Origin of the sequence: Nitrobacter sp. 62-23 (assembly GCF_001897285.1) — a bacterium.
Lineage (GTDB): Bacteria > Pseudomonadota > Alphaproteobacteria > Rhizobiales > Xanthobacteraceae > Nitrobacter.
Genome location: NZ_MKSM01000126.1, coordinates 1 through 57,671, shown reverse-complemented (window position 1 = coordinate 57,671; position 57,671 = coordinate 1). Strand labels below are relative to the sequence as shown.

The 57,671-nt window shown below is 63.0% G+C and carries 48 protein-coding genes and 1 pseudogene (1 of these 49 running past the window's edge); 36 read left to right on the top strand and 13 right to left on the bottom strand.

The window, feature by feature from the left end; all coding sequences use genetic code 11:
- Both BGO16_RS14750 and BGO16_RS14745 read left to right on the top strand, forming a co-directional pair.
- Window positions 1-808: the 3' portion of a lipoprotein-releasing ABC transporter permease subunit gene (locus BGO16_RS14750; RefSeq protein ID WP_292619599.1), read on the top strand. Its footprint begins 473 nt before the window's first position; the window shows 808 of its 1,281 coding nt (coding positions 474-1,281); its start codon lies off the left edge, out of view; the stop codon is at window positions 806-808.
- A 9-nt stretch (window positions 809-817) separates the two neighbouring features.
- Window positions 818-1,513, top strand: coding sequence for an ABC transporter ATP-binding protein (locus tag BGO16_RS14745; RefSeq protein WP_292619598.1), 696 nt, complete (start codon window positions 818-820; stop codon window positions 1,511-1,513).
- Window positions 1,514-1,555: 42 nt separating this feature from the next.
- On the opposite strand, the gene BGO16_RS14740 is transcribed toward BGO16_RS14745, so the two are convergent.
- Window positions 1,556-1,810, bottom strand: a complete 255-nt coding sequence (locus tag BGO16_RS14740; protein WP_292619597.1) for a DUF3551 domain-containing protein — start codon at window positions 1,808-1,810, stop codon at window positions 1,556-1,558.
- A gap of 256 nt (window positions 1,811-2,066) precedes the next feature.
- Here BGO16_RS14740 and pyrF point away from each other — a divergent pair, with 256 nt between their 5' ends.
- The 18 genes from pyrF to lpxB all read left to right on the top strand — a co-directional run bounded on the left by pyrF (window position 2,067) and on the right by lpxB (window position 25,297).
- Complete coding sequence (gene pyrF, locus BGO16_RS14735; protein ID WP_292619596.1) at window positions 2,067-2,783, top strand: orotidine-5'-phosphate decarboxylase; 717 nt, start codon at window positions 2,067-2,069, stop codon at window positions 2,781-2,783.
- Window positions 2,784-2,868: 85 nt separating this feature from the next.
- Window positions 2,869-3,129 carry a hypothetical protein gene (locus BGO16_RS14730; protein WP_292619595.1) on the top strand — a complete coding sequence of 87 codons (261 nt, stop codon included), beginning with the start codon at window positions 2,869-2,871 and terminating at the stop codon, window positions 3,127-3,129.
- 385 nt (window positions 3,130-3,514) lie between these two features.
- A complete protein-coding gene (gene dnaE / locus BGO16_RS14725) occupies window positions 3,515-7,021 on the top strand; it encodes a DNA polymerase III subunit alpha (RefSeq protein WP_292619594.1) in 3,507 nt (1,168 codons plus the stop codon).
- A gap of 169 nt (window positions 7,022-7,190) precedes the next feature.
- Window positions 7,191-9,641, top strand: coding sequence for a caspase family protein (locus tag BGO16_RS14720; protein WP_292619593.1), 2,451 nt, complete (start codon window positions 7,191-7,193; stop codon window positions 9,639-9,641).
- 313 nt (window positions 9,642-9,954) lie between these two features.
- On the top strand, window positions 9,955-10,953 hold the full coding sequence (locus tag BGO16_RS14715; protein ID WP_292619592.1) for a 30S ribosomal protein S2: 999 nt from the start codon (window positions 9,955-9,957) through the stop codon (window positions 10,951-10,953).
- A gap of 123 nt (window positions 10,954-11,076) precedes the next feature.
- Window positions 11,077-12,000, top strand: coding sequence for a translation elongation factor Ts (gene tsf, locus BGO16_RS14710; protein ID WP_292619591.1), 924 nt, complete (start codon window positions 11,077-11,079; stop codon window positions 11,998-12,000).
- Window positions 12,001-12,191: 191 nt separating this feature from the next.
- The gene (gene pyrH / locus BGO16_RS14705) at window positions 12,192-12,908 is read left to right on the top strand and encodes a UMP kinase (RefSeq protein WP_292619590.1); all 717 of its coding nucleotides are present in this window, start codon (window positions 12,192-12,194) and stop codon (window positions 12,906-12,908) included.
- Between the two features lie 49 nt (window positions 12,909-12,957).
- Complete coding sequence (gene frr, locus BGO16_RS14700; RefSeq protein ID WP_292611750.1) at window positions 12,958-13,521, top strand: ribosome recycling factor; 564 nt, start codon at window positions 12,958-12,960, stop codon at window positions 13,519-13,521.
- 19 nt (window positions 13,522-13,540) lie between these two features.
- Complete coding sequence (locus BGO16_RS14695) at window positions 13,541-14,299, top strand: isoprenyl transferase (RefSeq protein WP_292619589.1); 759 nt, start codon at window positions 13,541-13,543, stop codon at window positions 14,297-14,299.
- 166 nt (window positions 14,300-14,465) lie between these two features.
- The gene (locus BGO16_RS14690; RefSeq protein WP_292619588.1) at window positions 14,466-15,308 is read left to right on the top strand and encodes a phosphatidate cytidylyltransferase; all 843 of its coding nucleotides are present in this window, start codon (window positions 14,466-14,468) and stop codon (window positions 15,306-15,308) included.
- Window positions 15,309-15,311: 3 nt separating this feature from the next.
- A complete protein-coding gene (gene dxr, locus BGO16_RS14685; RefSeq protein WP_292619587.1) occupies window positions 15,312-16,535 on the top strand; it encodes a 1-deoxy-D-xylulose-5-phosphate reductoisomerase in 1,224 nt (407 codons plus the stop codon).
- Between the two features lie 355 nt (window positions 16,536-16,890).
- On the top strand, window positions 16,891-18,042 hold the full coding sequence (gene rseP, locus BGO16_RS14680) for an RIP metalloprotease RseP (RefSeq protein WP_292619586.1): 1,152 nt from the start codon (window positions 16,891-16,893) through the stop codon (window positions 18,040-18,042).
- A 278-nt stretch (window positions 18,043-18,320) separates the two neighbouring features.
- The gene (gene bamA / locus BGO16_RS14675) at window positions 18,321-20,849 is read left to right on the top strand and encodes an outer membrane protein assembly factor BamA (protein ID WP_292619585.1); all 2,529 of its coding nucleotides are present in this window, start codon (window positions 18,321-18,323) and stop codon (window positions 20,847-20,849) included.
- Window positions 20,850-20,881: 32 nt separating this feature from the next.
- Window positions 20,882-21,967 carry a UDP-3-O-(3-hydroxymyristoyl)glucosamine N-acyltransferase gene (lpxD, locus tag BGO16_RS14670; protein ID WP_292619601.1) on the top strand — a complete coding sequence of 362 codons (1,086 nt, stop codon included), beginning with the start codon at window positions 20,882-20,884 and terminating at the stop codon, window positions 21,965-21,967.
- Window positions 21,968-21,970: 3 nt separating this feature from the next.
- Entirely contained in the window at window positions 21,971-22,426 is a 456-nt protein-coding gene (gene fabZ, locus BGO16_RS14665; protein ID WP_292619584.1) for a 3-hydroxyacyl-ACP dehydratase FabZ, read from the top strand.
- The gene (lpxA, locus tag BGO16_RS14660) at window positions 22,426-23,232 is read left to right on the top strand and encodes an acyl-ACP--UDP-N-acetylglucosamine O-acyltransferase (RefSeq protein WP_292619583.1); all 807 of its coding nucleotides are present in this window, start codon (window positions 22,426-22,428) and stop codon (window positions 23,230-23,232) included. Before fabZ ends, lpxA begins: the two co-directional genes overlap by 1 nt.
- 33 nt (window positions 23,233-23,265) lie before the next feature.
- A complete protein-coding gene (gene lpxI / locus BGO16_RS14655; protein WP_292619581.1) occupies window positions 23,266-24,129 on the top strand; it encodes a UDP-2,3-diacylglucosamine diphosphatase LpxI in 864 nt (287 codons plus the stop codon).
- Entirely contained in the window at window positions 24,122-25,297 is a 1,176-nt protein-coding gene (gene lpxB / locus BGO16_RS14650) for a lipid-A-disaccharide synthase (protein WP_292619579.1), read from the top strand. Before lpxI ends, lpxB begins: the two co-directional genes overlap by 8 nt.
- 8 nt (window positions 25,298-25,305) lie before the next feature.
- On the opposite strand, the gene BGO16_RS14645 is transcribed toward lpxB, so the two are convergent.
- The 3 genes from BGO16_RS14645 to gltX all read right to left on the bottom strand — a co-directional run bounded on the left by BGO16_RS14645 (window position 25,306) and on the right by gltX (window position 29,493).
- The gene (locus BGO16_RS14645; RefSeq protein WP_292619577.1) at window positions 25,306-26,514 is read right to left on the bottom strand and encodes an amidohydrolase family protein; all 1,209 of its coding nucleotides are present in this window, start codon (window positions 26,512-26,514) and stop codon (window positions 25,306-25,308) included.
- A 106-nt stretch (window positions 26,515-26,620) separates the two neighbouring features.
- Window positions 26,621-27,922 (bottom strand): citrate synthase, encoded by a 1,302-nt coding sequence (gene gltA, locus BGO16_RS14640; protein ID WP_292619575.1) that lies wholly within the window; start codon window positions 27,920-27,922, stop codon window positions 26,621-26,623.
- A 146-nt stretch (window positions 27,923-28,068) separates the two neighbouring features.
- Window positions 28,069-29,493 (bottom strand): glutamate--tRNA ligase, encoded by a 1,425-nt coding sequence (gene gltX / locus BGO16_RS14635; protein ID WP_292619573.1) that lies wholly within the window; start codon window positions 29,491-29,493, stop codon window positions 28,069-28,071.
- Window positions 29,494-29,654: 161 nt separating this feature from the next.
- Between gltX and BGO16_RS14630 the strand changes: the two genes are divergently transcribed.
- Complete coding sequence (locus BGO16_RS14630) at window positions 29,655-31,334, top strand: glutamine--tRNA ligase/YqeY domain fusion protein (protein ID WP_292619571.1); 1,680 nt, start codon at window positions 29,655-29,657, stop codon at window positions 31,332-31,334.
- Window positions 31,335-31,574: 240 nt separating this feature from the next.
- Window positions 31,575-33,792: pseudogene (locus BGO16_RS14625) on the top strand (ComEC/Rec2 family competence protein).
- 11 nt (window positions 33,793-33,803) lie between these two features.
- Here BGO16_RS14625 and lexA read toward each other — a convergent pair.
- Both lexA and glp read right to left on the bottom strand, forming a co-directional pair.
- Complete coding sequence (gene lexA, locus BGO16_RS14620; RefSeq protein WP_292619570.1) at window positions 33,804-34,511, bottom strand: transcriptional repressor LexA; 708 nt, start codon at window positions 34,509-34,511, stop codon at window positions 33,804-33,806.
- Between the two features lie 153 nt (window positions 34,512-34,664).
- Window positions 34,665-35,879 (bottom strand): gephyrin-like molybdotransferase Glp, encoded by a 1,215-nt coding sequence (glp, locus tag BGO16_RS14615; RefSeq protein WP_292619568.1) that lies wholly within the window; start codon window positions 35,877-35,879, stop codon window positions 34,665-34,667.
- Window positions 35,880-36,383: 504 nt separating this feature from the next.
- On the opposite strand from glp, the gene BGO16_RS14610 reads away from it, so the two are divergent.
- Window positions 36,384-36,779 carry an SPW repeat protein gene (locus tag BGO16_RS14610; RefSeq protein ID WP_292619566.1) on the top strand — a complete coding sequence of 132 codons (396 nt, stop codon included), beginning with the start codon at window positions 36,384-36,386 and terminating at the stop codon, window positions 36,777-36,779.
- Here the strand turns inward: BGO16_RS14610 and moaC are convergent.
- The 4 genes from moaC to BGO16_RS14590 are packed head-to-tail and all read right to left on the bottom strand — an operon-like array spanning window position 36,768 to window position 41,076.
- Entirely contained in the window at window positions 36,768-37,280 is a 513-nt protein-coding gene (moaC, locus tag BGO16_RS14605; protein ID WP_292619564.1) for a cyclic pyranopterin monophosphate synthase MoaC, read from the bottom strand. The genes BGO16_RS14610 and moaC overlap by 12 nt on opposite strands.
- An 8-nt stretch (window positions 37,281-37,288) precedes the next feature.
- Window positions 37,289-38,107: an indole-3-glycerol phosphate synthase TrpC gene (gene trpC, locus BGO16_RS14600; protein ID WP_292619562.1), complete on the bottom strand. Its 819-nt coding sequence runs from the start codon at window positions 38,105-38,107 to the stop codon at window positions 37,289-37,291.
- Window positions 38,108-38,116: 9 nt separating this feature from the next.
- A complete protein-coding gene (gene trpD / locus BGO16_RS14595; RefSeq protein WP_292619560.1) occupies window positions 38,117-39,130 on the bottom strand; it encodes an anthranilate phosphoribosyltransferase in 1,014 nt (337 codons plus the stop codon).
- Window positions 39,131-39,168: 38 nt separating this feature from the next.
- On the bottom strand, window positions 39,169-41,076 hold the full coding sequence (locus BGO16_RS14590) for a peptidylprolyl isomerase (protein WP_292619558.1): 1,908 nt from the start codon (window positions 41,074-41,076) through the stop codon (window positions 39,169-39,171).
- Window positions 41,077-41,333: 257 nt separating this feature from the next.
- Here BGO16_RS14590 and tpiA point away from each other — a divergent pair, with 257 nt between their 5' ends.
- From tpiA to BGO16_RS14565, 5 genes are all read left to right on the top strand, one after another.
- A complete protein-coding gene (gene tpiA, locus BGO16_RS14585; protein ID WP_292619556.1) occupies window positions 41,334-42,086 on the top strand; it encodes a triose-phosphate isomerase in 753 nt (250 codons plus the stop codon).
- Window positions 42,087-42,227: 141 nt separating this feature from the next.
- Window positions 42,228-42,605: a preprotein translocase subunit SecG gene (gene secG, locus BGO16_RS14580; RefSeq protein ID WP_292619554.1), complete on the top strand. Its 378-nt coding sequence runs from the start codon at window positions 42,228-42,230 to the stop codon at window positions 42,603-42,605.
- Between the two features lie 164 nt (window positions 42,606-42,769).
- The gene (locus tag BGO16_RS14575) at window positions 42,770-44,401 is read left to right on the top strand and encodes a CTP synthase (RefSeq protein WP_292619552.1); all 1,632 of its coding nucleotides are present in this window, start codon (window positions 42,770-42,772) and stop codon (window positions 44,399-44,401) included.
- 91 nt (window positions 44,402-44,492) lie between these two features.
- The gene (kdsA, locus tag BGO16_RS14570) at window positions 44,493-45,356 is read left to right on the top strand and encodes a 3-deoxy-8-phosphooctulonate synthase (RefSeq protein ID WP_292619550.1); all 864 of its coding nucleotides are present in this window, start codon (window positions 44,493-44,495) and stop codon (window positions 45,354-45,356) included.
- On the top strand, window positions 45,353-46,564 hold the full coding sequence (locus BGO16_RS14565) for an MFS transporter (protein WP_292619548.1): 1,212 nt from the start codon (window positions 45,353-45,355) through the stop codon (window positions 46,562-46,564). Before kdsA ends, BGO16_RS14565 begins: the two co-directional genes overlap by 4 nt.
- Before the next feature lie 2 nt (window positions 46,565-46,566).
- Here BGO16_RS14565 and BGO16_RS14560 read toward each other — a convergent pair whose 3' ends face one another.
- Complete coding sequence (locus BGO16_RS14560; RefSeq protein WP_292619547.1) at window positions 46,567-47,808, bottom strand: MFS transporter; 1,242 nt, start codon at window positions 47,806-47,808, stop codon at window positions 46,567-46,569.
- A 104-nt stretch (window positions 47,809-47,912) separates the two neighbouring features.
- Entirely contained in the window at window positions 47,913-48,389 is a 477-nt protein-coding gene (gene queF, locus BGO16_RS14555; RefSeq protein ID WP_292619545.1) for a preQ(1) synthase, read from the bottom strand.
- 239 nt (window positions 48,390-48,628) lie between these two features.
- Here queF and eno point away from each other — a divergent pair, with 239 nt between their 5' ends.
- A complete protein-coding gene (gene eno, locus BGO16_RS14550; RefSeq protein ID WP_292619543.1) occupies window positions 48,629-49,912 on the top strand; it encodes a phosphopyruvate hydratase in 1,284 nt (427 codons plus the stop codon).
- Between the two features lie 97 nt (window positions 49,913-50,009).
- Here eno and BGO16_RS14545 read toward each other — a convergent pair whose 3' ends face one another.
- Window positions 50,010-50,693, bottom strand: coding sequence for a thioesterase domain-containing protein (locus tag BGO16_RS14545; protein ID WP_292619541.1), 684 nt, complete (start codon window positions 50,691-50,693; stop codon window positions 50,010-50,012).
- A gap of 236 nt (window positions 50,694-50,929) precedes the next feature.
- Between BGO16_RS14545 and BGO16_RS14540 the strand changes: the two genes are divergently transcribed.
- From BGO16_RS14540 to BGO16_RS14510, 7 genes are all read left to right on the top strand, one after another.
- Window positions 50,930-52,180: a hypothetical protein gene (locus BGO16_RS14540; protein ID WP_292619539.1), complete on the top strand. Its 1,251-nt coding sequence runs from the start codon at window positions 50,930-50,932 to the stop codon at window positions 52,178-52,180.
- A gap of 14 nt (window positions 52,181-52,194) precedes the next feature.
- A complete protein-coding gene (locus BGO16_RS14535) occupies window positions 52,195-52,782 on the top strand; it encodes a protein-S-isoprenylcysteine O-methyltransferase (RefSeq protein ID WP_292619537.1) in 588 nt (195 codons plus the stop codon).
- A 136-nt stretch (window positions 52,783-52,918) separates the two neighbouring features.
- Window positions 52,919-53,476: an NADPH-dependent FMN reductase gene (locus BGO16_RS14530; RefSeq protein WP_292619535.1), complete on the top strand. Its 558-nt coding sequence runs from the start codon at window positions 52,919-52,921 to the stop codon at window positions 53,474-53,476.
- Window positions 53,477-53,536: 60 nt separating this feature from the next.
- Entirely contained in the window at window positions 53,537-53,854 is a 318-nt protein-coding gene (locus tag BGO16_RS14525; protein ID WP_292619533.1) for a septum formation initiator family protein, read from the top strand.
- 200 nt (window positions 53,855-54,054) lie between these two features.
- Window positions 54,055-55,077 carry a pyruvate dehydrogenase (acetyl-transferring) E1 component subunit alpha gene (gene pdhA, locus BGO16_RS14520; protein WP_292619531.1) on the top strand — a complete coding sequence of 341 codons (1,023 nt, stop codon included), beginning with the start codon at window positions 54,055-54,057 and terminating at the stop codon, window positions 55,075-55,077.
- A gap of 26 nt (window positions 55,078-55,103) precedes the next feature.
- The gene (locus BGO16_RS14515) at window positions 55,104-56,519 is read left to right on the top strand and encodes a pyruvate dehydrogenase complex E1 component subunit beta (protein ID WP_292619529.1); all 1,416 of its coding nucleotides are present in this window, start codon (window positions 55,104-55,106) and stop codon (window positions 56,517-56,519) included.
- 14 nt (window positions 56,520-56,533) lie between these two features.
- The coding region (locus BGO16_RS14510; RefSeq protein ID WP_292619527.1) for a pyruvate dehydrogenase complex dihydrolipoamide acetyltransferase at window positions 56,534-57,671 on the top strand (1,138 nt) is incomplete at its 3' end.

Below are 57,671 nucleotides of genomic sequence, written 5' to 3'. Positions count from 1 at the left end.
GGTCGCCATCGGGCGGCGTCTTGCCGATCAGCTCTCGCTGCACGCAGGCGACAGCGTCACGCTGGTGGCGCCACGCGGGGCGGTGACTCCGATGGGCACGACGCCGCGCATCAAGCCGTACAAGATCGCGGCGGTTTTCGAGATCGGGATGTCCGAATACGATTCCACCTTCGTGTTCATGCCGCTCGCCGAGGCGCAGGCCTATTTCAATCGCGCCAACGACGTCACCGCGATCGAGGTCTATACCGACAACCCGGACAAGATCGATGAATTCCGCAAGTCGGTGACGGAGGCCGCAGGCCGGCCGGTGTTTCTGGTCGACTGGCGACAACGCAATTCGACGTTTTTCAACGCGCTCCAGGTCGAGCGCAACGTGATGTTTCTGATCCTGACGCTGATCGTCCTCGTCGCCGCGCTGAATATCGTTTCCGGCCTGATCATGCTGGTCAAGGACAAGGGCAGCGATATCGCGATCCTGCGCACCATGGGCGCGTCGCAAGGATCGATCATGCGTATTTTCCTGATTACCGGCGCGGCGATCGGCGTCGTCGGCACGCTCACCGGCTTTGTCGTCGGGCTGGTGATCTGTCTCAACATCGAATCGATCCGGGAATTCCTGTCATGGCTCACAAGCACGGAGCTGTTCTCGCCGGAGCTTTATTTTCTGTCCAAATTGCCGGCCGAAATCGATTTTCGCGAGACCAGCGCTGTTGTGATCATGGCATTGACGCTGTCGTTTCTCGCGACCCTTTACCCGTCGTGGCGCGCCGCGCGTCTCGATCCCGTCGAAGCGCTGCGGTACGAGTGAGCGGCGGACATGGAGGGGGAAAAGGAGATACCGGTCGTTTATCTGCACGATATCAAGCGGCAATACGTGCAAGGCGAAGCCAGGCTCACCATTCTGGACGGCGCGAAGCTCGCTTTATGGGCGGGCCAGTCTGTTGCGCTGGTGGCGCCCTCGGGATCCGGCAAATCGACCTTGCTTCACATCGCCGGGCTGCTTGAGAGCCCGGATGCGGGGGAGGTTTATATCGGAGAAACCGCGACGTCGGGTCTCTCCGATGCAGAGCGTACGCAGATACGGCGCACCGATATCGGGTTTGTCTATCAGTCGCACCGTCTTCTTCCGGAATTCACGGCGCTCGAAAACGTCATGCTGCCGCAGATGATCCGCGGCCTCAAACGCTCGGAGACGGTCAAGCGCGCGCGCGAAATTCTCGCCTATCTCGGTCTCGACGATCGCGTCACCCATCGGCCGGCGGAGTTGTCCGGTGGCGAGCAGCAGCGGGTCGCGATCGCGCGAGCGGTCGCCAATGCGCCGCGTGTGCTGTTGGCGGATGAACCCACCGGCAATCTGGATCCACACACCGCGGATCATGTTTTCAATGCGCTGATGCAGCTTGTGAAAGCCACGCGCGTGGCGATGCTGATCGCGACGCACAACATGGAGCTTGCGGACCGGATGGACCGGCGGGTCTCGCTTGAGAACGGTCAGGTCGTCGAACTGGACTGAAGTGGGCGGCGCCACTCGGTGGGCCGTGCCTGGCTTGTCCGCTCAACGGCCATGCCGTCGGCGCGGCGGGTGGTTCGAGCCATCTTTTGGGCCGGCGAAAAACGGATTCTCCAGGCATTGGGCGGGGCGTCCTGACGCCAGCGCCCTGCATTGCTCGAGGGTCATATACCTGCAGTCGTTGTATGCGAACGGCCCGTAAATCACCATGCACACCGGAAAGCGGCTGTCCCAGGCCTGTGCGTGGGCGCTCGCGCAGGAGCAGATGATGGCGGAAGCGATCAGGAACGCTGTGCGCATTGATTGAAATCCCGGCGATGGATGGTCATGACAATGCCTTCAGCGAGCTTTCGGACCCTGACGGATCGTTGAAAAAGCTGTCCCGGCATTATCATTATTGGCGTCTCTCTGTCGCGATATGTCTCTTGCGTGGACCAGCTTCGTGTAGGAAAACAGGCTCTGGTCCAAGGCTTGGCATTGATCCTGAACGTTCGGTGCCGACGTCGACCTTCGTAATCTTCTGTAAATCCCGATGGCAAGCGGCCCGGCGCCAGGCATGACAGACCTCCACGACCTCGCCCGCGAGAAGCTGATCGTCGCTCTCGATTATTGGAATGTCGAGGACGCGAAGAAGCTCGTTCGCGATCTGGGCGACGAGGTGTCTTTTTACAAGATCGGTTTGGGCCTGCAGCTTGTCGGCGGAAACGAGTTCGCCAGGGAACTGATCGCGCAGGGCAAGCGGGTATTCCTCGATTACAAATATTACGACATCGGGGAGACCGTTCAGCGCGCGGTTGCGCAAGCCGCCGAATTGAATATCACCTTCCTGACCGTGCACGGCGTTGCGAGCATCATGAAAGCTGCGGTCGCCGGCCGCGGCAACGCCAACATGAAAATCTTCGGCGTTACCATATTGACGAGCATGGATGCCGACGACATCAAGGAGATGGGTTTCGAATGCAATGTCGAGGACCTCGTCATCGCCCGGGCGAAGAAGGCGCTTGAGGTCGGGGTCGACGGCGTCATCGCGTCCGCGCTCGAAGCCGCCGAGCTTCGCAAGCATACGCGCAACAAGCTGATGGTCGTTTCACCCGGCATCCGTCCTAGCGGCGGCGACCGGCACGATCAGAAGCGCGTGGCGACGCCGTTTGAAGCCATCCGTGCGGGAGCCGATTATCTGGTGTTGGGCAGACCCATTTACGCGGCGCCGGATCCGAAAGCCGCCGCCCGCGCTATCATCCGGGAGATGGCAGACGCGCTGGGCCCGCAATGAGGTCTTCCGCGCGTCAACCGATCCAAGCAAATGGCGGTCTGGCTGCCCAAAAATAAAAGCTATTTTCTGGTTCAGATGAAGTAAGATGGTGGCCAGTCAGGCACTTGGGGAAGCAATGAGCGAACAAAAAAAACGCGATCGTCGGACCGTGGTGGTGATTGAGTCGGAGACGCTGGTTCGCCCGGATGGCCGGGCCGGTATAAGGTTGTTGATGCTGGACCAGGATACCGAGGAAGCAGAGTCAATCGTGTTCGAGGTCAACCTTCAAGCCATTGCCAGGTTTCGGCAGGACTTGGCGATCGCGGAACAACATATTCTGCAGGGTCGGAATCAGACTCAGAATTAAATCTAGACTATCTCCGTCATGCCATTAACCACGGGGGACATTACCTGGGGTGTCCCTCTGCTGCCCCTTGACTTTGAGAACAAAACAGAAACAATGTTCTTGTTATGTTTTCATTCGGAAGAGGGCATTATGCTGAAAATCTTCGTGGAGGAGGCGGCGGCGCTGGCCTCGATCGTGCTGTTTGTCGGAATGGTCGCCGTCTGGGCGCAACTTATTCCGCAGCTCTCGTGAGCGAACGGCCGTCTTTCGCGGGCTGCTCTGGGAAAAGCCGGAATACCCGACGCTCGCGCCGGGGTTTCGCATGGACATGCCGGGTGCAAGTCACCACCATCCGCTGCGAGTCGGCTTAGGCCGTCAGCATATCACCTGCACCCGATGAACGCCCATGATCCAGAAGTCCGCTGCCGCCAACGCCGGTTTCGTCCACCTGCACGTCCATTCGGCCTATTCGCTGCTGAAGGGCTCGATCAAGATCCAGAAGCTGGCCGAACTGGCCAAGGCCGACCATCAGCCTGCGCTGGCGCTCACCGACACCGACAATATGTTCGGTGCGCTGGAATTTTCCGATAAGGTTGCGGGTTACGGGATCCAGCCGATCGTCGGGTGTGAACTCGCGGTCGAGTTCGGCGATCAGGACCTTTCGGCGCGCAACGCGCTCCCCTTTGCCCGGATTGTGCTGCTGGCAACGCGCGAGGCTGGTTATCGGAACCTGATGCGGTTGAATTCCCGGGCGTTCCTCGAAACCTCGGAGCATCAGATCCCCCACATCAGGGTGGAGTGGCTTCGGGACGAAAGCGAAGGGTTGATAGCCTTGACCGGCGGCCCCGATGGGCCGGTGGCTCTGGCGCTCAATGCCGATCATCCCGCCCTTGCGGCTGCGCGTTGCGATCACCTTGCCGGGATTTTCGGCGACCGGCTCTATGTCGAGTTGCAGCGCCACGGCCTTGACAAGGAACGGCGCGTCGAAGGCGCGTTGATCGATCTCGCCTATGCCAAGGGTCTTCCTCTGGTCGCAACCAACGAGCCGTATTTCGCCACTTCGGAAGACTACGAAGCCCACGATGCTTTGCTGTGTATCGCCGGCGGCCGCCTTGTCGCGGAGACCGATCGCGATCAGCTAACGCCGGATCATCGCTTCAAGACCCGCGCGGAAATGGCTGTGCTGTTTGCCGACATTCCGGAGGCACTGTCGTCCACGATTGAAATTGCGCAACGCTGTGCGTTCCGGCCCCTGACGCGCAAGCCGATCCTGCCGCATTTCACCGTCGGCTCAGCCGCTGACATGGCAAATGCGAACAACGACGAGGCCGCCGAACTGCGGCGTCAGGCGGAAGAGGGGCTTGCCAACCGCCTAGCGGTTCACGGTGTCTCGCAGGGAACCGCGACGGAGGATTATCGCGCGCGTCTGGTTTTTGAGCTCAACGTCATCACCCGCATGCATTATGCGGGCTACTTCCTGATCGTCGCGGACTTCATCAAGCACGCCAAGTCCAAGGGCATTCCGGTGGGACCGGGCCGTGGCTCCGGCGCCGGCTCGCTGGTGGCCTATGCGCTCACCATCACCGATCTGGATCCGATCCGGTTTGGTCTGCTGTTCGAGCGCTTCCTCAATCCCGAACGCGTGTCGATGCCGGATTTCGATATCGATTTCTGCCAGGAGCGGCGAGGCGAGGTCATCGACTACGTGCAGAAGCGCTACGGCCGCGATCAGGTCGCGCAGATCATCACCTTTGGAACGCTCCAGGCGCGCGGCGTGCTGCGCGACGTCGGCCGTGTGCTGCAGATGCCTTACGGGCAGGTTGACAAGCTGACCAAGCTGGTCCCGCAAAATCCGGCGGCGCCCGTTACCCTGGCCGCGGCAATCGCGAGTGAACCGAAGCTGCAGGCGTTTCGCGACGAAGACCCGGTGGTGGCGCGTGCGTTCGATATCGCCCAGCGCCTCGAGGGACTGACGCGTCACGCCTCGACCCATGCCGCGGGCATCGTGATCGGCGACCGTCCCTTGAGCGAACTGGTGCCGATGTATCGCGATCCGAAGTCGGACATGCCGGTGACCCAGTTCAACATGAAGTGGGTGGAGCCGGCAGGACTCGTGAAGTTCGACTTTCTCGGCTTGAAGACGCTGACCGTCCTCGACGTCGCCGTTAAGCTTTTGAAGCAGCGTGATATCGACATCGATCTCGCCACGTTGCCGCTCGACGATGCGGCGAGCTACCAGATGCTGACGCGGGGCGACGTGGTCGGCGTGTTCCAGGTTGAAAGTCAGGGCATGCGGCGGGCTCTGGTGGACATGCGCCCGGACCGTTTCGAGGACATCATCGCGCTTGTTGCGCTGTATCGGCCGGGACCGATGGCGAATATTCCGACCTACTGCGCGCGCAAGCATGGAGAGGAGGAGCCGGAATATCTCCATCCGATGCTGGAGCCGATCCTGAAGGAGACCTTCGGCGTCATCATCTATCAGGAGCAGGTGATGCAGATCGCGCAGGTCATGGCCGGCTATTCGCTCGGCGACGCCGACCTGCTGCGCCGCGCGATGGGCAAGAAGATCCGCGCGGAAATGGAAAAGCAGCGCGCGATTTTTGTCGCCGGATCCGTGAAGAACGGCGTGCCCAAGGGGCAGGCGGAAACGATTTTCGAGTTGCTGGCGAAATTCGCCGATTACGGCTTCAACAAAAGCCATGCCGCAGCTTACGCGCTTGTGTCTTACCAGACGGCGTATATGAAAGCGCATTATCCGGTCGAGTTTCTGGCGGCGTCGATGACGCTCGACATGAGCAACACCGACAAGCTTTCGGAGTTTCGCGCCGAAGCCCACCGCCTCGGCATCAAGGTCGAAGCGCCCTCGATCAACCGCTCCGGCGCGACCTTCGAAGTCAGCGATGGCGTCATCTGCTATGCGCTTGCGGCGCTGAAAGGCGTCGGCGCGCAGGCGGTCGAACAGATCGTCGAAGTCCGCAAGAGCGGGTTGTTCACCTCGCTGGCCGATTTCGCCGCCAGGGTGCCGCCGCGCGCGATCAACAAGCGCGTGATCGAAAGCCTTGCGGCTGCCGGCGCGTTTGATGCGATCGAGCCCGACCGCGCCCGCGTGTTCGCGGGCGCCGAGGCGATCCTCGCGGCATGCCAGCGCAGCCACGAAGCCGCGATACTCGGTCAGAATGACATGTTCGGCGGCATGGCGGATGCACCGGCCATCATGCTGCCTCAGGTCGAGCCCTGGCTGCCTGCCGATCGGCTGAGGCGCGAGTACGAGGCGGTCGGGTTTTTCCTGTCCGGACATCCGCTCGACGACTACGCGACGGCATTGAAACGGCTGCGCGTCCAGTCATGGGCTGAGTTTTCCCGCGCCGTGAAAACCGGTGCGACCGCCGGCAAGGTCGCCGCAACGGTCGTCTCGCGAATGGAGCGGCGGACCAAAACGGGCAACAAGATGGGAATCCTCGGGCTGTCCGATCCGACCGGCCATTTTGAGGCTGTTCTGTTTTCTGAAGGGCTGGCGCAATTTCGCGAGGTGCTCGAACCGGGAGCAGCAGTGCTGCTGCAACTCGGCGCGGAACTGCAGGGCGATGAGGTGCGCGCCCGGATTCTGCACGCTGAACCACTGGATGATGCGGCGGCAAAGACCCAGAAGGGCCTTCGAATTTTCCTGCGCGATACCCGCCCGCTGGATTCGATCGTGAAGCGCCTGCAGGTGCCCGAGAATGACGACCCGGGCGGGTCCGCCAAAGTTCCCGCACCAAGGGCGTCCGGCGATGGCGACGTTTCGCTGGTGATGTTGCTGGACCTCGAAACTGAGGTGGAAATCAAGCTTCCCGGCCGTTTTCGGGTCTCGCCGCAGGTCGCAGGCGCGATCAAGGCGGTGTCCGGGGTCGTGGACGTCCAGGCGCTCTAAGCCAATATCGACTGCCGGGATTCTTATTCGTCGCTCGAGGGGGCGGTCTTACAATAGACCTCTTCCTGGAAGTGCCTTGTTCGGACCGCTTTTCGTTCAAATAATGTTCAGAGACCCGCGCGCTGAATACCGCAAAGCCGTGTTTGGCTGTTGGTAGGGTAGAACGATCATGCGCCTGAACAGAGGCCTCGCAATCTTTGCGTCATGTCTGTTTCTCTTCGGTGCGTTCTCGGTGATCCCGAGCGCGGCCATTGCCCAGCAACAGGAAAAGCGTATCGCGCTTGTGATCGGAAATGGTGCTTACGCCAAGGCGCCGCTCGCAACGGCTGCAAACGATGGCGGGTTAATCGCGCAGACTTTGCAGGCGGCGGGCTTTGACGTCACCGGCGCCCGCGACCTTGACGGCGACACGTTGCGTGGTGCGTTCCGCGATTTCATCAAGAAGGCGGAAGCATCCGGCCCTGACACTGTCGCTGTGGTTTATCTTGCAGGTTATGGCCTCCAGTTTTCCGGCGAGAACTATTTCATCCCGGTGGATTCGACGATCGCGCATGACACCGATATTCCAACCGAGGGCCTGCGCATCAGCGATTACATGCGTCAGCTCACGGCGTTACCCCTGAAGCTCAGCGTCGTCATGCTGGACATCGCGCGCGAGCAGCCGTTCATCGAAGACGGATCGATTGCAAGCGGCCTGGCGCTCGTCGAACCCAATCCGCGGATGCTGATCGCATTCAATGCTGCGCCGGGCACGGTTGCGCCGGAAGAGCCGGGGCCATACGGAGCCTACGCGCGGGCGGTGGCTGAAATGATCCGCACCGGCGGCCTGCCGCTTCCCGAGTTGTTCAACCGCGTGCGCTTGCGCGTCAACGAGGACACCAAGGGCGCTCAGGTGCCATGGGACACGCAGAAGGTCGACGATGCGCAATTCATGTTCTTCGATCGTGCGCCGGATGCGCCAGCGGCCGCGTCGTCTGGCCAGGCGGTGACGGTGCGTGACAAACCGGTCCGTGATCTTGGCGCGTCGGACGCCTATCAGGCCGCGCTCGATCGCGACACCTTGCAGGGCTATGAGGATTTCATCGCTGCTTATCCGCAGGATCCGATGGCGAAGCGGGTCAGGGCGATCATCGCGGCGCGTCGCGAGGCGATTACCTGGCAGCGCAGCTATCGGGCCGACACGCCGGACGCCTACTGGTCGTACCTGCGACGCTATCCGCGCGGGCCTCACGCTGCGGATGCGCGGCGCAGGCTTGCGATCCTGTCGGCTGCACTCGAGCCGCCGCAAACGTTCACGATGCTGGACTACGATGTGCCACCGCCGCCTTCCGACGAGATTGTCTATGTCGACCGGCCGGTGCTGATGTTCAGCGATCCGGATTTCGATTTCGCGCCGCCGCCACCGCCGCCGGTGTTTTTCCTGCCCCCGCCGCCACCGGACTTCGTCGTGCTGGAGCCGCCTTTGCCGCCGGTCGGATTGTTCTATCTGCCGAGCCCGTTGTTCGTGCCGATACCGGCCTATGTCAGGGCTCCGGCTTACGTCCAGCCTCCCCCGAACGACATCATCTTCACCAACATTCACAACACGACGGTGATCAATAACGTCATCAACCGTCCGCCGCTCGCAGCAAATCCGGCAGCGCCTCTGGTGAACCCGGCCGCGCCGCGCAACGGAACGGCTCCAGGGCGTACCCCCGCCGCGCGAGGTCAGGTCAGCCAGCCCGCTGTACATCCAGGACCCGCGCTACCGGCCGCTGTGATGCGGAAGGCAACCCTGATTCAGGAAGGGAAAGCGCCGGTCCCCCCAAGCGCGTCGATTAATCCGGCTGCGAAAGCCGGATCGTTCAGAAGGTCGACAGACAGGCCGCCCGGACCACGCCGTGCGCCACCTGCGGCTGGCGGCACACAGGCTCAGCCGGTTGCGGAGCAGCCCGCTACAACTGGCCCGGCCCCGGCCGCGACCGGGCGCCCGCCCGCGATAGCGGCGCAGCCCGGCAAGCCCGCGCCAGGCCCAAATTCGAACAACACGCAGCTTCCAAAGGCTCGCGCCCTGCCGGTGCCTGGCAGCAAGGGTACGCCGCCGCCCGGTGCGGCGACGCCAAGACCTGGACCAAAATCTGGACCTGGCGTAACCGTTCCGGAGGGGGAACCGGCTTCCGGTGTTCGACGGCCGCCGACCACGGGGCCGGCCGGTGGCGCATCCGGTCCGGCTGCGCCACAACCCCGCGCTGCAAGACGGCCACGAGAGCCGCAAGCAGAGCCGCACCTCCGAAGGTCGACATCGCCATCCCGAGCGGCTCCAACGACTGTCGCGCCGCCACGGGCTGCTCCCAGGTCCGCTCCGCCGCGACTGCATGCAGCGCCGCCGCCACGCGTCACCTCGCCGCCGCGTCCCGCGCCGCATATGGCACCGCCGATGCAGCGGATGGCGGCGCCTCCGAGACCTGCGCCGCAGCGGTCAGCACCGCACATGGTCCCGCCGCCGCAAATGGCGCCTCCACCACGCGCCGCACCTCCACCAAGGGCTGTCGCGCCACCACGGCCGGCGCCTGCCGCTCATCCGGGGCCGCCATCTCGTGGCGGGGCCAAAAAGTGCCCGCCGAACGTCGCCAAATGCTAGGCGGCAGTGCCGGTTCGGATTCGTCGGTCTGACCGACATTGTTCCCTTAACCGGATGCCGATTTTCTTCACGCGAACCGGTATCCACTCCCCGGGGCAGGCCCGAAGACATGCTTCGCTCGCAAATGCGATAAGGGCCGGAAATCCTTGCGTCAGGGCAGGGCGGCGGCTATAAGCCCGCCATCTCACACGGAAACATGGCCTGAACAGCCGTCCGGTGGCAGCCGGCCGCATTCCTTTTGGTTTGATGCCTTTTGGTTTGATGGCTTGCGCTGCTCACACGTTTCCGGAGGAACCAACCGGAGAATTGAACCATGGCGATTCCTGAATTTTCCATGCGCCAGCTGCTAGAGGCTGGCGTTCATTTCGGCCACCAATCGCACCGCTGGAATCCGAAAATGGCGGATTACATTTTCGGTGCGCGCAACAACATCCACATCATCGATCTCGCGCAGACCGTGCCGCTGCTGCATCGCGCGCTGCAGGCCGTGAGCGATACCGTCGCCAGGGGCGGCCGCATCCTGTTCGTCGGCACCAAGCGCCAGGCGCAGGACGGCGTCGCGGAGGCCGCGAAGCGGTCGGCGCAGTATTTCGTCAATTCGCGTTGGCTGGGTGGCACACTGACCAACTGGAAAACCATTTCCGGCTCGATCAAGCGGCTGCGCCATCTCGATGAGGTGCTCAGCTCCGGCGATGCCAACTCCTACACCAAGAAGGAGCGCCTGACGCTGCAGCGCGAGCGCGACAAGCTCGATCGCTCGCTCGGCGGCATCAAGGACATGGGCGGTCTGCCCGACATGATCTTCGTGATCGATACCAATAAGGAAGACATCGCAATCCAGGAGGCGCAGCGGCTGAACATCCCGGTCGCGGCGATCGTGGACACCAATTGCGATCCCAAGGGCATCACCTACATCGTTCCGGGCAACGACGATGCGGGTCGCGCCATCAGTCTGTATTGCGACCTCATTGCGCGAGCGGCGATCGATGGCATTTCGCGCGCCCAGGGCGAATCCGGCATCGATATCGGCGCTTCGGTTAAGCCAATCCAGGAAGAGCTTCCGGCGGCCGCGCCGCCATCCGGATTCCAGGGCCTTGCGGGTCCGCGGGGCGTCGCCGACGATCTCAAGAAGCTCACGGGCGTGTCCGGGGCGATCGAGAAGAAGTTCAACGACCTCGGCATCTTCCACTACTGGCAGCTCGCCGAACTCGATCATGACACCGCGCACAAGATCGGCGAAGAGCTCGGGCTTCCGAGCCGGGCCGACGGCTGGGTCGCTCAGGCCAAGACGCTGACGGCCGAAGCCGAATGACGTGACGGGTGGCGGTTTCGCGGCCACCCTCTTTCACAATGAGTTTTCTGACTTGTTTCCTGAGTAGAGACGGCGGCCGGCGAGTTGCGCCGCAGTCTCCTGACAGGCAAAGGGCACACAGCAATGGCGACAATCACCGCAGCGATGGTCAAGGACCTGCGCGAAACCACCGGCGTCGGCATGATGGATTGCAAGCAGGCGCTGACGGAAAACAACGGTGACATGCAGGCTGCGATCGACTGGCTGCGCAAGAAGGGGCTGTCGAAGGCCGCCAAGAAGGCCGGCCGCGTCGCAGCCGAGGGCCTGATCGGCGCCGTCACCAGCGGCAACAAGGGCGTCGTCGTTGAAGTCAATTCGGAAACCGATTTCGTCGCGCGCAACGACCAGTTCCAGGGCCTGGTCAAGATGGTGGCGCAGGTCGCGCTCAGCGTCGGCGCCGACGTCGAGGTGATCAAGGCCGCCAAGGTCGGCAGCGCCACGGTGGAGACGGCCATTTCAGATGCGATCGCCACCATCGGCGAGAACATGACGTTGCGTCGTGCGGCCTTGCTCGAAGTCAGCAAGGGAATTGTCGCAAGCTATGTCCACAATGCCGTCATCGATGGCGCCGGGAAAATGGGCGTGATTGTCGCGCTTGAGTCGGCGGGCAACGCCGACGAACTGGCCGCGCTCGGCCGCCAGATCGCGATGCATGTCGCGTCCTCGAACCCGCTGGCCATCGATCCGTCGGGGGTCGATCCCGCCGTCGTCAAGCGTGAGAAGGACATCCTCGCAGACAAATTCCGGCAGCAGGGCAAGCCCGAGGCCATGATCGAGAAGATCACCGAGTCCGGCCTGAAGACTTTCTTCAAGGAACAGACGTTGCTGGAACAGCCGTTTATCTTCGACGACAAGAAAAGCGTCGGCCAGGCGCTCAAGGAGGCCGAGGCTAAGGTCGGCGCGCCGGTGAAGCTGACGGGTTTTGTGCGCTATGCTCTCGGCGAGGGCATCGAGAAGACCGAATCCGATTTCGCAGCCGAAGTCGCCGCGGCTGCCGGGCAGGGCTGACGCCGGGCCTGAATCAGTTTGTTTCCGTCAAAACACAAACCGCTTAGGTCAACATTTTGATGGAAGCGTTTCACTGAAGCACTGCGCGCTCCCTCTCTCGCTTGCGGGAGAGGGTTGGGGAGAGGGACGTCAGGCAATAGCGGCGGATTCGTATGTTGGAATCGGACCATTGGCGGCGGAGCTAACGCATCATGGATGAGCCGGCCTATCGTCGCGTCGTCGTTAAGCTGTCCGGGGAATATCTGGCCGGTTCGCAACCCTTCGGCATCGACCAGCCGACCATCGACCGTATCGCCGGTGATCTGATCGCAGCACGCGAACTGGGAACTGAAATCTCGGTTGTCGTCGGTGGCGGCAACATATTCCGCGGCGTCGAGGTGTCGTCCCGAGGCGTTTCCCGGCCCACCGGCGATACGATGGGAATGCTTGCGACCGTCATGAACTGCCTTGCGCTGGAGGCTGCCATCGAACGCCGCGGGCAGCCGGCCCGCGCGCTGTCCGCCTTCGTGATGCCCGAAGTCTGCGAACTCTTCACCCGCGGCGCGGCGCACAAATATCTCGCCGAGGGCTGCATCGTTCTGCTCGCCGGCGGCACCGGCAATCCCTTTTTCACGACCGACACCACCGCCGTGCTTCGCGCCGCCGAGATCGGTGCGCAGGCCGTGCTCAAGGCGACCAATGTGGACGGCGTCTACAGTTCCGACCCGAAGAAAGATCCGTCTGCCAAACGGTTCGAGCGGTTAAGCCACTCGCAGGCGCTTGAAGGCGGCTATAAGGTCATGGATGCGACCGCTTTCGCGCTTGCCCGCGAGACGTCGCTGCCTATCATTGTATTCTCGATCGCCGAACCGGGTTCGATCGGCGCCATCCTGAGGGGCGTCGGTCGCGGAACGATCGTCGCCAGTTGATCGGTGTCGTCAGGTTGAATGTAGGTCAGGTTCCGGATTGGAGAGCGGCATGGCGTCGGGGAATTTCGATATCGGCGAGCTGAAACGCCGGATGCAGGGAGCGACCCAGTCCCTCAAGCATGAGTTGGGCAGCTTGCGGACGGGGCGGGCCGCCTCGTCGATGCTCGATCCGGTGCAGGTCGAGGCCTATGGCAGCCACATGCCGTTGAACCAGGTGGCGACGATCAGTGTCCCCGAGCCGCGGCTTCTGTCGGTGCAGGTCTGGGATAAATCGATGGTCAAGGCGGTGGAGAAGGCGATCGTCGACTCCAACCTCGGGTTGAGCCCGGCCACCGAAGGACAGGTCCTGCGCCTGCGCATCCCCGAACTCAACGAAGAGCGTCGCAAGGAACTGGTGAAGATCGCGCACAAATATGCCGAGGCGGCCAAGGTGGCGGTTCGCCATGTCCGGCGCGACGGACTCGATGCGATCAAGAAGCTCGAGAAAAATCACGAGATTTCCGAGGACGACGAGAAGCGCCTGGCGAACGATGTTCAGAAGGCGACGGACGGGGTAATCTCCGAAATCGATCAATTGCTGGCGGGCAAGGAAAAGGAAATCCTCACCGTTTAGCCGGGACTGGACTGGCCTGATGTCGAACGCTGTTGCGCCTGCAATCGAGGGATCGGACCAAATCGACACGCCGTTGCACGTTGCGATCATCATGGATGGCAACGGCCGATGGGCGGCCGCAAGAGGGCTCCCTCGGGCGGAGGGCCATCGCCGCGGTGTCGATGCGCTGAGACGCGTGGTCCGCGCTGCCTGCGAATTGAATATTCTTTACCTGACGATTTTTTCCTTCAGCTCCGAGAATTGGTCGCGGCCCGCGACCGAGATACGTGATCTCTTCGGCCTGCTCCGGAGATTTGTCCGCAATGACCTTGCAACGCTGCATCGCGACGGCGTGCGCGTACGAGTCATTGGCGAACGTGAAGGGTTGGAGCCGGATATCAGTGCGCTGCTGATCGAGGCGGAGGAACTGACCAAGGACAACACCCGCCTCAATCTCGTGGTCGCCTTCAACTACGGCTCGCGGCAGGAAATCGCGAACGCCGCACAGCGGCTTGCGCGTGAGGTCGCCGACGGCAAGCGCGACCCGGCCACGATTGATGCTGATATGCTTGGTCGATACCTGGACGCGCCGGACATTCCCGATCCGGACCTGATCATCCGCACCAGCGGCGAGCAGCGACTGTCGAATTTCCTGATGTGGCAGGCCGCCTATAGCGAGTTCGTGTTCGTGCCGATTCACTGGCCGGACTTCGACAAGACCGCGCTCGAGGGCGCTATTGCGGAATATGCCAGACGCGAACGCCGCTTCGGCGGGCTGGCTGTGAAAACCGGATCGTGACCGGTGTGGTGGTTCAGAAGCTCGATTCATTCTCCCCACGGGTCCGCCAGGCGAACTTCCGAGCCCGAACCATACTTGAATCGTAAAATTGCCGGTGTCCCTTTGATCCGAGTTCGCATCAAAGGCTGCTGCAAGGACCTGCGAATTTTGGAATCGGGACACTAGTGTGACACAGGATCAACTCGCGCCGGCTGCTGCAGGAGAATCGCGAAATCTCCGCACGCGCATCATAGCGGCGCTTGTGCTCGCGCCTGCTGCGATCGGGATCGCATGGGCTGGCGGGCCGCTATGGATCGGTCTTGTAACGCTCGCGGCCATCGGCATGTACGTCGAATGGCTGACGATCGTCGGCGCCGCGCGGGAAAAACAGATCGTCGCCGCAGGGATTGCTGCGCTCATCCTGTCCGGCCTGAGTCTGGCGCTTGGATACGGCGCGTTCTCGCTGGTTGTTCTCGTGATCGGCGCTGCGACGGTCGCCGCGGTGTCGCGGCGGTTGCGGTTGTGGTCGGTCGCCGGCTTCTGCTATGCGGCGGCGGCCGCATTCGCGTCGGCCCAGGTTCGCCTCGACGAGGCCTACGGGTTCGTCGCGTTGATATTCGTCATGCTGGTGGTGTGGGCGGCCGATATCGGGGGATATTTCGCCGGCCGCGGCATCGGCGGACCCAAATTATGGCCGCGCGTCAGCCCGAAGAAGACCTGGGCCGGTGCGATCGGCGGGTTCGCAGGCGGTCTTGTTGTCGCGGCGGGATTTGCCGCGGTTGGTATTGGAAAACTGACGCCTTTGCTGTTACTCGCCGCTTTTCTGTCCGTCGTGTCGCAATCGGGCGACCTGTTTGAATCGGCGGTCAAGAGACGTTTCGGGGTCAAGGACTCCAGCCAGATCATTCCCGGACACGGCGGTTTGCTCGACCGCCTCGACGGCTTTGTCGCGGCGATCGTTGTGGCTGCGCTTTTCGGCTTTCTGCGGGGCGATGCGAATGGCATCGGTCATGCTCTTATGGTTTGGTGAGGTATGAGTGCTGTTCCGTTGAAAAACGACAAGCCGGCTCAGGCCGGCGTCAGGACCGTAACGGTTCTGGGAGCAACCGGCTCAATCGGCGACAGCACGATGGATTTGCTGCGCGGTGCGCGCGGCCGCTACCGTGTCGAGGCGCTGACCGCGAATTCCAATGTCGAGGTTCTCGTCAAGCTCGCGCGGGAGTTTGACGCGCGGTTTGTCGCCGTCGCCGACACCTCGCGCTTTGGCGAGTTGAAGGATGCGCTCGCCGGCAGTGATATCGAGTGCGGCGTCGGTGAAAGCGCGATCATCGAGGCGGCTTCGCGGCCGGCCGACTGGTTGATGGCTGCAGTGAGCGGGGCGGCCGGGCTGAAGCCCGCGCTTGCGGCCGTCGATCGCGGGACGACGATCGCGCTTGCGAACAAGGAATGCCTGGTCTGCGCCGGCGATTTCTTCATGCAGCGCGCCGTCAAGGCCGGAGCCTGCATCCTGCCGGCCGATTCTGAACATAATGCGCTGTTTCAGGCCCTGAGTTCGGGAAACCGCGACGAACTTACGCGCGTGATCATTACCGCGTCGGGGGGGCCGTTCCGTACCTGGGCGGCAGCCGACATCGAGAACGCGACGCTGGCGCAGGCGTTGAAACACCCGAACTGGAGCATGGGGCGGAAGATCACCATCGACTCGGCGTCGATGATGAACAAGGGACTCGAAGTCATAGAGGCCGCCTGCCTTTTTGCGCTGGCGCCGGACGAGATCGACGTGCTGGTCCATCCGCAATCGATCGTCCACGGCATGGTCGAGTTCTCCGACCGCTCCGTCGTCGCTCAACTCGGCACGCCCGACATGCGGACCCCGATCGCGCATTGCCTCGGCTGGCCGGAGCGCATCGCGGGCCCGGCGACGAAGCTCGATCTCGCCAAGATCGGGCAACTGACGTTTGAGGCCCCGGATTTCACCCGGTTCCCGGCGTTGCGGTTGGCCTATGACGCGCTGAGGACAGGGAACGGCGCGACCACCGTCTACAATGCTGCGAACGAAATTGCGGTTGCGGCGTTCATCGCCGAGAAGATCAGATTCGGGGCCATCGCACGCCTCGTCGAAGCGACCCTGAATGGCTGGATCCGGGCGGGAAATCTCGCGCCTCTGGCGTCCGCCGACGACGCCATCGCCGTTGACCATAACGCGCGAAATATGGCGGCTTCGCTTTTGCCACAAATTGCCGCAAAGGCGTCCTAGTGCAATGAATGGACGTCGCGCTCCTCTGTCGGGAGGCGGGTTTACACGCAAATGTCAGGTTCAAAACTTCACTGGCAACTTATATTTGCTGGTGATCCTTCGAGTCTAACCTTCGCAGGAATGCTCGCTAAAGCCTGATGCGGATGTTAGAAATCAAATGACGGAGGAGGCGATGGTGTTTTGGGGCGAAGCGTGTTCCCGGGTCTGATCCGGGCACGGGTTATGGATTCAACGGTTCGCGTAATGAACACGCGTCGAACCAAAACCGTAGAGGCTCGCTTCTGAGTCCGTCAGAAGCGGAAAGGCTCTAGGACGTTCGGGACCAGCGCCTCCGGCGCTGGACGAGGGAAACGGAATGGCCGAGTTTTTTCTTCATGGTTTCAATACCTTAAGCAACGGTCTGATAGGTTACATCGTTCCGTTTCTGTTTGTCCTCACGATCGTTGTTTTCTTTCATGAGTTGGGCCACTTCCTGATTGCGCGCTGGGCTGGCGTGAAGATCCTGACTTTCTCCGTAGGCTTCGGTCCGGAACTGGTCGGCTTCAACGACAGGCACGGGACGCGCTGGAAGCTCTCGGCCATCCCGCTCGGTGGATACGTCAAGTTTTTCGGCGATGATACCGAGGCAAGCACGCCGTCGAGTGCGGCGCTCGCATCCATGACGGCGGAGGAGCGCGACGGCAGCTTCCATCACAAGAATGTTGGCCGGCGCGCTGCGATCGTCGCTGCGGGTCCGATCGCCAACTTCATCCTCGCGATCTTCATTTTCGCTGGCCTGTTCACGATTTTGGGCAAACCCAGCACAACCGCGCGCGTCGACGGCGTGCTGGCCGGCAGCGCGGCCGACGTCGCAGGTTTCAAGCCCGGCGACGTCGTGACCGCGATCAATGGCAGCAAGATCGACAGCTTTTCGGATATGCAGCGCATCGTCGGAACCAGCGCCGGCGAGACGCTGACATTCGCGGTGAAGCGCGGTGATTCGATCGTCGACCTGCGGGGAACGCCGGAACTGAAGGAAATCAAGGACCGGTTCGGTAACGAACACCGGATCGGCGTGCTCGGGATTTCGCGCGCGACTTCGCCCGGAGATGTCACCACCGAACGAGTCAACCCGGCCACGGCGCTGTGGCTGGGCGTGAAGGAGACCTGGTTCGTGGTCGACCGCACGCTGGCTTATATTGGCGGGATCTTCACCGGCCGCGAGGACCCCGACCAGGTCGGGGGACCGATTCGGATCGCTCAAATCTCCGGGCAGGTCGCCACGATCGGTTTCGGCGCGTTGATCCATCTTGCCGCCGTTCTTTCCGTGTCCATCGGATTGCTGAACCTGTTTCCGGTTCCGTTGTTGGATGGCGGGCACCTCTTGTTCTATGCGGTCGAAGCTGTCCGCGGCCGCCCGATGTCCGAGCGGGCACAGGAGATGGGCTTCCGGATCGGGCTTGGCCTGGTGCTGATGTTGATGGTTTTCGCGACCTATAATGACATACTGCACCTGTCCGGCTCGTGAGTCGCGCTTGGCGCGGGGTGAGGAAGGCGGGTAGCGGCTGCTCGCCCGCACCCCGCTCCTAACAACATGGAATTGATCGCGTTCAGGATGGATCGATTCGATCCACAATCATCGCGATTGGGGCGTGACTATTGGGCAACGTCTTGGAGTTAAATTGGAATTGCACTGCGAAAGGCCGTTTTCCGCTACGGAAAAATTGGCTACAAGCAACGCGAATGGGAATCTGCCGCACCTGAGGGGAACGGGTCGGTATCAGAATTGATAAGGGCGCATTGCGCATGAATGTTGGAATGCGAGTGTTACGGGGGACACTACTCGCCGCCCTGATGGTTGTGGCCGTACCGGTCGCTGCTGTCGTGGCTGTCCCGCTCGTGTCGTCGCCCGCGGCGGCCCAGACCCTGTCGTCGATTTCGGTCGAGGGGAACCGGCGGGTCGAACTGGAGACGATTCGTTCGTATTTCAAGCCGGACGCCAGCGGGCGTCTTGATCAGGCAAGTATCGACGATGGGTTGAAGGCACTGATCGAGACCGGCCTGTTCCAGGACGTCAGGATCAATCGCGTCGGGGGACGGCTGGTGGTTTCGGTCGTCGAAAATCCGGTCATCAACCGGATCGCTTTCGAGGGTAACAAGAAGGTCAAGGACGACCAGCTCACGGCGGAGATCCAGTCCAAGCCGCGCGGTACGTTTTCCCGGCCGATGGTCCAGTCCGACGTTCAGCGAATCGTCGAAATCTATCGCCACTCCGGCCGCTATGACGTGCGCGTCACTCCCGAGATCGTCGAGCAGCCGAACAATCGCGTCGATCTGATCTTTTCGATCAACGAGGGTGGCAAGACCGGCATCAAGTCGGTCGAATTCATCGGCAATCATGCTTTTTCGTCCTATCGCCTGAAGGACGTGATCAAGACGCATGAATCGAACTTTCTCAGCTTTCTCGCCGGCGGGGATGTTTATGATCCAGACCGCGTCGAGGCCGATCGCGACCTGCTGCGCCGCTTTTATCTGAAGCACGGCTTTGCCGATGCTCAGATCGTCGCGGCCGTGACGGAATACGATCCTGAGCGCCACGGATTCCTCGTGACTTTCAAGATCGACGAGGGCCAGCAGTACCGCGTCGGGTCGGTGGCGTTCGAATCGTCGATTCCGACGCTTGACGGAAATTCGCTGCGCAGCTTTTCGCGAGTCCATGTCGGGGCGCTCTATAACGCCGAAGCGCTCGAGAAGTCCGTCGAGGAGATGCAGGTTGAAGCGTCGCGACGCGGATATGCCTTCGCCGTGGTGCGCCCACGAGGCGACCGCAACTTCGACGCCCATACCGTCTCGATCGTATTCGCGATCGACGAGGGTCCTAGAACCTATATTGAGCGCATCAATATCCGGGGCAATACGCGCACGCGGGACTACGTGATCCGGCGCGAGTTCGATATCTCGGAAGGCGACGCCTACAACCGGTCACTGGTGGATCGCGCCGAGCGCCGCCTGAAGAATCTCGATTTCTTCAAGACGGTCAAGATTACGACCGAGCCTGGATCGTCCAGCGATCGCGTGATTCTCGATGTCAACGTCGAGGATAAGTCGACCGGCGACTTCTCGGTGTCCGGCGGCTATTCCACGACCCAGGGCGCACTTGCGGAGGTCAGCGTTTCCGAACGCAATCTGCTCGGCCGCGGTCTGTTTGCGAAGGCTTCGGTCCAGTATGGGCAGTGGGCGAGGGGATATTCGCTGTCGTTCGTCGAACCCTACCTGCTGGGCTATCGCGTCGCGCTCGGGCTTGATCTCTACCAGCGCGAGCAACTCGCGAACCAATACATGTCGTATAACATCAAAACGCTGGGATTCAGCCCGCGGCTTGGATTTGGCCTGCGGGAAGATTTGACCCTACAATTGCGTTATTCGATCTTCCAGCAGGAAATCGGGCTGCCGGATGCCTTGCGGAATTGTAATAACAACATCGGCGACCCGAACTACAACCCGTCGCCAGCCTTCATGAACGCCAACGGCACCTGGAATGGCTCGAGCCTCGGCTGTTACTCCGACGGCGAAGCCTCGCTGCCGATTCGCCAGGAACTGGAGCGCGGTCGCACGCTGACCTCGATGTTGGGCTACACGCTGACCTACAATACCCTCGACAACAACAAGAACCCGACCGAAGGTCTGCTGATCGACTTCAGGCAGGACTTTGCCGGTGTCGGCGGCGACGTCAAATATTTGAAGAGTGCGATCGATGCGAAGTACTACCAGCCGTTGGTCTCGGACATCGTCGGTTTGATCCATCTGCAGGGCGGTATTCTGAACAACGTCGGCTCTTACGCCGGGCAGAACGGAATTCGCATGCTGGATAATTTCCAGATGGGTCCCAATCTGGTTCGTGGCTTCGCGCCGAACGGCATCGGTCCACGTGATATCAACTATCTGAGCACGATGGATGCTTTGGGCGGCACCAAATACTGGGGAGCCTCGGTTGAGTTGCAGATGCCGTTCTGGTTCCTTCCGAAGGAAGTGGGCCTGAAAGGGGCGGTCTATGCGGATGCCGGCTCGCTCTGGGACTACAAGGGGCCGACCTCTTACGCGCTGACCAATGAATTCAACGCGCCGGGCTGTATCCCGAGCACGTCGAGCGGCAGTCCTGGCACCTGCGCTGGCCTGCAATACGACGACACCAACGTGATCCGGACTTCGGCCGGTGTCGGCCTGATCTGGCAATCGCCGTTTGGCCCGCTTCGCTTCGACTACGCCGTGCCGATCACAAAGGGCAAGTACGACCGTGTGCAGGAGTTCAGGTTTGGCGGCGGCACGACGTTCTGAACGTGATCACGGCGCGCACCGCGACGGCTGGAATGACGCAACCGGTATTCTTTAAGCCGCCGCCATCATCGACGCTGGCGGAGATCGCTGCGTCGACGGGGGCGCAGTTGATCGATGCGTCCCGTGGTAGCCAACGAATCACCGGCCTTGCGTCGCTTGACCAGGCCGGGCCAATGCATCTGACGTTTTTCGACAACCACAAATATGCCGCGCAACTGGCGGCAACGAAAGCGGGTGCCTGCCTCGTCAATTCCCGATTCGAGGCCGACGTCCCGGCCCACGTGGCTGTTCTGCGATCAACGGCGCCTTTTCGAGCGTTCGTGAAAATTGCGCGTGAATTTCACGCCGATACGCTGCGGCCAAAATCCTGGTTCGACAATGATACGATCGCTAGGTCAGCCGTCATTCATCCGTCCGCGCATCTTGAAGACGCGATCATCGTCGACCCGCTGGCTGTGATCGGCCCCGGAGCCGAAATCGGAACCGGTTCGGCGATCGGATCTGGTGCGGTGATCGGCCCTGGCGTTCGGATCGGCCGGAACTGCAATGTCGGCGCGGGCACGACCATTCAGGCTGCCCTTATCGGCAACAATGTGCTCATCCATCCCGGTTGTCATATCGGGCAGGACGGCTACGGCTTCATTTTCTTCGGCTCCGAGGGGCATGTCAAAGTTCCGCAGACCGGGCGTGTCGTGATCCAGAATGACGTCGAGATCGGCGCCGGCACGACGATCGACCGCGGCAGTTTGCGCGACACGGTTATCGGGGAAGGGACGAAAATCGACAATCAGGTCCAGATCGGCCACAACGTGATGATCGGCCGCCGCTGCCTGCTGGCGGCCCAGATCGGCCTGGCGGGCAGCCTGACCATCGGCGACAATGTGGCGCTAGGCGCCAAGGTCGGGATCAATAACCACCTCCACATCGGCGACGGTGCGCAGGTCACCGCGATGAGCGGAGTCAAGGACGATATTCCGCCGAATGGCCGCTGGGGCGGATATTTCGCGAAGCCGACCAGGCAGTGGTATCGCGAGATATTTGCGGTGGAACGGCTGGCGCGCGATGGGGCGCCCGGCGGCGGACCGGCAGCGCCCGGTCCGAAGGATCGAGGTGCATGAGGAATGGAGTCGCCGATCAAGTTCGAGGAGGTGGACATCGCCACTATCCTCAAAACCCTTCCTCATCGCTATCCGTTCCTGCTGATCGACCGGGTTATCAATATTCGCGCCGACTACAGCGGTATCGGCGTGAAGAACGTCACGATCAATGAGCCTGCGTTTCAGGGTCACTTCCCCGAACGGCCGGTCTATCCGGGTGTGCTGATGATCGAGGGAATGGCGCAGACGGCTGGTGTCATTGGCATCATGTCGGTCGAGGGCACTGAAAAGCCCCGCACGGTCTATTTCCTGACTATCGACAAGTGCAAGTTCCGCAAGCCCGTCATGCCGGGCGATATCGTCGAATATCACATGCGCAGCATCGGTCGGCGCAAAACGATGTGGTGGTTTCACGGCGATGCGAAGGTGAATGGCGTGACCGTCGCCGAGGCCGACGTCGGCGCGATGCTGACCGACTGATGAGCAAGATCGATCCTGCCGCGCGAATCGAGGATGGCGCCGTGATCGGGGAGGGAGCCGAGATCGGGCCCTTCTGCACGGTCGGTCCTCATGTCGTTCTCGGCCCGAACTGTCGTCTGATTTCGCACGTGTCCGTCACGGGGCGCACCACCATCGGAGCGAACTGCACGATATATCCGTTCGCCGCGCTAGGCGGTGCGCCACAGGATCTCGGCTATCGGAACGAGCCGACGCGCCTTGAGATCGGAGAGGGCTGCACGATCCGCGAAAGCGTAACGATGAGCGTCGGCACCCCCAAGGATGCCGGCGTGACTCGCGTCGGCGCGCGCGGGCTCTTCATGAGTTACAGCCATGTCGGCCACGACTGCCAGGTTGGCGACGACGTCATCTTCGCCAACTCGGCAACGCTGGGCGGCCACTGCAAGATCGGAGATTGTGTTTATATCGGCGGGCTCTCGGCGGTGCATCAGTTCGCGCGGATCGGCAGGCTAGCCATGATCGGCGGCCTCACCGGCATTCGCGGCGACGTCATCCCTTATGGCTTCGTCAACGGCCAGCATGGGCACCTTGAAGGCCTCAATGTCGTCGGCATGAAGCGCCGCAAGTTCACCCGCGAGCGCCTCGCCAGGGTCAGATCCTTCTATCAGGACCTGTTCTACGGACCGGGTCTGTTTGCAGACCGCCTCCAGCGCGTTCAATCCCAAGCGTCGGACGATCCCGCCATCGCGGAGATCCTGACCTTTATTGGCGAGGACAAGCATCGTCCTCTATGCTTGCCGCAGGATGCTGTAACCAGATCCGCATAGCGGAAGCCGCCGGGCGAGCCATAAGATCGAGCCATGACTGATCGCGTTCCGGATATCACCTCGCCGATCGGCTTGATTGCCGGCGGCGGGGCGCTGCCGTTCGCGGTTGCGGATTCACTTTTGACGCGCGGCATCGAACCGGTTTTCTTCGCGTTGAAGGGCGCGTGCGATCCCGAGAAGGTGTCGCGGTTCCGGCATCACTGGATCGCGGTCGGCCAGATCGGCAACGCCGAACGTCTGCTGCGCGCCGAAAACTGCCGCGATCTGGTTTTCATCGGAACGCTGGTCCGTCCTGCGCTGTCCGAGATACGCCTCGACTGGGGCACCGTCCGGGTGCTGGCTCACGTTCTGGCGGCGTTTCGCGGCGGCGACGATCATCTGCTGTCGGGGATCGGACGTATTCTCGAGCGCGATGGTTTTCGCATGGTCGGTATCAAGGATATCGCGCCGGATCTGCTGATGCCTGTGGGATGCCTCACCGGAAAAATGCCGGACCAGTCGGCGCAGGCCGACATTGCGAAAGGCCGGGAAGTGCTGCGTGCGTTGAGTCCCTTTGATGTCGGGCAGGCGGTCGTGGTGATCGATGGTCATGTGGTGGGCGTCGAAGGCATTGAGGGAACGGACGCATTGCTGGCTCGGATTGCCCAGCTTCGCGCGGAAGGCCGCATCCGTGCCAAAACCACGCGCGGCGTTCTGGTGAAGATGCCGAAGGCGGGGCAGGATCTGCGCTACGACCTGCCGACGCTGGGCCCGCGCACCATCGTGAACGCGGCGGCCGCCGGGCTTGCGGGCGTCGCCGTCGTCGCCGGCGACACGCTCGTGGCCGAACCGCAGGCGCTGGTCGACGCGGCCGATGCGTCTGGCTTATTCGTCGTCGGTTGCACGCGTGATGCCTGACCCGCTTGGCGCAAACGTTCCTCCAAAGATCTTCCTTATCGCGACGGAGGAGTCCGGCGACCGCCTCGGCTCCAGCCTGATGAAAGCGTTGCGGCAGCGGCTCGGCGACTCCGTGCGGTTCGAGGGCGTCGGCGGTCAGACGATGACGCGCGAGGGCCTGACGTCGCTGTTTCCGATTGAAGAACTCTCGATCATGGGGTTCGCCGCAGTGGTCAAAAAGCTTCCCATGATCCTGCGGCGGATTCGTGAGACCGCCGATGCCGTGATCGCGGCCACGCCCGACATGCTCGTCATCATCGACAGTCCGGACTTCACCCATCGCGTTGCGCGGAGGGTGCGCGCGCGCAACCCCGCTTTGCCGATCGTGGACTACGTTTCGCCGACGGTGTGGGCTTGGCGCCCCGGGCGGGCGAAGGCGATGCGAAGCTATGTGGATCACGTGCTGGCGCTGCTGCCGTTCGAGCCGGACGAATATCTTAGGCTCGGAGGCCCGCCCTGCACCTATGTGGGGCATCCGCTGATCGAGCAGGTCGGGCTACTGCGGCCGGACGCACAGGAACGCCGGCGGCGCGATGCGTCACCGCCGACGCTTCTGGTCTTGCCCGGAAGCCGTCGCAGTGAAATCCGCCATCACATGTCCGTCTTCGGCGAGACTCTCCGGATTTTGCAGCAGGGCATTCCCGAGATCGATGTGATTTTGCCGACGATGCCGCACCTCGTTGATGAGATAACAACGGCTGTCGCGGGCTGGTCGCTGCGGCCTCGGATCGTGGTCGGCGAGGATGACAAACGCGCCGCCTTCCGCATTGCTCGCGCCGCACTCGCCAAATCAGGCACGGTCACGCTGGAACTGGCGCTTGCCGGCGTTCCAATGATCGCCGCGTACAGGGCAGGCGCGGTCGAGGCCTGGATCGCGCAACGCGTGATCCGCGTTTCCTCTGTCATTCTTGCGAACCTCGTGATCGGTGAAAACGTCATCCCCGAGTTTCTTCAGAAGGATTGCGTGCCGGCTACGCTTGCCGCGGGGCTGCGTGAGGTATTGGATGACACACCGCTACGGCGTCGTCAGATCGAGGCTTTTGCCAGGCTCGACGCAATCATGGCGCCAGATAATCAACAGCCGAGTTCGCGAGCCGCTGACGTGGCGCTGGCGGTGTTAGGGCGGTAACGCTGTAATTACCTTTGCAACACGCCGTCACGCACGATGCACTTGCCGTGGCGGTAGACTGTGCGTGGTTTTGGCACCGCGACCACCGCTTCGGGAATGTGTGCGGCCTTCACCACCACGAAATTGGCGGGAGCGCCGATTTCAATGCCGTAATCTGTAATGCCAAGCGCTCCGGCGCCGTTGGCTGTCACGATATCGAACGCTGCTTCCAACTCGTCGTCAGTGAAAAACCCGGAACGGTACCCGATCATCATGGCGCGCCCGAGCATGTCGCCGTCGCCGTAGGGCCACCAGCTATCCCGGATGTTGTCGCTGCCGGAGAATACCGTAACGCCAGCCTCGCGCAGCACCAAAACCGGCGGGAAGGCGCGGGCGCCGGGTGCGTTGGTCATGATCGCGACGCCCGCTCCGGCGAGAATGTCGGCGACGCGCCGGACCGTGTCGGTGGGGACATCGCCGAGACCGTAGGCATGGCTGATCGCAACCTTGCCCTGCATGCCGAGCGCGCGGGTGCGTGCAGCGATCTCCTCGATCGAGAAAACACCCATCACGTCGGGTTCATGAAGATGAAAATCGACGGGTACGCCGCGCTTTTCGGCAATCCTGAAAACGACGTCGAGATGCCCCTTCACATCGCGATCGAACGCCGCCGGATCGAGGCCGCCGATCACGTCCGCGCCGTGATCGAACGCCGCGTCGAGCAGCTCCATCGTTCCCGGACAGGTCAGGATCCCGCTCTGCGGGAAGGCGACGAGCTGAATATTGATGAGATCGCGATATTGCTCGCGCACGGCGGCGATCGTATCCAGCGATTTCAGGCCGACGCTGGCATCGACCATGACATGGCTGCGCATCTCAGTGGAGCCATTTGTAATGCACAATTCGAGCTGGTTCCGTGCTCGCTGGTCCATCGGCGCAGCGACGGCCATGTTGCGGTGTTGAATTGCCACGCGCTCGCGCACGTCGAAACCGGCAGTGCAGGGCACATGCGGCTGCCAGACATCGCCGTAAAAACTGGTATCGAGATGAATGTGACCTTCCACGAAACCGGGCAGCACCAGCGCGTTTTCGAGATCAATCACGTGCGTTGCCGGCGTGGCCTCCGCGCCAGCTCCGATTGCCGTGATGCGGCCATTGAAAACGGCGATTGCGGACGGGGTGCCGTCGCCCAGCCGGAGGTTACGAAACAGGATGTCTGGCGTTGGTTCCCGGGACATCACTGGCTCCTTTAGTCGTGCAATAGCCTTATGCCCCACCAGCGCAGGGTCGGATTCGGCAATGGATCAGGCTCCGCCCTGTTTCGCTTATCTCGTTCGTCGCCCGCTACTTACGATCGCCGATGTCGACGTAATCGCGACGCGTGGCGCCGGTATAAAGCTGCCGCGGACGGCCGATTTTCTGCTGCGGATCCTCGATCATCTCGCTCCACTGACTGATCCATCCGACGGTTCGCGCAACGGCGAACAGCACGGTAAACATCGAGGTCGGGAAGCCCATCGCTTTCAGCGTTATGCCTGAATAAAAGTCGACGTTCGGATAGAGCTTGCGATCGATGAAATACTGATCGTTCAGGGCGATCTTCTCAAGCTCGATGGCGACCTTGAGCATCGGATCATCGCCGTGGCCGGTCTCGTTGAGCACCGCGTGACACATCTTCTGCATGATCTTTGCGCGCGGATCATAATTCTTGTAGACGCGATGGCCGAAGCCCATCAGGCGGACGTCGCTGTTCTTGTCCTTCACCCTGTTGATGAAGTCCGGAATCTTGTCCACCGTCCCGATCTCGGAAAGCATCGCCAGTGCCGCCTCGTTGGCGCCTCCGTGCGCCGGTCCCCACAGGCAGGCGATGCCGGCGGCGATGCACGCGAACGGGTTCGCGCCCGACGAACCGGCGATTCGCACCGTCGATGTCGAAGCATTCTGTTCGTGGTCGGCGTGCAGAATGAAAATCTTGTCGAGCGCGCCCGCCAGAACGGGATTGATTTTGTAGTCCTCGCAAGGCACCGCGAAGCACATGTAGAGGAAATTCTCGGCGAAGCTCAGCGAATTCTTCGGATACATGAACGGCTGGCCGATGTTGTATTTGTAGGCCATCGCAGCCAGCGTCGGGATCTTCGCGATCATGCGCATCGATGCGACCACGCGCTGCTGGGGATCGTTGATGTCCGTGGAGTCGTGATAGAAAGCGGCGAGCGCGCCGACCGCTGCGACCATGACCGCCATGGGGTGAGCGTCGCGGCGAAAGCTCTGGAAAAATCGCGTCATTTGCTCGTGGACCATCGTGTGGTGAATGACACGCTGGTCGAAGTCGCGCTTCTGCGAGAGGGTAGGCAGTTCGCCGTAGAGCAGCAGATAGCAGGTCTCGAGGAAATCGCCCTTCTCTGCGAGTTGCTCGATCGGATAACCGCGATATTCGAGAATGCCCGCGTCGCCGTCGATATAGGTGATCCTGGACTGGCAACTGGCAGTGGACGTGAAGGCGGGATCATAAGTGAACAGGCCGGCCTGAGCGTAGAGTTTGCCGATATCGACGACATCAGGTCCAACCGTGCCGCTCAAAACGGGAAACTCGTAGGTCTTGTCGTCGACCGTCAGCGTTGCGTTTTTTGTGCTTGTTGCGTTCATCGCGAAGCCCCCCGATGAGATCGTTGCGGGCCGCCCAGTTCTCTCGATGAGACAGAAGGACTAGTCGGCCATTCCAGAAGCGCCGCGAAAGGGGTATCGTATTGCAGTGTGCATCGCAAGATCGCGAAAAAAGCCGACGACCAGCGCTACGGCGAGCTTTGATCACCAAGCCGGGCCAGACACGTCTCTTTTCCAAGCACGGCCAGAACGTCGAATATGCCGGGCGATGTCGTTCGCCCCGTCAGGGCGATGCGCAGCGGTTGCGCAATGGCGCCGAGCTTCAGATTGTTTTGTTCCGCAAAGGCCCGCATCGCGGCTTCCGTGGTCTGCGCGCTCCACGAGCCGACCGATTCAAGTGCGGTGCGAATCCTGCCGATCAGCGCGCGCGTCTCCGGTGTCAGCAATGCGGCGGCCTTGGCGTCGAGAGTCAGCGGCTGATCGGCGAAGATAAATCCGGCGCTGTTGATCAGTTCGATCAGGGTTTTGGCGCGTTCCTTGAGTCCGGGCATCGCGCGCAGCAGTTGGTCGCGCGTGATGTCGTTGAGTTTTGATTTGATGTCCGATCCGTGGGGAGCGTAATCGAGCGCGTCCTCGAACAGGGATACGAGAACGCGGTCGTCGCAATTGCGGATATAATGACCGTTGAGATTTTCGAGTTTGACAAAATCGAAGCGCGCCGCGGATCGCCCGATCGCGGAGAGGTCGAATGCATCGATCATCTCCTGCGTGGAGAAAATCTCCTGATCGCCATGGCTCCAGCCGAGTCGCACCAGATAGTTGCGCAGCGCCGACGGCAGGTAGCCCATGGCGCGGTAGGCATCTACCCCCAGCGCGCCGTGGCGCTTTGAGAGCTTCGATCCGTCGGGGCCGTGGATGAGGGGAATGTGGGCCATCGTCGGGAGAGCCCATCCGAGCGTATCGTAGATCTGCTTCTGGCGGGCGGCGTTGATGAGGTGATCGTCGCCGCGGATGATGTGCGTCACGCCCATGTCGTGATCGTCGACCACGACCGCGAGCATGTAGGTCGGAGTGCTGTCCCCCCGCAGCAGCACGAGGTCGTCGAGGTTCTCGTTCTGCCAGACGATACGCCCCTGCACCTGGTCCTCGATCACGGTTTCGCCGGTCAGGGGCGCCTTGAGGCGGATGGTCGGCTTGACGTCCGGCGGAGCCTCCGACGGATCGCGGTCACGCCAGCGGCCGTCGTAAAGCCTGGCGCGACCCTCGGCGCGCGCCTTCTCCCGCATCCCGGCCAATTCCTCCGCCGTTGCGTAGCATCGGTAGGCCTTGCCTTCGGCAAGCAGTTGCTCGGCGATGGCGCGATGCCGCGCGGCGCGGGAAAACTGGTACACGACATCGTCGTCCCACGTGATTCCCAGCCATTTGAGCCCATCGAGGATCGCTTCGATCGCAGCCGTGGTGGAGCGCGCGCGATCGGTGTCTTCGATCCGCAGCAGCATCTTGCCGCCATGCTTGCGCGCGTAGAGCCAATTGAACAGCGCGGTCCGCGCGCCTCCGATGTGCAGAAAGCCGGTCGGCGATGGCGCGAAGCGGGTGACGACGGGTGCGGTCATTTTCACGGATCTGACGTGTTGGAGACAGTATCGGCGGGCCTTTATCACACCCGGGAATCGCATGAAAGGCTGCGAGCCGCGCCGTTCCTGCAAACTGCGGCATTCGGCCCTTGGCGGCGGTTCGTGGATTTGGCACATAAGCGCAGCTTGAAAGGCACACAATGACCGACGAATCGACCGTGGACGCGGGCCGGGATTTCATACGTGATATCGTGGCGGCCGACCTCGCGTCCGGAAAGCACAAGAGCATCGTCACCCGGTTTCCGCCGGAGCCGAACGGCTACCTGCATCTGGGGCACGCCAAATCGATCTGCCTGAATTTCGGCATTGCCGAGGAGTTCGGCGGTCGCTGCAACCTTCGCTTTGACGACACCAATCCGACCCGGGAAGAACAGGAATACATCGACGCGATCCAGCGTGATGTGCGCTGGCTGGGCTTCGACTGGGACGATGGCTTGCATTACGCCTCGGACTATTTCGAGCAGCTCTACGCCTGGGCGCAGCACCTCATTCGCGCGGGCAAGGCCTATGTCGACGACCAGTCGCAGGAGGAAATTCGCCTGGCGCGCGGCACGCTGACCGAGCCGGGCAAGAACAGTCCGTTCCGCGACAGGCCGGTTGATGAAAATCTCGATCTGTTCGCGCGGATGCGGGCGGGAGAGTTCCCCAACGGCACGCGGGTTCTGCGCGCCAGGATCGACATGGCAGCCGGTAACATCAACCTGCGCGATCCGGTGCTCTATCGTATCCTGCACGCCTCCCATCCGCGCACGGGAACGGCGTGGAATATCTATCCGAGCTACGATTTCGCGCACGGGCAATCGGACTCGATCGAGCACATCACGCATTCGATCTGTACGCTTGAGTTCGAGGATCACCGTCCGCTCTATGACTGGTTCCTCGACAACCTTCCGGTGCCCTCGCGGCCGCATCAGTACGAATTCGCCCGCCTCAACGTCACGCATACGCTTTTGTCCAAGCGCGTACTGACGGAACTTGTTCGCGGCGGTCACGTCTCCGGCTGGGATGATCCGCGCATGCCGACGCTTGCGGGCCTGCAACGGCGCGGCGTGCCGGCCGAGGCGCTGCGCGAGTTCATCAAGCGGATCGGCGTCGCCAAGGCCAACAGCACCGTCGACATCGGGATGTTCGAGTTCGCGGTCCGCGAGACGCTGAACAGGAGCGCGCCGCGCCGCATGGCGGTCTTGCGTCCCCTCAAGGTGGTGATCGAGAATTATCCGGAAGGCGACAGCGAGGAGCTCGAGGCGGTCAATCATCCCGACGATCCATCGCAGGGAACACGGCGGATCAAGTTCGGGCGCGAGCTTTATATCGAGCGGGATGATTTCATGGAAAATCCGCCGAAGAAGTTCTTCCGCCTGTCGCCGGGCAGCGAAGTGCGGCTGCGCTATGCTTATTTCATCACCTGCCGCGAGGTGATCAAGAACGCGGCGGGCGAAGTCGCCGAACTCCGCTGCACCTACGATCCCGCGACCAAGGGTGGCAACGCGCCCGACGGCCGCAAGGTGAAGGCCACCATGCATTGGGTAAGCGCGGCCGATGCGGTGCCGGCCGAGATCAGGCTCTACGGTCATCTGTTTGCGGCTGCACAGCCTGACGCCGCGAACTTCGCCTCCGAACTCAATCCGCAATCGCTGGAGACTCTTTCCGGCTGCATGGTCGAGCCGGCATTGGCCGGTGACAATGCGGAGGGCGCGGTGCAGTTCGAGCGGCAGGGCTATTTCTGTCGCGACCGGGACTCATCGCCCGGCCGTCTCGTGTTCAACCGGGCGGTCGGCCTGCGCGACACCTGGGCAAAGGTCGCCGCCGCAGGATCGTGAATTCGCCGGTATTCCGTATACGTTCCACTGGTCCTTGCGTGCTCTCTTCCGCTAGATCGTGATCAGGTTTGATTGAGTTGTCATGACTGGCTTTATGCCGGGCATCCACGTCTCGAAGTGTGAACCGTTTCAAAGACGTGGATGGCCGGGACAAGCCCGGCCATGACGCATTGAAACACTTCATCGTCAACTCATCCTATTCTAGCATTGCGGCGAGGGCGCGAGGAGGGTGGTGGCCGGATGCCGGAGCGGGGCAGGGCTCGGGATCGGACAGGCGGGTACGCGGGAACGTGGCCGCCGCGGAAGGCTGTCGCCGCCAGTCCTTCGCAGGTCTCTTCGGGCACCTTGCCGGCGCTTGCGGCCCGGCTGCGAGACTGGGTGCGCGCCGAAGCCGGACCGGGGCGGCTGTTGCCCTGGGTGCCGGTGGCGTTCGGCGCCGGCATCGCGATCTATTTTGCAGCCGATCATGAGCCGATAGCCTGGATCGTCGTCCCGACTGCCGGCTTCCTCTGTCTGGCCGCGCTGTTGCTGCGTCGGCATCGGCTGTTTCCTGTGGCCGTCATGATCGCGGCAATGGCTGCGGGTTTTGCCGTCGCCACGATGAATACGGCGCGGATGGCGCACGTCGTCCTGAAGCGGTCGATATATTCGCCGATGCTCAAGGGTTTCGTCGAAACCCGCGAGGTGCGCGAGCGCACCGACAGATTTGTTTTGCGTGTCGTGCGGATGGACGATTACCGGCGGCACGTCAAACTGGATCGCGTGCGGCTGTCGGTCAGGAAGGGCACCGCGCCGGCCGTCGGCAGCTTCGTGGAATTGAAAGCGCGGCTGCAGCCGCCGCTCACGCCTGTGCGGCCCGGGAGCTACGATTTCGCGCGCGACATGTATTTCCAGGGCATCGGCGCCTCCGGTTTCGTCATGGGTGCGATCAAGATCGTGGATCCTCCGGACGGCGGCGGGATTGCCTTGCGTTACGCCGCGCTGATGCAGGAGCTTCGCGACGCCATCGACGCCCGCATCCGCCTTGTCCTCGACGGCGATTCACGGGCGATCGCCACCGCGCTTCTGACCGGGCGGCGCGACGCCATCACGACGCCGGTCAACGATGCGATGTTCATTTCGGGGCTCGGCCATGTGCTCTCGATTTCCGGCTATCACATGGCCGTGGTCGCCGGCGTCGTGTTTTTCGCGGTGCGCGCGCTGCTGGCGTTGGTCCCGGCGCTGACGGCGACCTTCCCGATCAAGAAATGGTCGGCCGCCGCGGCGCTCGCGGCGGCGGCGTTTTATCTGCTGCTGTCGGGCGCCGAGGTCGCGACCCAGCGCTCGTTCTTTATGACGGCCGTGGTGCTGATCGCAGTCATGGTCGATCGGCGCGCCATCACGTTTCGCACGCTGGCGGTCGCGGCGATGATCGTGCTTGCGATTGCGCCGCAGGCGCTGGTGCATCCGAGCTTTCAGATGTCGTTCGCGGCAACGCTCGGGCTGGTGGCGCTGGTCCAGGTCGGGATGCCGAAACTGTTCGCGACGCCCGATCACTCGCCGACCGCGCGGGCCGCGCTATGGGGCGGCCGGGAAATCGTCACGCTGGCGCTGGCCTCGTTCGTCGCCGGACTTGCGACCACGCCGTATGCCGCGTTTCATTTTCATCGCGTGACGCCTTATGGCGTGGTCGCGAACCTGCTCGCGATGCCCGTGGTCTCGGCGCTGGTGATGCCGGCGGGGCTTCTCGGCCTTGCGGCCATGCCGTTTGGTTTTGACGGCGTGTTCTGGCGGTTGATGGATTTCGGCATCGAATGGATGATCGCCGTGGCTCAATGGGTCGCGGCGCTTCCCGGCGCCATCGGCCGCATGGCGGCGTTCGGCACGGGCCCGCTGATCGCGGCGACCGCGGGCATCATTCTGCTCGGGCTGCTCAGGACGCCGCTGCGCTGGAGCGGCGCGGCCATTATCGGACTGGCGACCGCATGGTCGCTTGCCGTGGCACAGCCGGATATCCTGGTCTCTGCCGACGGTCGCAATGTCGCCGTTCGGGGCGGGGACGGCCGACAAGCGCGGACCCGCCGATCCTTCGCTCGCGGAGGGTGTTTCCTGCGACGAGGCAGGCTGCGTGGTCAAGGCGAGCGACGGCGGAATTGTCGCGCTGGCGCGGCGGCCGGATGCGATGGAGGACGACTGCCGGCGGGCTGAAATGATGGTGACGGCATGGCAGGCTCCGGAGGGTTGTCTTGCGCAGGTCGTCGATCAGGAGCGGCTGCGCCGGGAAGGTGCCTTGGCGCTGCGGCGTGCCCCGGGCAGCACAAAACACTTTGTCGTCGATGCGGTCAGGCCCGAGCGTGTCGACCGGCCATGGTCGCCAGCCCCCGCCGATGAAAAGCCAACGTCGATCGGCGATCGACCGGAGCCCGCGCGTCCGATCGATGCCACGCCCGCTGCCGACGATCTCCAGCCGGACGATTGATCAGGATGCGATCAGTACTTGCGGTAGATGCCGATCAGCTTGCCCTGGATCTGCACGCGGTTCGGCGGAAGGATACGGACCTCGTAAGCCGTGTTCGCGGGCTCAAGCGCGATCGAGGCCCCGCGGCGGCGGAAGCGCTTCAGCGTCGCTTCCTCTTCGTCGATCAGCGCAACGACGATGTCACCGGTTTCCGCCGTCTCGTTGCGCCGGATCAGAGCCAGGTCGCCGTCGAGGATTCCGGCCTCGACCATCGAGTCGCCGCGTACCTCAAGCGCATAGTGCTCGCCGTTGCCGAGCATGTCCGGCGGAACGCTGACGGTATGGCTGCAGGTCTGCAACGCCTCGATCGGCGTGCCGGCCGCGATGCGTCCCATCACCGGAATGGCGACCGGGCGCTCTGCGGCATCATCGACGCTGCTACCGCCGCTGGGCCGCCGGACCTTGCCGAGATTACCTTCAATGACGCTCGGCGTAAAACCGCGCCGGCCGCCGCCGCTGCCGGCAAGCTCCGGCAGCTTGATGACCTCGATGGCGCGCGCACGATTGGGCAGACGGCGGATGAAGCCGCGCTCCTCCAGCGCCGTAATCAGGCGATGGATGCCCGACTTGGAGCGCAGATCGAGTGCATCCTTCATTTCATCGAACGAGGGCGGAACGCCGGATTCCTTCAGCCGTTCGTTGATGAATCGCAGGAGTTCGTACTGTTTGCGCGTGAGCATGCCGACTTTAGTCCCCGATTGATGGCGCCCGCCGTCCGATTCCGATAACGATGGCTCGCAATGTCATGAGTTCTCGAAACAAATCATGAACGAACACTATATGTTCGATATGTGTTCCGCAAGTGTTTAATTTAGCGTCAACGGAGCGAGGTTTTACGACAACGCGAGTTTGATGATGTCGCACGGCTCACCCTTGCGGGCGGCGGGTGCGAACGGCGCGCGGACCACGAGCGCTTCCGCCGCGGCGAGATTGCCCAGCAGCGAACTGTCCTGGTGGCCGACCGGCGTCGCGGTCGGCAGCCCCTCGGCCGAGTACGCCAGGCGCGCGCGCAGGTAATCCTGCCGTGCCTGATTGGAGGCAAGGTCCTTGCCGAGCAAAGCGCGTTCAACGCGATGGCCAACGTCCTCGCGCCCGGACAGTGCGCGGATCAACGGCACCATGAACAGGAACGCGCAGATATAGGACGAGACGGGATTGCCGGGCAGGCCGATCACGCGCATCGGGCCGAGCCGCCCGTGCATCATAGGCTTGCCGGGCCGCAGCGCGATCCGCCAGAACGCGATCTCCACGCCTTCGGCGTCGAGCGCACGCTTGACGAAGTCATGGTCGCCGACCGACGCGCCGCCGGTGGTGACGAGAATGTCGGCGCCGCTGTCGCGGGCGCGGCGGATGGCGGTCCTCGTTGCGTCCAAGGTGTCGGCGACGACGCCGAGGTCGAGCGCCTCGGCGCCTTCGCTGCGGGCGAGCGCGCGAAGCGCGTAGCCGTTGGACAGGATGATCTGTCCGGGGCCCGGCGTTGTGCCCGGCAGGACCAGTTCGTCGCCGGTGGCGAGCACGGCGACCTTCGGACGGCGATGCACCGGCAGGTCCGGGTAGTTCATGCCTGCGGCCAAGGAGAGATGGCGGTCGGTGAGATAGCTATGGGCGCGCAGCAGCACGTCGCCCTCGCGAAAATCGACGCCGGCGGCGCGGATGTTCTTTCCGGCGGCGGTGGCTTCCTTGAGGATGACATGCTCGCCGTCGCGTTCGGTGTCTTCCTGGATCACGACGGTATCGGCGCTGTCCGGCACCACGCCGCCGGTGAAAATCCTCAAAGCCTCGCCGGCCTGCAGCGCCCGCGCGAGAGGCCGTCCCGCGGCGATCTCGCCGATCACATGCAGCCGCGCCGGAATCGTCGCGATATCGGCGGCGCGCACCGCATAGCCGTCCATCGCCGACATCGCGACCGGTGGCTGGGTGCGGCGCGAGGGAAGGTCGCGTGCCAGCACCCGGCGATGGGCGTCGTCAAGACCGACCATTTCTTCCGGCAGCGCTTCGACTCCGGCAAGAACAGCCGCTAAGGCGTCGGCAACCGCCATCAAGGGCATGACCATTTTCTCCCAGGGTCCCACCGGTCCGATTTCCGGGATCGGCGGGAGGCTGTGCGAACGTTGCAATCAAAGAACTGCTGGCAAACATAGATTGCCAGATGGGTTTTTTAGATTTGGCGTCCGCCTTGCGAGGCTGCCGCCGGTCGGCTGGATCGTCGAAGAAACGAGCACGCTTCGCCGGCGTAGGACCTCATCTACAGAACTTGCGATCCGCAGACAACGTCCGCCGAACATTGCGACGGGCCGTTCAAACGGGTTCGCCCTGCTGAGGGCCGCCTCACCGGCAAGGGCTCAACTGTCTGATGAACTCCCGAACCCGAATCCTATCGAGATCATCGGGTTGGCGACATTTTCTGATTCGAGATCAAAACGCCCATGAAGGGTAGACAAACCTTAATGAGGGAACGACGGAACCGTCCGAGGCCGGGTCGGTTGTCCGAAAATCGGGAGGGATGATTCGGGCGAGGGCAATGGTTGGAGCGCGCAGACAAGGAGGCATCCATGAAGTGGAAAAAATGGCGACGGGAATCGATCCTCGACGTCTACAATCTCGTGCTGGCCCTGGGCCTGTTTGCGACTCCCTGGTTTCTCGCGCGGGCCACAGCGACGACAGACCTCGATATCTGGGCCAGCGCCGCGGCGATCGGCGTGATCTCGGTGGCGGCGCTGCTGGCGTTCGCCCGGTGGAAGGAATGGGCCAACCTGCTGCTCGGTCTCTGGCTGATCGTCTCGCCCTGGGTTCTGGGCTTCGCCCATACCCGCGCCATGCACTTCAGCATCGGCATCGGCGTCGTGGTCGCGTTCCTGGCGGCGCTGGAAATCTGGCTGGTCTATGACAAGGAGGACGAGGCTCGCCGCCTTGCGCAGGCCGAGCATGACCGGCCGCTATTTCACTGACGGAGCCTCCGTCACGAGGTAGTGGCCGGACTTGCCGCCCTTCTTCTCGACGAGGTGAATGCCTTCGATCCGCACCCCGCGTTCGACGGCCTTGATCATGTCGTAGATGGTGAGACAGGCGACGGAGACGGCGGTCAAGGCTTCCATCTCCACGCCGGTCGGGCCGGAGACCTTGACGCTGGCCCGCACCCGGCAGCCCGGAATTTTTTTGTCGGTCTCAATGTCGAGCGTGACCTTCGACAGCGCCAGCGGATGACACAGCGGGATCAGGTCCGAGGTTCGCTTGGCCGCCATGATGCCGGCGATGCGGGCGGTGCCGAGCACGTCGCCTTTCTTGGCGTTGCCGCTTTCGATCAGCGCCAGCGTGGCTTTCGTCATGACCACCACGCCTTCGGCGACGGCGACGCGTTCGGTCGCGGGCTTGGCCGAGACGTCGACCATCCGCGCTTCGCCTTTGGCGTCGATGTGGGTGAGGGCGGGTTCGTCTTTCTTGCTGGCCATATCGTCCTTTACCCTTCCTTTAAGGAACCCGCGCGCTCCCGCGCCAGCAGCGTTCGCGTCGCGGCGGTGACGTCGGCCTGCCGCATCAGGCTTTCGCCGACGAGGAAAGTGGAGATGCCGACCCGCTCGAGCCGCGCGAGGTCGGCTTGTGCGAAGATGCCGCTTTCGCCGACCAGCAGGCGGTCTTTCGGCACGAGCGGCGCCAGCGCTTCGCTGGTCGCGAGCGTTGTCTCGAACGTGCGCAGGTTGCGGTTGTTGATGCCGATCATCGGCGAACGGAGTTTCAGCGCGCGATCGAGTTCGGCGCGGTCGTGAACCTCGAGCAGCACGTCCATGCCAAGATCGAGCGCCGCCGCCTCGATGTCTGTCGCCGTCGCATCGTCGAGCGCGGCCATGATGATCAGGATGCAGTCGGCTCCGTGCGCGCGGGCCTCCGCCACCTGATAGGTGTCGAACATGAAATCCTTGCGCAGCACCGGCAGCGACGTCGCGGCGCGGGCGGCCGTCATGAAATCGAGCCGGCCCTGAAAGGAGGGCGTATCTGTCAGGACGGACAGACAGGCCGCGCCGCCGGCCTCGTAGGCGCGCGCCAGCGCCGGCGGATCGAAGTCGGCGCGGATCAGCCCTTTCGAAGGCGAGGCCTTCTTGATCTCGGCGATCAGGGCATGGTCACCGCGGGCGTGTTTTGCGCGGATGGCCTGCACGAAGCCGCGCGGCGGCGACGCTGCTTTGGCGGCTGCCATGACCTCGGAGGGCGGGTGCGCGCGCTTGGCGGCGGCGATTTCCTCGCGCTTGTAGGCTTCGATCTTGGTCAGGATGTCAGCCATGCCACGTCGTCAACCGTTGGATACCGCGATCAGCCGCTTCAGTTTGTTCATCGCCGCGCCGCTGTCGAGGGATTTCGCGCCGAGCGCGACGCCGTCCTTCAGGTCCTTCGCCTTGCCTGCGACGATCAGGGCCGCGGCCGCGTTGAGCAGCGCGACGTCGCGAAAAGCGCCAGGCTTGCCTTCAAGCACGCCGCGCAAGGATGCTGCGTTCGCCTCGGCGTCACCGCCCTTCAGCGCATCGCCCCCGGCGCGCGGCAAACCCGCGTCATCCGGCGTAACCTCGAAGGTGCGGATGTTGCCGTTCTCGAGCGCGGCCACGAATGTCGGGCCGGTGAGGGTGATCTCGTCGAGCCCGTCGGAGCCGTGAACCACCCACACCGAATCTGAGCCGAGGTTCTTGAGCACCTGCGCCAGCGGTTCCACCCATTTCCGCGAGAACACGCCGACCATCTGCCGCCTGACGCCGGCCGGATTGGACAGCGGACCGAGCAGATTGAAAATGGTGCGGGTCGCGAGTTCGACGCGGGTCGGGCCGACGTTCTTCATCGCCGGATGATGCGCCGGCGCGAACATGAAGCCGATGCCGGCTTCGTTGACGCAGCGGCCGACCTGTTCGGGCGCGAGGTCGATCTTGATGCCGAGCGCAGCGAGGCAATCGGCTGCGCCGGATTTCGAGGACAGCGCGCGGTTGCCGTGCTTGGCGACGGGAACGCCCGCGCCGGCGACGATGAACGAGGCGCAGGTCGAGACGTTCACCGAGCCCGAGCCGTCTCCGCCGGTGCCGACGACATCGACGGCATCGGCAGGAGCCGTGACCCGCAGCATCTTGGCGCGCATCGCCGAGACCGCGCCGGTGATCTCGTCGACGGTTTCGCCGCGCACGCGCAGCGCCATCAGAAGCCCGCCCATCTGCGAGGGCGTGGCCTCGCCCGACATCATGCTGTCGAATGCCGACGCCGCTTCCTCGCGCGTCAGCGCCGCGCCGGTTGCGACTTTTCCGATCAGGGCCTTGAGATCGTCCATCGGATACTTTCGGAAAATATGGGACGCCGTGGGTCCCGTCAGTTCGAATTGGCGCCGGTGATCTGCGCCACCGCCGCCTGATTGATCGTGGTGCCGATCTCGGTTTCGAGCCTGACGATGTACTGGCCGACGTCCTCATCGGCCAGGGCGCGCTGCAGGCCGTCCTTCAGTTTCTTCATCTCATCGGAGGCAAGATCGAGCGGGGGCACCTTCACGTCGGTGACACGGAAAACGACCCAGTCGTCGGGCCCCGCGCCCGGCGCCTGTCCGGCTCCGTCCCTGGCCGTGCGGAATACGGCGGCGATCACGGCGCCGGGCAGGCCGGCCGCGGTGCCGTCGCGCTTGATGCCGCTCGCGCTCTCGACCTTGAGACCGAGGCGGGCTGCCTCGTCGGCGAGCTTGCCGCCCTGGTCCAGCGTGCGGACCATGTCCGTCGCCTTGGTCATCAGCCGGCTGCCGATCTGTTCGTTGCGCCATCCGGCCTCGACCTTGTCCTTGACCTCGTCGAGGGTGCGCTCGCGCGAGGGCGTAACGCCGAGCACGTCGAACCAGACGTAGCCGTTATTGCCGATCTGCAGCGTCTCGTTGTCGACGCCGACATCGCTGGCGAACGCCTGCGCGATCAGTTCGACGCCCGGCGGCAGCCCCGCGACTGGCTTGCCGTCCGGCGCGCGTCCGGAACGGTCGACGGCATCGATGGTGACCGCGGTGAGGCCGAGCTTCTTGGCGGCCTCGACAACGCTCGCGCCGCCGCCGCGCTCGTCCTCCATCTTGTTGTGGAGGTCGTTGACCTCGGCGCGCGCGCGATCCACCGCGATATCGTGTTTCAGTTTCGCGGCGACGCTGTCGTAGGTCGGCTGGTTGCCGGGTTCGATCTTGCCCACCTTGACGAGCGCGACGCCAAATTTGCCCTGGATCGGCTGGCTGACCTCGTCGGTCTTGAGCGAGAAGGCGGCCTCGGCGGTTGCCGGGTCGATGATCTCCGACCTGGTGACCGTGCCAAGATCGACGTCGGAGGCGGCGAGACCGCGCTCCTTGGCGATGTCGTCGAAGGATGCGCCGGCCTGGATCTTGCTCCGCGCCGCCTGCGCCTCGGTGACGTTCGGGAATACCATCTGCCAGAGCTGCCGCTTTTCGGGCGTGGACAGCTTGTCCTTCTGCTCCTCATAGGCCTTTTTGGCGTCCTCGTCGGACACCGTTATCGATTTCGCGATCGACTCCGGCGTCATCACGACGAAAGCGATCTTGCGGAATTCAGGCGCGCGGAACTGCACCTTGTGGGCGTCGAAATAACTCGCAAGCTGATCCGGCGTCGGCGGATCGATGTTTCCGGCCTGCGCGGCGCCGAGCTTGACGTAATCGATCGTGCGCTGCTCGTTCTGGAAACGGTTCAGCATATCGAGAAGCGTCTTCGAGGGCTCGACGCCGGCCGCCACCGTGCCGGCGATCTGGCGGCGCAGTTCCGTCTGCCGCTGCTCGGTGACGTAGCGTTGTTCGGTGTATCCCATCTGGCGGATCAGGCCGGCGAAGCGGGCCGGGTCGAATGCATTGTTGGCGCCCTTGAAATTGGGATCGCTCATGATCCGGCGCTTGATCTCCTCATCCGACGCGTTGAGTCCCTTGCGCCGCGCGTCCTCGTCGAGCGCGGCTTCCGCAATCACCTGCTGCAGCACCTGACGGTCGAGGCCGAGCGCTCTGACCTGGTCGGGGGACAGCGAACGCCCGAACTGGCGCCCGATCTGCTGCAGCCGGTCATTATAAATCTCGCGGAACTGCTCGGTCGAAATCTGGGTGCCGCCGACCGTGGCCAGGTTCGACTGGCCGAAACCGTGAAAGATGTCCGCGATGCCCCAGATGCCGAAAGCCACGATCAGCAGGCCCATCACGATGGTCATGAGGGTCTTGCCGAGCCAGTTTGATGAGGCGTTGCGTATTCCTCGAAGCATGAGTCCGTCTTTTGCAGGAGGGAAGCGGTTCGCACCTCGGCGGAAAAAGCCGCGCGGGGCGTCACCAAGTTGATAACGCATCATAAAGTGGCAATCCAGCGCTCGCAACCTCGGCGGGACGAACCGTCGCGCGTTGCGGCGGATAGCGGAGACTGGTCCCGGTGGATAACCTCTGCTAGCAAGACCTTTCGAACCTTCGACGCGGGGGACCATGCGTGCCGAGGGGACGAACCGTCGAAATCACCCATGAGAGATCCATGACCGGGCTGCGACCGCTGATTGCTGGAAACTGGAAGATGAACGGCCTCAAGGCTTCGGCCGGCGAACTCGGCCAGATGATCGCAGGCGCGGACGGGCCTGCGCAAAAGGCCGATCTGCTGATCTGTCCGCCGGCGACGCTGGTGCTGGCCTTTGCCGGGGCGGTCCAGGGATCGCCGCTGCGGATCGGCGGACAGGATTGCCACCCCAAGCCTTCCGGAGCCCACACGGGCGATATTTCAGCCGAGATGCTGGCCGATGCGGGCGCGACAGCCGTCATCGTCGGCCATTCCGAGCGCCGCGCCGATCATGGCGAGACCGATGCGCTGGTGCGGCAAAAAGCGGAGGCCGCATGGCGGGCGGCGTTGATCGCCATCGTCTGCGTCGGCGAAACCCAGGACCAGCGCGATGCCGGCCAGACGCTCGACGTGGTCGGACGGCAGCTTGCCGGCTCGCTGCCGGATGGCACGACCGCCGCCAATCTTGTCGTCGCCTACGAGCCGGTCTGGGCCATCGGCACTGGCCGCACGCCGACGCCGCAGGATGTGCAGGAGGTGCATGGATTTATCCGTGACCAGCTCAACCAGCGCTTCAGCGGAGAGGGGGCCAGGATCCGTATTCTCTATGGCGGCTCGGTGAAGCCGTCGAATGCCGCGGAGTTATTGGCTGTGCCGAATGTGAACGGGGCGCTGATCGGCGGCGCCAGCCTCAAGGCCGCCGATTTCCTGGGGATAGCCCAAGCCGTTGCCTGACCGGTTCAACTCGCGGCGGCGGGCAGGATTGCGGGGGGTGGCAATCCCGCCGGCGATCGTGTAGACAGCGGCCAACTTCAACCCCCACAGGCGTGCCCGACCGGCCTACCCGGTTCGATCGCCTGTGACGGACGGTGTTCGATGCAGACCGTAGTTATCGTTCTCCACCTGATGATCGTTTCGGCGCTGACAGTCGTCGTGCTGCTGCAGAAGTCTGAAGGCGGTGGCCTCGGCATGGGCGGCGGCGCGGGCTTCATGTCGAGCCGCGGCACCGCGAACCTGTTGACGCGCACGACCGCCTTCCTCGCGGCCGGCTTCTTCGTGACCAGCCTGTTCCTGTCCTGGCTTGCAGGCTACGAGCACAAACCGGGTTCGATTTTGGATACGGCGCCGGTGTCACAGTCGCAGCCGGCACCGGTTGCTCCGCCTGCGAGCGGCGGCCTTCTCGATTCGCTGAAACAATCCGAGCAACCGGCCGCGCCGGCGCCCGCGGGCCCGCAGGCGCCTCGCTCGCAATAAGCAGGGCGCCATGCAGGAGCGGGGTTGCCGTCCTGCGTCAGCAGACTCACTTAAGAAACTGCAATCGTTAGAATTTTGAAAGTCACCCACAGCCCATCCGCATCTGGCTGACGGCTGCGATTGGTTTTGGCGAATCGACACGGGAGCCTTAAAGGTTGAGTCCCATGGCGCGCTATATTTTCATTACCGGCGGCGTGGTTTCCTCGCTCGGCAAGGGTCTGGCATCGGCGGCGCTCGGCGCGCTGTTGCAGGCGCGCGGCTACAAGGTCCGCCTTCGCAAGCTCGACCCCTACCTCAACCTCGATCCCGGCACGATGTCGCCCTACCAGCACGGCGAGGTCTTCGTCACCGACGACGGCGCCGAGACCGATCTCGATCTCGGTCACTACGAGCGCTTCACTGGCCGTCCCGCGACCAAACAAGACAACATCACCACCGGCCGCATCTATCAGGACATCCTGACCAAGGAGCGCCGCGGTGATTATCTCGGCGCGACGATTCAGGTGATCCCCCACGTCACCAACGCCATCAAGGAGTTCATCCTCGACGGCAACGATGGCTATGACTTCGTGCTGTGCGAGATCGGCGGCACGGTGGGCGACATTGAGGGGCTGCCGTTCTTCGAGGCGATTCGCCAGCTCAAGAACGACCTGCCGCGCGGCGACGTCGTTTACATCCACCTCACGCTGCTTCCGTTCATTCCGAGCGCCGGCGAGTTGAAGACCAAGCCGACGCAGCATTCGGTGAAGGAGCTGCGCTCGATCGGCATCCAGCCCGACATCCTGTTATGCCGCACCGACCGGGAAATTCCCAAGGAGGAACGCCGCAAGCTCGGGCTGTTCTGCAACGTCCGCGAAAGCGCCGTGATCGAGGCGCGCGACGCCGACAACATCTATGCCGTGCCGGAAGTCTATCACGCAGCGGGTCTCGACGACGAGGTTCTGGCGGCGTTCGGGATCGAGCCGCGGCAGCCGCCGGCGCTGCAAGGCTGGCACGAGATCAACGAACGGATCCGCAATCCCGAAGGCGCGGTGACAATTGCGATCGTCGGCAAGTACACCGGTATGAAAGATGCCTACAAGTCGCTGATCGAGGCGTTGTCCCATGGCGGCATCGCCAACAAAGTGAAGGTCAATCTCGACTGGATCGAGAGCGAGGTGTTCGAGAACGAGGACGCCGCGCCGTTCCTCGAACATGTCGACGGCATTCTGGTGCCGGGCGGATTCGGCCAGCGCGGCGCCGAGGGCAAGATCAAGGCGGCGCGATTCGCCCGCGAGCGGCGCGTCCCTTATTTCGGCATCTGCTTCGGGATGCAGATGGCCGTGATCGAGGCGGCGCGCAATCTGGTCGGAATCGCCGAGGCCAATTCCACCGAATTCGGCCCGACCCGCGAACCACTGGTCGGTCTGATGACGGAATGGCTGCGTGGCAATGAACTGGAGAAGCGCTCGAAGGCCGGCGATCTCGGTGGCACCATGCGGCTTGGCGCTTACCCGGCGGCGCTCACGCGCGGCAGCCGCGTTTCCGGAATCTACGGTGGCGCGCTGGAGATTTCCGAACGGCACCGCCACCGCTATGAGGTCAACACTGCCTACAAGGACCGGCTGGAGCAGCACGGCCTGCGCTTCTCGGGCTTGTCACCCGATGGGGTCTTGCCGGAGATCGTCGAATACCAGGATCATCCGTGGTTCATCGGGGTGCAGTACCACCCCGAACTGAAATCGCGGCCGTTCGAGCCGCATCCGCTGTTCGCCTCGTTCATTCAGGCTGCCGTGGTGCAGAGCCGGCTGGTGTAGGCTGCGCTTGAGCGCACAAATTCGACGTCGCGACAGGGGGGTTGATCCCGCCGCTGCCGGCCTGCATGGTCGGTCAGCAAAGGAATCCGTCTTGAACCAGTCTCTCTCCGCTGCGCCTGTCGTCGCCGTCGGCCCAGTCACTTTCGCTCAGGACCGGCCGCTGGCGGTCATCGCCGGCCCGTGCCAGATGGAAAGCCGGGCCCATGCGCTCGAAGTTGCCGGCGCGCTGAAGGAAATCGCCACGCGGTTGAATATCGGCCTTGTCTTCAAATCCTCGTTCGACAAGGCCAACCGCACCAGCGCCTCGGGCGCGCGCGGGATCGGGCTGAAAAAGGCTCTGCCGGTTTTCGCCGAGATTCGTGCCTCGCTCGGTTTGCCGGTGCTGACCGACGTGCATGAGGCTGCGCAATGCCTCGAGGTCGCGCAAGTCGTCGACGTGCTGCAAATACCCGCGTTCCTGTGCCGGCAGACCGACCTTTTGCTGGCGGCGGCGACGACCGGCAAGGTTATCAACGTCAAGAAAGGGCAATTCCTGGCGCCCTGGGACATGGCGAACGTGGTCGCCAAGATCACCGGCGGCGGCAACCCCAACGTGCTGGTCACCGAACGCGGGGCGTCCTTCGGCTACAACACGCTGGTCTCGGACATGCGCGCGCTGCCGATCCTCGCGCGCACCACCGGCGCGCCCGTCATCTTCGACGCCACCCATTCGGTGCAGCAGCCGGGCGGGAAGGGGGCATCCTCCGGCGGCGAGCGCGAATTCGTGCCGGTGCTGGCGCGCGCGGCCGTGGCGGTCGGCGTCGCCGGCGTGTTTATCGAGACCCATCCCGATCCCGATCGTGCCCCCTCGGACGGTCCCAATATGGTGCCGCTTCGCGAGTTCGAGGCGCTGGTGCGGCGGTTGATGGCGTTCGATGCGCTGGCGAAGGCGGCCGATCCGGCGCCTGCGAAATGACATCGGCCACCCCGGCCGCGGCCGGACAGCACAAGTTGCCGCCGCTCCTGAATATTGTCGCGCTGGCCACCTTTGCGGCGAGCCTGTCGACGCGCGCGCTGGATCCGGTGCTGCCGCATGTCGCCGACGACATGTCGGTGACAGTTGCGACCGCCGCCGGCCTGACGGCGGTCACCGCCTTCTCGTTCGCGCTCGTGCAGCCGCTGATCGGCGCGGCCGCTGACGTGTTCGGCAAGGCGCGGCTGATGCTGGTGTGTCTGGTGCTGCTCGGCATCGCGAACGTCGCTGGCGCGCTGTGCACATCCTACGGCGCGCTGTTCGTGACGCGCGTCTTCGCGGGCATCGCGTCGGGTGGTGTTTTCCCGGTCGCGCTCGGCATGGCGAGCGACCTCGTGCCGGTCTCCAAGCGGCAGGTGGCGATCGGCAGGACAATCGCGGGCACGGTGAGCGGCAATCTGCTCGGCGCGTCCTTTTCCGGGGTGATCGGGGATCTCGTCGGCTGGCGCGGCGTGCTTGTCGTCCTCGGCGTGCTGGTTCTGACTGCATCGATCGCCGTCGGCGCTGGATTCCGCCGCGGCAACGCGATCGTGGCCTCGCGGCAGATGAAGTTCATGGATCTGCGCCATGGCTACCGGCAGATCTTCACCAATCCCAACGCCAGGGTCTGCTACTCCGCGGTTTTCATCGAAGGCTGCTGCGTGTTTGGACTGTTTCCTTACGTCGCGGCGTTTCTGTTCGAACTCGGCGAAACGCGGCTTTCGGTTGCCGGAATCGTCATCGCGGGATTTGCGGTCGGCGGCCTGTTCTACACGATGACGGTGTCCCGCTTGCTGTCGGTGTTCGGCATCCGCGGCATGATGATAGCGGGCGCAATGCTGGCGGCGGCGCAGATTGTCGCCGTTGGTCTTGGTCCGGACTGGCGCATCCAGACACTTAGTTTCATCCTGATGGGCTGGGGCTTCTACATGCTGCACGGCTGCCTGCAGGTGTTCGCCAGCGAATTGTCCGAGCAGGCGCGGGCGACCGCGTTGTCGCTGCATTCGTTCTTCTTCTACATGGGACAGACGGCCGGTCCGATCGCCTATGGCGCGAGCCTTGCCTGGGCGGGGAAGTTTCCGACCCTCGCGGCAAACGCAATCATCATCGCGATTCTCGGATTGGTCTGTGCGCGACTGCTCGTCGGGAGGACCGGATCGTCCACGGGGTAGCGTCAGGACGAAAATTGCGGAGCGGCGGATGGTTGCGCCGGCAGGCGTGCGCAGGCCGGCTTGAGAACGCCGCCGAATCCGAGCCAGAGCGCAAGCGAGCCAAGCGCGAAGCCACCCAGGATCAGGAACGCCAGCGGGTAGCCGACGCTTTGCGCGATCCAGCCCCCGATCGCGGGACTCAGCGCGGCGCCGATGCCCTGCACGGTCATGACCGCGCCCTGGCCGACGTTGATGCGACCGGTGCCGTTGAGGATGCGCGCGACCAGGCCGGGCACCGCCACGCTCTGCAGCCCGGCGCCGACGCCGTCGAGCAACTGAACGGGGACGACGCCCCAACTCGTGATCAGGCCGGCGGCGATCGCGCCGCGGACTGGCAGCGATGCGAACGAAATCAGCATCACCAGCCAATAGCCTTCTTTTTCCGCGAGCCGCATCGCAAACAGCGAGGTGAGGATCATCGTCCCCTGGGCGATGACGATGGTGGCGGCGACAAAGCCGGCCGGGTCGGCGCCGCGTTCGGAGACCACCGCCAGGCCGTAGAGTGGCAGCATCGCGGCGTTCCCGAGATGAAAGAAAGCGAGCGCTGCCGCCAGGATCAGCAGGGGCTTGCAGCGGACCAGCACGTCGAAGCCGCTGACCTCGCCGGCGTGGTCGCCGCTGTGGTGCACACCGCGGGCGGCGGCATCGTCGATAGCGTCCTTTGGGATCATCAGGACGCACGCAATCGAGATCAGGCCGAACACCGCGGCGAGAATAAACACCGCGACGAAGCCGAACTGCCAGCCGACGAAACCCGAAAGGGCCGCTCCGACCATGTTGCCGGCATGATTGAAAGCCTGGTTGCGGCCATTCTGCCGGTTGAAGCCGGTTTGCCGCACCATCCCGAGCGTGATGCCGGTAACCGCGGGAATAATCGCAGCCCCCGCGACGGCGGTTGCGATTTGTGAAAACGTCACCACCCAGAAATCCTGGGACAGCAAGATGATCGCGGAGGCGAGCACCGTGCAGATGCCGGGAAAGATGACATAGGCGCGTTTGTTGCGGGTGGCATCCACAAGCGCACCGACCGGCGTCGTCATCAGCGTCCCTGCGACGCCGCCGACGGTCAGGATGGTGCCGATCCAGCCGCTCTGCCAGCCATGAGCCAACAGGAAAACGCCGACGAACGGACCGATCCCGGCCTGCATGTCGGCCATGAAGAAATTCAGCGCTTCAAGCGGACGGAGGCCGCGACGGCTGGTCATGTGTCAAGCGGCTTTGCCCAAGGATCTCAATCATTCCGCTGGGGACGCAAACGCGGTCGACGGGAGCCGGTTCCCACTCGTCGGCGCATAAGGCGTTCTGACGGTCAGCCCCTGCCGCGATACGGCGCCACGTCCTGATCGGGAATCCAGAGGCCCTTTGGCGCCTTGCCAGTCTGCCAGAACACGTCGATCGGAATGCCGCCGCGCGGATACCAATAGCCGCCGATGCGCAGCCATTTTGGCCCCACCGCGGCGGCGATGCGCTTGCCGATCGCCACGGTGCAATCCTCGTGAAAAGCGCCATGGTTGCGAAAGCTCGCCAGATAAAGTTTGAGCGATTTCGACTCCAGCAGCCACGATCCCGGCACATAGTCGATCACCAGATGCGCGAAATCCGGCTGGCCGGTGACCGGACACAGCGCGGTGAACTCCGGCGCTGTGAACCGCGCGACATAATTGGTGTCCCTCTGCGGATTGGGCACGCGGTCCAGCTTCGCGGCCTCCGGCGAATCCGGCCACGTCACCGCGCGGCCAAGCTGCAGAGCGGAGGAATTTGGCGGGGAGGGAGGCTTTCGTGGCATGATTATCTCCATCGGAGCGCGATCGGTAAAAAACGGAAGCCGGCTTTGCGTCCGATCGTGCTCTGACCTTACTTGAACGGCGCATGATCTTTTCGCCAAACCGCTCGCACTTTGGCGGATCATGCGCTTCTGATAGCCAATCGTAACGAATACGTCACGATTCACAGCCTTTCCCGCGCCCAAGCATTGCTGTAGAAGCACCGCAAAATCCAGTGTTCAAGTGATTCAAGAGGTTCTTAATGACCGCTATCGTCGACATCATCGGCCGTGAAATTCTCGACAGCCGCGGCAATCCGACCGTCGAGGTCGACGTGGCGCTCGAAGACGGCGCGATGGGCCGCGCCGCGGTGCCATCGGGTGCTTCCACCGGAGCGCACGAGGCGGTCGAACTGCGCGACGGCGACGAAACCCGCTATTTCGGTAAGGGCGTGCGGAAGGCGGTCGACGCGGTGAATGGCGAGATTTTCGATGCCATCGGAGGCATGGACGCCGAGCAGCAGACGCAGATCGACGATATTCTGATCGAACTGGACGGGACCGCGAACAAGAGCCGGCTCGGCGCCAACGCGATTCTCGGCGTGTCGCTGGCGCTCGCCAAGGCGGCGGCGGACTCGCTCGACATGCCGCTGTACCGCTACGTCGGCGGCGTTTCGGCGCGGACGCTTCCGGTGCCGATGATGAATATCGTCAATGGCGGCGTTCATGCCGACAACCCGATCGACTTTCAGGAATTCATGATCATGCCGGTCGGCGCCGCGACCTTCTCGGACGCATTGCGCTGCGGGTCGGAAATCTTTCACACCCTGAGAGCCGAATTAAAGAAGGCCGGCCACAATACCAACGTCGGCGACGAGGGCGGTTTCGCACCGAACCTGCCATCGGCCAACGCGGCGCTCGATTTCATCATGAGCGCGATCGTCAAGGCCGGTTACAAGCCGGGCGACGACGTGATGCTGGCGCTCGATCCGGCCGCGAGCGAGTTCTTCAAGGACGGCAAGTATGTCTATTCGGGCGAGGGGAAGACCCGCTCGGTCGAGGAGCAGGCGAAATACCTTGCCAAGCTGGCGGCGGACTACCCGATCGTCTCGATCGAGGACGGAATGGCCGAGGACGACTTCGACGGCTGGAAGCTCCTTACCGACCTCATCGGCAACACCTGCCAGCTCGTTGGCGACGACCTGTTCGTCACCAACGTGGCGCGGCTCGCGGACGGCATCAGGAACGGCCGCGCCAATTCCATCCTTATCAAGGTCAACCAGATCGGCACGTTGACCGAGACCCTGGCTGCCGTCGAAATGGCCTATAAAGCCGGTTACACCGTCGTGATGTCGCACCGCTCGGGCGAGACCGAGGATTCCACGATCGCGGATCTCGCGGTCGCCACCAATTGCGGGCAGATCAAGACCGGCTCGTTGTCGCGATCAGACCGCGCCGCCAAATACAACCAGCTGCTGCGCATCGAGCAGCAGCTTGGCGCCCAGGCGAGGTATGGTGGACGCGCGGCGCTGAAGGCGCTGGCGTAACGCCCCTATCAATCGGATAAAACGGTCGGCCGGCGCGCGAGGCGCGTGCCGGCGTGTTTCCTGACGGCGACCGTGCCTTGTTTACTGTGTCTCTTGCTTACTGTGTCGCTGGCGCGGCCGAGACCTGATGATCGCGCCTGGCGGGCCGCTTGATGCGATGAGGGGTGCCGCTGCCGACCGCCTGCAGCACCGCCGCGATCGCCTGGCGATGAAGGGCTTCGGCCTTGTCGATCACGAAATGGTTGTAAGCGCCGCTTTCGTTCAGGTTGGACAGGCTACCGCGAAATTGTTTGCCGGGCTCGACGGGACGACCCCATGCGGTGGGCACGTAGAAATTGATGATTCGGCGCACATTCGGAGGAACCCGGTCCGGCGCGGTCGGATCGAAGTTCACGATCAGCGCCACGGGAATCCTGTTGTCGTTCAGCTTGCGCGCCAGGGAAATCGTGGTGTCCGCGCCGTAGGAATGACCCATCAGGATGATGGGCTCACGATTGCCGGCGCGATATTGGGCTGTGATGCTGTCGGCGAGCGACGACCAGGACGTATAGGACACGGCCTCGGCCCTGACGCCGACTTTTTCGATCTTGGCGGCCAGTTCATCCATGCCGAGCGAAAAGACGTTGAACAGCCCGCGCATCAGGTAGACATGACCGGGGCGGTGAGGTGCGGCGGTCTGTGCATTGGCTGAACTTGTCAGCATCCCCCCGGTCACGAACAGGACGAGGCTTGCCATTACGGCATGCAGGCGGCGGCGAGCAGGCGGGAAAATGGTCAGCATCAACTGGTTCCAGTTCAAATGACGCGGGACCCGCACTATATTTCGCCTTCACGTTCTCCCGTCAATCGCGGCGCCATAAATCCTGTGGGTTGTGATTGAAACGTCACAGCTGATCCTGTTTCCGGACACGTATTCGCAGCCGGATTTTGTAGTATCCTGATGATGGCGGGAGAGTTTCCATGCGTCTCCGCCCGCAAACCACGATTCGATAACAGCGAGGGAAGTGGCGGGATCGCATGATCGCAAGGCGGCATGTCTTTCATATCGGCGGATACGATCCGATCTCGCCCGAGCAGCAGCTTGAGCGGTTCCGCCGGTCGCTGGCGCTGTTTCAGCGAACCTGGGGCGTGAAGGCCGCCATTGTCAGCAGAATCGATGCGACGCCGGTCAGCGCGTCATGGGAGATGGAGGCCTCGGGTCCCAACTGGAACACCCGCACGTCTTACGAAATGCTGAGGTGGGATGACCTGATTCGGGAGGACCACGCTCGTGGCATGTGGTCGCGTTTGCGGGAAGCCTTCGTCACGCTGGCCGACTTCGTCCTGACCGGCACGCTGTTTCGTTTCATGTATTCGAGCTGGAAATATGCCGGCTTCTTTCTGTTCCCGTATCTGTATCTTGCAGGGTTTGCTGCGTGCGGGGCGGGCATCGGATACGGTCTGGTCCGGCTCGCCGGCGTCACCGGGTTCGCGGCAGTCCTGCTCACGGTGGTGTCGACCGTCGTCGTGACGGCAGGTTTGCTGTACCTGTTGGGCTGGCGATGGCCGATCAACCACGTATTCGACGACTGGATCTTCTCGCGTGAGTTTGTCTACGGAAAGCGGCCGCGCATGGATGCGCGGATCGATCAGTTCGCCGAGCGAATCCTGGACAGCATTCGCAATGCCGATGTCGACGAGATCGTCGTTGTCGGCCATTGTCTCGGCGCCGCGCTGGTGATGGATGCGGTTGCGCGCGCGCTTAAGCGCGAACCGGAGCTTGCGAGGTGCGGCCCTCCGCTGTGCATCCTGACCGTCGGCGCCACCATTCCGAAATTCTCGCTGCATTCGCGCGGCGAGCGCATTCGTCAGGCCACGCAAAGGGTTGCCGACGAGCCTCGAATCCGCTGGACCGAATATCACGCCCGCGACGACGCCATCAGTTTCTACCGCTTTGATCCGGTGACGTTGAAGCGTTTCAGCCGCGAGCGCTCCGACGGGCGGCCTAACGTCCGGCGCGTGCAGTTGCATGAGATGATGGACAAGGCCAGCTTCCGGCGACACCGCTTCAATTTCATGCTTCTGCACTACAAGTTCTTGATGGGAAACAGCGTGCGCGCCAACTACGACCATTGCCTTATTGTTTGCGGTCCATTGCCGTTCGACGAGATCACCGCGCCGCGCGGCGGTGTCGAGCGTTTCGGCGAGGATGGTGCTCTTCTTTCGAAAGCCCGGCCTGTGACGACGGCAGCGGCCATTCCGGCGGATGCCGCCGCCGATGTGGTTTAGGCGCAGCGTTGTTCATGTCATCGGTCGCGCTCGGACAGACGATCTGGATCGTCGGCATCGTTGCCTGGTTCATCATCCGCTATCCTTACGCCCGGCGAGCGCGTCGCACCGCGACCTTGCGGCGCGACGGCGCCTGGCGCGAGCGCGCGCTTCTGGCAGTCGCGTTTCTCGGCCTGTTTGCGATCCCGGCCCTCAATCTTGCAACGGGATGGCCGCGCGCGTTCGCCTACGATCAGGGTTACGGACTCCTCGTGCCCGGTGCCGCATTGTTCGCGCTGTCGCTCTGGCTGTTCCGCCGTTCGCACAAGGATCTCGGCCGGCAATGGTCGGCGGCGCTTGAGGTGCGGGAGGGGCATCGGGTTGTCCGCAACGGCGTGTACCGATCAATCCGCCATCCGATGTATGCCTCGTTCTGGCTGTGGGCGGCCGCGCAAGCCTGCCTGCTGCCGAATCTCGTCGCCGCGCTGAGCGGGCTCCTTGCTGTGGCGTTGTTGTTCTTCGCGCGCGTGAATTTCGAGGAGCGGATGATGATCGAAGCCTTTGGCGACGACTATCGGCGCTACATGCAGGAAACAAAACGGATTATTCCCGGCGTGTATTGATCGGCGCGAGCCGGGCGTCGTCGTCCATGTGAAGCGCGAATCAATCTTGCGACTTGCAATGAGGGTTCGGATAAATAGATGCATTTGCATTGTTCACCGCTCGCCGGGTTAAAGCGGCATAACCACAGGATCGATCATGGCATCCCCATTCAGCGTCGCCGTTATCGTCGGCAGCCTTCGTCGAGAGTCATTTTCCCTTAAAATCGCCAAGGCCTTGACGAAGCTTGCGCCATCCTCGCTAAAGCTCGACGTCATCACGCTCAACGAATTGTCGTTCTACAACCAGGATCTTGAGGCTACGCCGCCGGCCGACTGGGTGAGTTTTCGCGATCGCATCAGGAAAGCGGATGCCGTCCTGTTCGTGACTCCCGAATACAACCGGTCCGTTCCGGGCGTTCTGAAAAACGCCATCGATGTCGGATCGCGCCCCTATGGGCAGAGCGTCTTCAACGGCAAGCCCGGCGGCGTCATCAGCAATTCGCCGGGCGCCATTGGCGGGTTCGGCGCCAATCATCATCTGCGCCAATCGCTGGTATTCCTCAACGTGCCGGTGCTGCAGCAGCCGGAGGCCTATATCGGCGGCATTGGCGATGCGTTCGACGAGAACGGCGAACTGGTCAAGGCGCCTTTGCGCGAGTTTCTCGAAGCCTACATCAAGGCCTTCGCCGCCTGGGTCGCGCAGCAGAAGAAATAGCAGCCGTCGCGAGGACCGGCCGTTAGCGAAGCCTTAACCGGGCGGCCGCATCGTCCCGCCATGGTCTCGCGTTCACGACTCAAATCGCTGCTCACCGGGCTTGCCCTCTACACGATGGCGGCGATGATCGTCGGCTATTTCGGCGTCAACGCCTATACCGGCAAGTACGGGTTGAATGCCCGGCAGGAGCTTGACCAGGAAATCGTCGCACTGACTTCGGAACTGGCGCGGCTGAAGGTGGAGCGTGCCGAGGGCGAGAAGCGGGTCGCGCTTCTGCGCTCGAGCGGAATCGATCCCGACATGCTCGACGAGCGCGTCCGCTTCCAGCTCGACTATGCCAACCCGCGCGATCTCGTTCACATCATCCGCCCGAAATAAATCCGGGGCGCGCAAGCCCTTGCGCGTGATTGCGTGCAACCGCGAAAAGCTGTCGTCTAATTTCAAAAACGTTCCTTTTTCGGTCACGGAATTTCGCTGACGCTGCAATGCGGAAGCCGCGCGCATCAATTTGATCACGCGCTTTCAAGGTTGTGCGAGTTGAGCTAGAGAAGATGATCCTTCCCGCATCCGGATTTGACATGGCCGCATCCAAGAAAAGCGTCGCGCAGGCAGCAGACAACGGCTCGGAGAGCGGGTCGCCCCCCGCGTTCACCCGCGAGCAAGACCTTCAAGCCTTGCGCGACATGCTGCTGATCCGCCGTTTCGAGGAAAAAGCCGGCCAGCTCTATGGAATGGGTGCGATCGGGGGCTTCTGCCATCTCTACATCGGTCAGGAAGCGATCGTGGTCGGGATGCAGATGACGCTCGGACAGGGCGATCAGGTCATCACTGGATACCGCGACCATGGCCACATGCTGGCCTGCGGCATGGATGCCAAGGGCGTAATGGCCGAACTGACCGGGCGTCGCGGCGGCTATTCCAAGGGCAAGGGCGGCTCCATGCATATGTTCAGCAAGGAGAAGCACTTCTACGGCGGCCACGGCATCGTCGGCGCGCAGGTGTCGCTCGGAACCGGCCTTGCCTTCGCCAACCGCTACCGCGGCAACGACCGCGTCAGCCTTGCTTACTTCGGGGACGGGGCGGCCAACCAGGGCCAGGTCTATGAGAGCTTCAACATGGCCGAGCTTTGGAAGCTGCCGGTGGTCTACATCATCGAGAACAATCGCTACGCCATGGGCACGTCGGTGACGCGCTCGTCGGCGCAGACGGATTTCTCCAAGCGTGGCGTGTCCTTCAACATTCCCGGCGAGCAGGTCGACGGCATGGACGTCCGCGCCGTGAAGGCGGCGGGCGACAGGGCGGTGAAGTGGTGTCGCGACGGCAAGGGCCCCTATATCCTGGAAATGCAGACCTACCGCTATCGCGGCCACTCGATGTCTGATCCGGCGAAGTACCGCACGCGCGAGGAAGTCGACAAGGTGCGGCATGATCAGGACCCGATCGAACAGGTCCGCAACCGGCTGCTGGCGGACAAGGTCGCCGAGGACGAGTTGAAGAAGATCGACGCCAAGGTGCGCGAGATCGTCAATATGGCCGCGGACTTCGCGCAGAACGATCCCGAGCCTGACGCATCCGAACTTTACACCGACATTTACCGCTGAGCGGGCAAGCCTTTTTCGGAGCGACCATGCCAATCCAAGTTCTGATGCCCGCGCTTTCGCCGACGATGGAGAAGGGCAACCTCGCCAAGTGGCTGAAGAAAGAGGGCGAGGCGGTCCGGTCCGGCGACGTCATCGCCGAGATCGAGACCGACAAGGCCACCATGGAGGTCGAGGCGACCGACGAGGGCACGCTCGGCAAGATCCTGATTCCGGAAGGCACCAACGATGTCGCGGTGAACACGCCGATCGCGACCATTCTTGCGGATGGGGAAAGCGCCGCTGATCTCGGCAAGGCCGAGGCGCCCAAGGCCGCCAGGATGCCCGCTCGAGATGTGTCCAGCGAGGTCGCCGAATCCCGAGCGCCGGTCGGCGAGGGTAAGCCGATGATCTCGGATCCCAAGCGACCTGCCGGCACAGCGGCGGAGATTCCCGAGGACCCCGACATTCCCGCCGGCACCGAGATGGTGACCATGACCATCCGCGAGGCGCTGCGCGACGCCATGGCGGAGGAAATGCGCCGCGACGGCGACGTCTTCCTGATGGGCGAGGAAGTGGCTGAGTATCAGGGCGCATACAAGGTCTCGCAGGGCCTTTTGGAGGAGTTCGGCGCGCGGCGCGTGATCGATACTCCGATCACCGAGCATGGCTTTGCCGGCGTCGGCGTCGGCGCGGCGTTCGCCGGCCTGAAGCCGATCGTCGAGTTCATGACCTTCAACTTCGCGATGCAGGCGATCGACCAGATCATCAACTCCGCCGCCAAGACGCTTTATATGTCCGGCGGGCAGATGGGCTGTTCGATTGTGTTCCGGGGACCGAACGGAGCGGCCGCGCGTGTCGCCGCCCAGCACAGCCAGGACTATTCGGCGTGGTATTCGCAAATTCCAGGGCTGAAGGTGATCGCGCCGTATTCCGCCGCCGACTACAAAGGGCTTTTGAAAGCCGCGATCCGCGACCCCAATCCGGTGATCTTCCTCGAAAATGAAATCCTTTACGGGCACACCGGTCCGGTGCCGAAGTTCGACGACTATGTGCTGCCGATCGGCAAGGCGCGGATCGCGCGTGCCGGCCAGCACGTCACGCTGGTCTCATGGTCGAACGGCATGACCTATGCGCTGAAGGCGGCCGATGAACTCGCGAAGGAGGGCATCGAGGCCGAGGTTGTCGACCTGCGCACGCTGCGTCCGATGGATACCGACACCATCGTGGCCTCGGTGCGGAAGACCGGCCGCGCGGTGACCGTGGAGGAGGGCTGGCAGCAATCGGGCGTGGGCGCCGAGATCGTCGCGCGGATCATGGAGCATGCGTTCGATTATCTCGACGCGCCGGTGATGCGCGTCTCCGGCAAGGACGTGCCGATGCCGTATGCGGCCAATCTCGAAAAGCTGGCGCTGCCGTCGATCGCCGAAGTCGTCGAGGCGGCGAAGGCCGTCTGCTATCGCTGAGCGGGGCTGACATCATGCCGATCAACATTCTGATGCCTGCGCTGTCACCGACGATGGAGAAGGGCAACCTCGCCAAATGGCTCAAGAAGGAGGGCGACAAGGTGAGGTCCGGCGATGTCATCGCCGAGATCGAGACTGACAAGGCGACCATGGAAGTCGAGGCGGTGGACGAGGGCACCATCGCGAAGATTCTGGTGCCGGAAGGCACGCAGGACGTGCCGGTCAACAATGTGATCGCGGTGCTGGCCGGCGATGGCGAGGACGTGAAGTCGGCCGCGAGCGGCGGCGGCGCTGCGAAAGCCGAGCCGAGAACCGACGCAAAATCAGAAGCCGGGGTGGTAGCTGGTAGCGGGGGAGCGACTCGATCCCCCGACTCATCCTCCAGCGCTCCTGCGCCCAAGCCGGCATCGTCAGGAGCGCAGGCAGTATCGACGCCTTCCGCCAACGGCCATGGCCGCATCTTCTCCTCGCCGTTGGCGCGGCGGCTGGCAAAGGAAGCGGGCATCGAACTGTCGCGCATCGATGGCAGCGGTCCTCACGGCCGCGTCGTCGCGCGCGATGTGGAGCAGGCGAAATCCGGCAAGGGGCTGAAGGCACCGGCGGCCGCGTCCGCAGGCGCGCCGTCGATCGCGCCCGCGATGTCCGACAAGCAGATCCTGTCTTTGTTCGAAGACGGCTCCTACGAGATCGTGCCGCATGACAATATGCGGCGTACGATCGCGCAGCGCCTGACCGCCTCGATACAGACCATTCCGCATTTCTACCTGACGATGGATTGCGACATCGGAAGGCTGCTTGCCGCTCGCGAGGACATCAACGCGTCCGCGCCGAAGGACAAGGAGAAGAAGCCGCTCTACAAATTGTCGGTCAACGACTTCGTCATCAAGGCGATGGCGATTGCGTTGCAGCGCGTACCGAACGCCAATGTGAGCTGGACCGAAGGCGGCATGCTCAGGCACAAGCATTCCGACATCGGCGTCGCGGTGGCGATGCCGGGCGGGCTGATCACGCCGATCATCCGCAAGGCGGAGACGAAATCGCTCTCGGCGATCTCGTCGGAAATGAAGGACTTCGCCGCGCGGGCGCGGGCGCGAAAACTCAAGCCCGAGGAATATCAGGGCGGCACCACGGCCGTGTCGAACCTCGGCATGT

What these genes read in the sequence shown, in the direction of transcription:
- fabZ (WP_292619584.1), top strand. Translation starts at nt 21,971, where the DNA reads ATGGAGTCGCCGATCAAGTTCGAGGAGGTGGACATCGCCACTATCCTC.
- moaC (WP_292619564.1), bottom strand. Translation starts at nt 37,280, where the DNA reads ATGGCCAGCAAGAAAGACGAACCCGCCCTCACCCACATCGACGCCAAA.
- BGO16_RS14515 (WP_292619529.1), top strand. Translation starts at nt 55,104, where the DNA reads ATGCCAATCCAAGTTCTGATGCCCGCGCTTTCGCCGACGATGGAGAAG.
- BGO16_RS14560 (WP_292619547.1), bottom strand. Translation starts at nt 47,808, where the DNA reads ATGACCAGCCGTCGCGGCCTCCGTCCGCTTGAAGCGCTGAATTTCTTC.
- rseP (WP_292619586.1), top strand. Translation starts at nt 16,891, where the DNA reads ATGGCCGAGTTTTTTCTTCATGGTTTCAATACCTTAAGCAACGGTCTG.
- glp (WP_292619568.1), bottom strand. Translation starts at nt 35,879, where the DNA reads ATGCCCTTGATGGCGGTTGCCGACGCCTTAGCGGCTGTTCTTGCCGGA.
- eno (WP_292619543.1), top strand. Translation starts at nt 48,629, where the DNA reads ATGACCGCTATCGTCGACATCATCGGCCGTGAAATTCTCGACAGCCGC.
- trpD (WP_292619560.1), bottom strand. Translation starts at nt 39,130, where the DNA reads ATGGACGATCTCAAGGCCCTGATCGGAAAAGTCGCAACCGGCGCGGCG.
- BGO16_RS14575 (WP_292619552.1), top strand. Translation starts at nt 42,770, where the DNA reads ATGGCGCGCTATATTTTCATTACCGGCGGCGTGGTTTCCTCGCTCGGC.
- BGO16_RS14535 (WP_292619537.1), top strand. Translation starts at nt 52,195, where the DNA reads ATGTCATCGGTCGCGCTCGGACAGACGATCTGGATCGTCGGCATCGTT.
- BGO16_RS14730 (WP_292619595.1), top strand. Translation starts at nt 2,869, where the DNA reads ATGGTGGCCAGTCAGGCACTTGGGGAAGCAATGAGCGAACAAAAAAAA.
- queF (WP_292619545.1), bottom strand. Translation starts at nt 48,389, where the DNA reads ATGCCACGAAAGCCTCCCTCCCCGCCAAATTCCTCCGCTCTGCAGCTT.
- BGO16_RS14630 (WP_292619571.1), top strand. Translation starts at nt 29,655, where the DNA reads ATGACCGACGAATCGACCGTGGACGCGGGCCGGGATTTCATACGTGAT.
- trpC (WP_292619562.1), bottom strand. Translation starts at nt 38,107, where the DNA reads ATGGCTGACATCCTGACCAAGATCGAAGCCTACAAGCGCGAGGAAATC.
- frr (WP_292611750.1), top strand. Translation starts at nt 12,958, where the DNA reads ATGGCGTCGGGGAATTTCGATATCGGCGAGCTGAAACGCCGGATGCAG.
- BGO16_RS14610 (WP_292619566.1), top strand. Translation starts at nt 36,384, where the DNA reads ATGAAGTGGAAAAAATGGCGACGGGAATCGATCCTCGACGTCTACAAT.
- BGO16_RS14540 (WP_292619539.1), top strand. Translation starts at nt 50,930, where the DNA reads ATGATCGCAAGGCGGCATGTCTTTCATATCGGCGGATACGATCCGATC.
- secG (WP_292619554.1), top strand. Translation starts at nt 42,228, where the DNA reads ATGCAGACCGTAGTTATCGTTCTCCACCTGATGATCGTTTCGGCGCTG.
- gltA (WP_292619575.1), bottom strand. Translation starts at nt 27,922, where the DNA reads ATGAACGCAACAAGCACAAAAAACGCAACGCTGACGGTCGACGACAAG.
- bamA (WP_292619585.1), top strand. Translation starts at nt 18,321, where the DNA reads ATGAATGTTGGAATGCGAGTGTTACGGGGGACACTACTCGCCGCCCTG.
- BGO16_RS14525 (WP_292619533.1), top strand. Translation starts at nt 53,537, where the DNA reads ATGGTCTCGCGTTCACGACTCAAATCGCTGCTCACCGGGCTTGCCCTC.
- BGO16_RS14745 (WP_292619598.1), top strand. Translation starts at nt 818, where the DNA reads ATGGAGGGGGAAAAGGAGATACCGGTCGTTTATCTGCACGATATCAAG.
- BGO16_RS14715 (WP_292619592.1), top strand. Translation starts at nt 9,955, where the DNA reads ATGGCGATTCCTGAATTTTCCATGCGCCAGCTGCTAGAGGCTGGCGTT.
- pyrH (WP_292619590.1), top strand. Translation starts at nt 12,192, where the DNA reads ATGGATGAGCCGGCCTATCGTCGCGTCGTCGTTAAGCTGTCCGGGGAA.
- tsf (WP_292619591.1), top strand. Translation starts at nt 11,077, where the DNA reads ATGGCGACAATCACCGCAGCGATGGTCAAGGACCTGCGCGAAACCACC.
- BGO16_RS14740 (WP_292619597.1), bottom strand. Translation starts at nt 1,810, where the DNA reads ATGCGCACAGCGTTCCTGATCGCTTCCGCCATCATCTGCTCCTGCGCG.
- pyrF (WP_292619596.1), top strand. Translation starts at nt 2,067, where the DNA reads ATGACAGACCTCCACGACCTCGCCCGCGAGAAGCTGATCGTCGCTCTC.
- BGO16_RS14645 (WP_292619577.1), bottom strand. Translation starts at nt 26,514, where the DNA reads ATGTCCCGGGAACCAACGCCAGACATCCTGTTTCGTAACCTCCGGCTG.
- BGO16_RS14590 (WP_292619558.1), bottom strand. Translation starts at nt 41,076, where the DNA reads ATGCTTCGAGGAATACGCAACGCCTCATCAAACTGGCTCGGCAAGACC.
- BGO16_RS14565 (WP_292619548.1), top strand. Translation starts at nt 45,353, where the DNA reads ATGACATCGGCCACCCCGGCCGCGGCCGGACAGCACAAGTTGCCGCCG.
- dnaE (WP_292619594.1), top strand. Translation starts at nt 3,515, where the DNA reads ATGATCCAGAAGTCCGCTGCCGCCAACGCCGGTTTCGTCCACCTGCAC.
- lexA (WP_292619570.1), bottom strand. Translation starts at nt 34,511, where the DNA reads ATGCTCACGCGCAAACAGTACGAACTCCTGCGATTCATCAACGAACGG.
- BGO16_RS14695 (WP_292619589.1), top strand. Translation starts at nt 13,541, where the DNA reads ATGTCGAACGCTGTTGCGCCTGCAATCGAGGGATCGGACCAAATCGAC.
- lpxD (WP_292619601.1), top strand. Translation starts at nt 20,882, where the DNA reads ATGACGCAACCGGTATTCTTTAAGCCGCCGCCATCATCGACGCTGGCG.
- tpiA (WP_292619556.1), top strand. Translation starts at nt 41,334, where the DNA reads ATGACCGGGCTGCGACCGCTGATTGCTGGAAACTGGAAGATGAACGGC.
- lpxI (WP_292619581.1), top strand. Translation starts at nt 23,266, where the DNA reads ATGACTGATCGCGTTCCGGATATCACCTCGCCGATCGGCTTGATTGCC.
- BGO16_RS14545 (WP_292619541.1), bottom strand. Translation starts at nt 50,693, where the DNA reads ATGCTGACCATTTTCCCGCCTGCTCGCCGCCGCCTGCATGCCGTAATG.
- gltX (WP_292619573.1), bottom strand. Translation starts at nt 29,493, where the DNA reads ATGACCGCACCCGTCGTCACCCGCTTCGCGCCATCGCCGACCGGCTTT.
- lpxA (WP_292619583.1), top strand. Translation starts at nt 22,426, where the DNA reads ATGAGCAAGATCGATCCTGCCGCGCGAATCGAGGATGGCGCCGTGATC.
- pdhA (WP_292619531.1), top strand. Translation starts at nt 54,055, where the DNA reads ATGGCCGCATCCAAGAAAAGCGTCGCGCAGGCAGCAGACAACGGCTCG.
- dxr (WP_292619587.1), top strand. Translation starts at nt 15,312, where the DNA reads ATGAGTGCTGTTCCGTTGAAAAACGACAAGCCGGCTCAGGCCGGCGTC.
- BGO16_RS14720 (WP_292619593.1), top strand. Translation starts at nt 7,191, where the DNA reads ATGCGCCTGAACAGAGGCCTCGCAATCTTTGCGTCATGTCTGTTTCTC.
- BGO16_RS14530 (WP_292619535.1), top strand. Translation starts at nt 52,919, where the DNA reads ATGGCATCCCCATTCAGCGTCGCCGTTATCGTCGGCAGCCTTCGTCGA.
- lpxB (WP_292619579.1), top strand. Translation starts at nt 24,122, where the DNA reads ATGCCTGACCCGCTTGGCGCAAACGTTCCTCCAAAGATCTTCCTTATC.